55 protein-coding genes and 1 tRNA gene (2 of these 56 cut by a window edge) are annotated in these 55986 nt (G+C 66.4%); 32 read left to right on the forward strand and 24 right to left on the reverse strand.

The genetic code is table 11. The features are described from left to right. Positions 1 to 544: the 3' portion of a WbqC family protein gene (locus EV650_RS04715; protein ID WP_134115691.1), read on the forward strand. Its footprint begins 161 nt before the window's first position; 544 of the gene's 705 nt are visible here — the last part of the coding sequence; the start codon falls outside the window, past its left edge; the stop codon is at positions 542 to 544. Between the two features lie 609 nt (positions 545 to 1153). On the opposite strand, the gene EV650_RS04720 is transcribed toward EV650_RS04715, so the two are convergent. The 3 genes from EV650_RS04720 to EV650_RS04730 all read right to left on the reverse strand — a co-directional run bounded on the left by EV650_RS04720 (position 1154) and on the right by EV650_RS04730 (position 6245). Further along, positions 1154 to 1924: an EcsC family protein gene (locus tag EV650_RS04720; RefSeq protein WP_238174016.1), complete on the reverse strand. Its 771-nt coding sequence runs from the start codon at positions 1922 to 1924 to the stop codon at positions 1154 to 1156. A 636-nt stretch (positions 1925 to 2560) separates the two neighbouring features. Then, the gene (locus EV650_RS04725; protein WP_134115695.1) at positions 2561 to 4273 is read right to left on the reverse strand and encodes a UvrD-helicase domain-containing protein; all 1713 of its coding nucleotides are present in this window, start codon (positions 4271 to 4273) and stop codon (positions 2561 to 2563) included. Next, a complete protein-coding gene (locus tag EV650_RS04730; RefSeq protein ID WP_134115697.1) occupies positions 4266 to 6245 on the reverse strand; it encodes an ATP-dependent nuclease in 1980 nt (659 codons plus the stop codon). The genes EV650_RS04725 and EV650_RS04730 overlap by 8 nt, the downstream gene beginning before the upstream one ends. 361 nt (positions 6246 to 6606) lie before the next feature. Between EV650_RS04730 and EV650_RS04735 the strand changes: the two genes are divergently transcribed. Next, entirely contained in the window at positions 6607 to 7341 is a 735-nt protein-coding gene (locus tag EV650_RS04735; protein ID WP_134115699.1) for a hypothetical protein, read from the forward strand. 89 nt (positions 7342 to 7430) lie between these two features. Here the strand turns inward: EV650_RS04735 and EV650_RS04740 are convergent, their stop codons facing one another. After that, positions 7431 to 7718, reverse strand: a complete 288-nt coding sequence (locus EV650_RS04740) for a hypothetical protein (protein ID WP_134115701.1) — start codon at positions 7716 to 7718, stop codon at positions 7431 to 7433. 306 nt (positions 7719 to 8024) lie between these two features. On the opposite strand from EV650_RS04740, the gene EV650_RS04745 reads away from it, so the two are divergent. Continuing rightward, a complete protein-coding gene (locus tag EV650_RS04745; RefSeq protein WP_134115703.1) occupies positions 8025 to 8828 on the forward strand; it encodes a hypothetical protein in 804 nt (267 codons plus the stop codon). 30 nt (positions 8829 to 8858) lie between these two features. Here the strand turns inward: EV650_RS04745 and EV650_RS04750 are convergent, their stop codons facing one another. Continuing rightward, positions 8859 to 10424, reverse strand: a complete 1566-nt coding sequence (locus EV650_RS04750; protein ID WP_134115705.1) for a hypothetical protein — start codon at positions 10422 to 10424, stop codon at positions 8859 to 8861. Between the two features lie 449 nt (positions 10425 to 10873). Here EV650_RS04750 and EV650_RS04755 point away from each other — a divergent pair, with 449 nt between their 5' ends. The 3 genes from EV650_RS04755 to EV650_RS04765 all read left to right on the forward strand — a co-directional run bounded on the left by EV650_RS04755 (position 10874) and on the right by EV650_RS04765 (position 16186). Further along, positions 10874 to 14263, forward strand: a complete 3390-nt coding sequence (locus EV650_RS04755) for an NACHT domain-containing protein (protein WP_134115707.1) — start codon at positions 10874 to 10876, stop codon at positions 14261 to 14263. A gap of 349 nt (positions 14264 to 14612) precedes the next feature. Next, positions 14613 to 15809, forward strand: a complete 1197-nt coding sequence (locus EV650_RS04760) for a phage exclusion protein Lit family protein (RefSeq protein ID WP_134115709.1) — start codon at positions 14613 to 14615, stop codon at positions 15807 to 15809. Between the two features lie 122 nt (positions 15810 to 15931). Then, on the forward strand, positions 15932 to 16186 hold the full coding sequence (locus EV650_RS04765) for a hypothetical protein (protein WP_134115711.1): 255 nt from the start codon (positions 15932 to 15934) through the stop codon (positions 16184 to 16186). Here the strand turns inward: EV650_RS04765 and EV650_RS04770 are convergent. Then, positions 16168 to 16253, reverse strand: a tRNA-Leu gene (locus EV650_RS04770). The genes EV650_RS04765 and EV650_RS04770 overlap by 19 nt on opposite strands. A gap of 114 nt (positions 16254 to 16367) precedes the next feature. On the opposite strand from EV650_RS04770, the gene EV650_RS04775 reads away from it, so the two are divergent. From EV650_RS04775 to EV650_RS04800, 6 genes are all read left to right on the forward strand, one after another. Next, on the forward strand, positions 16368 to 16856 hold the full coding sequence (locus EV650_RS04775; protein ID WP_134115713.1) for a VOC family protein: 489 nt from the start codon (positions 16368 to 16370) through the stop codon (positions 16854 to 16856). 147 nt (positions 16857 to 17003) lie between these two features. Then, entirely contained in the window at positions 17004 to 17678 is a 675-nt protein-coding gene (locus tag EV650_RS04780; RefSeq protein WP_134115715.1) for a hypothetical protein, read from the forward strand. Further along, a complete protein-coding gene (locus tag EV650_RS04785; RefSeq protein ID WP_134115717.1) occupies positions 17678 to 18208 on the forward strand; it encodes a DUF6529 family protein in 531 nt (176 codons plus the stop codon). Before EV650_RS04780 ends, EV650_RS04785 begins: the two co-directional genes overlap by 1 nt. An 11-nt stretch (positions 18209 to 18219) precedes the next feature. Further along, positions 18220 to 18618 (forward strand): Rieske (2Fe-2S) protein, encoded by a 399-nt coding sequence (locus tag EV650_RS04790; protein ID WP_238174017.1) that lies wholly within the window; start codon positions 18220 to 18222, stop codon positions 18616 to 18618. A 48-nt stretch (positions 18619 to 18666) separates the two neighbouring features. After that, positions 18667 to 19992: a M20/M25/M40 family metallo-hydrolase gene (locus tag EV650_RS04795; protein ID WP_134115721.1), complete on the forward strand. Its 1326-nt coding sequence runs from the start codon at positions 18667 to 18669 to the stop codon at positions 19990 to 19992. Positions 19993 to 20019: 27 nt separating this feature from the next. After that, complete coding sequence (locus EV650_RS04800) at positions 20020 to 20325, forward strand: chorismate mutase (RefSeq protein WP_134115723.1); 306 nt, start codon at positions 20020 to 20022, stop codon at positions 20323 to 20325. Here EV650_RS04800 and EV650_RS04805 read toward each other — a convergent pair. From EV650_RS04805 to EV650_RS04815, 3 genes are read right to left on the reverse strand one after another with little or no spacing between them, the layout of a single operon-like run. After that, complete coding sequence (locus EV650_RS04805) at positions 20322 to 22751, reverse strand: glycosyl hydrolase (protein WP_134115725.1); 2430 nt, start codon at positions 22749 to 22751, stop codon at positions 20322 to 20324. The two genes, EV650_RS04800 and EV650_RS04805, sit on opposite strands and share 4 nt — an antisense overlap. A gap of 48 nt (positions 22752 to 22799) precedes the next feature. Continuing rightward, a complete protein-coding gene (locus EV650_RS04810) occupies positions 22800 to 23414 on the reverse strand; it encodes a lysoplasmalogenase family protein (RefSeq protein WP_134115727.1) in 615 nt (204 codons plus the stop codon). 42 nt (positions 23415 to 23456) lie between these two features. Continuing rightward, complete coding sequence (locus EV650_RS04815) at positions 23457 to 24317, reverse strand: LysR family transcriptional regulator (RefSeq protein ID WP_134115729.1); 861 nt, start codon at positions 24315 to 24317, stop codon at positions 23457 to 23459. 73 nt (positions 24318 to 24390) lie between these two features. On the opposite strand from EV650_RS04815, the gene EV650_RS04820 reads away from it, so the two are divergent. Continuing rightward, positions 24391 to 25605 (forward strand): MFS transporter, encoded by a 1215-nt coding sequence (locus EV650_RS04820; RefSeq protein WP_134115731.1) that lies wholly within the window; start codon positions 24391 to 24393, stop codon positions 25603 to 25605. Further along, on the forward strand, positions 25565 to 26305 hold the full coding sequence (locus EV650_RS04825) for a GNAT family N-acetyltransferase (protein ID WP_134115733.1): 741 nt from the start codon (positions 25565 to 25567) through the stop codon (positions 26303 to 26305). The genes EV650_RS04820 and EV650_RS04825 overlap by 41 nt, the downstream gene beginning before the upstream one ends. Here the strand turns inward: EV650_RS04825 and EV650_RS04830 are convergent. The 3 genes from EV650_RS04830 to EV650_RS04840 are packed head-to-tail and all read right to left on the reverse strand — an operon-like array spanning position 26302 to position 28362. Next, positions 26302 to 27120, reverse strand: a complete 819-nt coding sequence (locus tag EV650_RS04830) for an ABC transporter permease (protein ID WP_134115735.1) — start codon at positions 27118 to 27120, stop codon at positions 26302 to 26304. The two genes, EV650_RS04825 and EV650_RS04830, sit on opposite strands and share 4 nt — an antisense overlap. Beyond that, positions 27080 to 27907: an ABC transporter ATP-binding protein gene (locus EV650_RS04835; protein WP_134115737.1), complete on the reverse strand. Its 828-nt coding sequence runs from the start codon at positions 27905 to 27907 to the stop codon at positions 27080 to 27082. Before EV650_RS04835 ends, EV650_RS04830 begins: the two co-directional genes overlap by 41 nt. Further along, positions 27904 to 28362: a MarR family winged helix-turn-helix transcriptional regulator gene (locus EV650_RS04840; RefSeq protein WP_238174018.1), complete on the reverse strand. Its 459-nt coding sequence runs from the start codon at positions 28360 to 28362 to the stop codon at positions 27904 to 27906. Before EV650_RS04840 ends, EV650_RS04835 begins: the two co-directional genes overlap by 4 nt. A 94-nt stretch (positions 28363 to 28456) precedes the next feature. Between EV650_RS04840 and EV650_RS04845 the strand changes: the two genes are divergently transcribed. Both EV650_RS04845 and EV650_RS04850 read left to right on the forward strand, forming a co-directional pair. Beyond that, positions 28457 to 28873, forward strand: coding sequence for an ester cyclase (locus EV650_RS04845; RefSeq protein WP_134115741.1), 417 nt, complete (start codon positions 28457 to 28459; stop codon positions 28871 to 28873). Between the two features lie 2 nt (positions 28874 to 28875). Continuing rightward, positions 28876 to 29928, forward strand: a complete 1053-nt coding sequence (locus EV650_RS04850; RefSeq protein WP_134115743.1) for a GAF domain-containing protein — start codon at positions 28876 to 28878, stop codon at positions 29926 to 29928. Here EV650_RS04850 and EV650_RS04855 read toward each other — a convergent pair. Next, a complete protein-coding gene (locus EV650_RS04855) occupies positions 29912 to 30097 on the reverse strand; it encodes a DUF5703 family protein (protein WP_134115745.1) in 186 nt (61 codons plus the stop codon). The two genes, EV650_RS04850 and EV650_RS04855, sit on opposite strands and share 17 nt — an antisense overlap. Positions 30098 to 30129: 32 nt before the next feature. Then, complete coding sequence (locus EV650_RS04860) at positions 30130 to 31071, reverse strand: aldo/keto reductase (protein ID WP_134115747.1); 942 nt, start codon at positions 31069 to 31071, stop codon at positions 30130 to 30132. Positions 31072 to 31122: 51 nt separating this feature from the next. Here EV650_RS04860 and EV650_RS04865 point away from each other — a divergent pair, with 51 nt between their 5' ends. Together EV650_RS04865 and EV650_RS04870 are read left to right on the forward strand one after the other, a co-directional pair. Then, positions 31123 to 32175: an LLM class F420-dependent oxidoreductase gene (locus tag EV650_RS04865; RefSeq protein ID WP_134115749.1), complete on the forward strand. Its 1053-nt coding sequence runs from the start codon at positions 31123 to 31125 to the stop codon at positions 32173 to 32175. Continuing rightward, positions 32175 to 33002, forward strand: a complete 828-nt coding sequence (locus tag EV650_RS04870) for an undecaprenyl-diphosphate phosphatase (RefSeq protein WP_134115751.1) — start codon at positions 32175 to 32177, stop codon at positions 33000 to 33002. The genes EV650_RS04865 and EV650_RS04870 overlap by 1 nt, the downstream gene beginning before the upstream one ends. 85 nt (positions 33003 to 33087) lie before the next feature. Here the strand turns inward: EV650_RS04870 and corA are convergent, their stop codons facing one another. Next, the gene (gene corA, locus EV650_RS04875; RefSeq protein WP_134115753.1) at positions 33088 to 34068 is read right to left on the reverse strand and encodes a magnesium/cobalt transporter CorA; all 981 of its coding nucleotides are present in this window, start codon (positions 34066 to 34068) and stop codon (positions 33088 to 33090) included. Between the two features lie 40 nt (positions 34069 to 34108). On the opposite strand from corA, the gene EV650_RS04880 reads away from it, so the two are divergent. The 3 genes from EV650_RS04880 to EV650_RS04890 are packed head-to-tail and all read left to right on the forward strand — an operon-like array spanning position 34109 to position 36183. Beyond that, positions 34109 to 34804 (forward strand): histidine phosphatase family protein, encoded by a 696-nt coding sequence (locus EV650_RS04880; protein WP_134115755.1) that lies wholly within the window; start codon positions 34109 to 34111, stop codon positions 34802 to 34804. 12 nt (positions 34805 to 34816) lie between these two features. Continuing rightward, the gene (locus EV650_RS04885) at positions 34817 to 35392 is read left to right on the forward strand and encodes a DUF3090 family protein (RefSeq protein WP_134115757.1); all 576 of its coding nucleotides are present in this window, start codon (positions 34817 to 34819) and stop codon (positions 35390 to 35392) included. Then, positions 35389 to 36183, forward strand: coding sequence for an SCO1664 family protein (locus EV650_RS04890; protein WP_134115759.1), 795 nt, complete (start codon positions 35389 to 35391; stop codon positions 36181 to 36183). Before EV650_RS04885 ends, EV650_RS04890 begins: the two co-directional genes overlap by 4 nt. A gap of 15 nt (positions 36184 to 36198) precedes the next feature. Here the strand turns inward: EV650_RS04890 and EV650_RS04895 are convergent, their stop codons facing one another. After that, entirely contained in the window at positions 36199 to 36885 is a 687-nt protein-coding gene (locus tag EV650_RS04895; protein WP_134115761.1) for a DUF6882 domain-containing protein, read from the reverse strand. Between the two features lie 101 nt (positions 36886 to 36986). Here EV650_RS04895 and mshC point away from each other — a divergent pair, with 101 nt between their 5' ends. Continuing rightward, complete coding sequence (gene mshC, locus EV650_RS04900) at positions 36987 to 38216, forward strand: cysteine--1-D-myo-inosityl 2-amino-2-deoxy-alpha-D-glucopyranoside ligase (protein WP_134115763.1); 1230 nt, start codon at positions 36987 to 36989, stop codon at positions 38214 to 38216. Between the two features lie 65 nt (positions 38217 to 38281). On the opposite strand, the gene EV650_RS04905 is transcribed toward mshC, so the two are convergent. The 3 genes from EV650_RS04905 to EV650_RS04915 form a co-directional block, all read right to left on the reverse strand. After that, positions 38282 to 39175: a hypothetical protein gene (locus tag EV650_RS04905; RefSeq protein WP_134115765.1), complete on the reverse strand. Its 894-nt coding sequence runs from the start codon at positions 39173 to 39175 to the stop codon at positions 38282 to 38284. 11 nt (positions 39176 to 39186) lie between these two features. Then, on the reverse strand, positions 39187 to 39954 hold the full coding sequence (locus tag EV650_RS04910; protein WP_134115766.1) for a L,D-transpeptidase: 768 nt from the start codon (positions 39952 to 39954) through the stop codon (positions 39187 to 39189). Between the two features lie 77 nt (positions 39955 to 40031). Next, positions 40032 to 40862 (reverse strand): polysaccharide deacetylase family protein, encoded by an 831-nt coding sequence (locus tag EV650_RS04915; protein WP_134115768.1) that lies wholly within the window; start codon positions 40860 to 40862, stop codon positions 40032 to 40034. A gap of 52 nt (positions 40863 to 40914) precedes the next feature. Here EV650_RS04915 and EV650_RS04920 point away from each other — a divergent pair, with 52 nt between their 5' ends. After that, the gene (locus tag EV650_RS04920) at positions 40915 to 41283 is read left to right on the forward strand and encodes a MerR family transcriptional regulator (RefSeq protein ID WP_134115770.1); all 369 of its coding nucleotides are present in this window, start codon (positions 40915 to 40917) and stop codon (positions 41281 to 41283) included. Here EV650_RS04920 and EV650_RS04925 read toward each other — a convergent pair. Then, positions 41280 to 42128 (reverse strand): PAC2 family protein, encoded by an 849-nt coding sequence (locus EV650_RS04925; protein ID WP_134115772.1) that lies wholly within the window; start codon positions 42126 to 42128, stop codon positions 41280 to 41282. The two genes, EV650_RS04920 and EV650_RS04925, sit on opposite strands and share 4 nt — an antisense overlap. A gap of 198 nt (positions 42129 to 42326) precedes the next feature. On the opposite strand from EV650_RS04925, the gene EV650_RS04930 reads away from it, so the two are divergent. From EV650_RS04930 to EV650_RS04960, 7 genes are all read left to right on the forward strand, one after another. After that, positions 42327 to 42980, forward strand: a complete 654-nt coding sequence (locus EV650_RS04930; protein WP_238174019.1) for an HAD family hydrolase — start codon at positions 42327 to 42329, stop codon at positions 42978 to 42980. 79 nt (positions 42981 to 43059) lie between these two features. Continuing rightward, positions 43060 to 44625 carry an ABC transporter substrate-binding protein gene (locus EV650_RS04935; RefSeq protein ID WP_134115774.1) on the forward strand — a complete coding sequence of 522 codons (1566 nt, stop codon included), beginning with the start codon at positions 43060 to 43062 and terminating at the stop codon, positions 44623 to 44625. A gap of 239 nt (positions 44626 to 44864) precedes the next feature. Next, positions 44865 to 45857: an ABC transporter permease gene (locus tag EV650_RS04940; RefSeq protein WP_134115776.1), complete on the forward strand. Its 993-nt coding sequence runs from the start codon at positions 44865 to 44867 to the stop codon at positions 45855 to 45857. A 55-nt stretch (positions 45858 to 45912) separates the two neighbouring features. Next, entirely contained in the window at positions 45913 to 47691 is a 1779-nt protein-coding gene (locus EV650_RS04945) for an ABC transporter substrate-binding protein (RefSeq protein ID WP_134115778.1), read from the forward strand. Between the two features lie 113 nt (positions 47692 to 47804). Further along, the gene (locus EV650_RS04950) at positions 47805 to 48818 is read left to right on the forward strand and encodes an ABC transporter permease (RefSeq protein ID WP_134115780.1); all 1014 of its coding nucleotides are present in this window, start codon (positions 47805 to 47807) and stop codon (positions 48816 to 48818) included. Continuing rightward, on the forward strand, positions 48815 to 49885 hold the full coding sequence (locus EV650_RS04955; protein ID WP_134115781.1) for an ABC transporter ATP-binding protein: 1071 nt from the start codon (positions 48815 to 48817) through the stop codon (positions 49883 to 49885). Before EV650_RS04950 ends, EV650_RS04955 begins: the two co-directional genes overlap by 4 nt. Positions 49886 to 49896: 11 nt before the next feature. Further along, a complete protein-coding gene (locus tag EV650_RS04960) occupies positions 49897 to 50955 on the forward strand; it encodes an ABC transporter ATP-binding protein (RefSeq protein WP_134115783.1) in 1059 nt (352 codons plus the stop codon). On the opposite strand, the gene EV650_RS04965 is transcribed toward EV650_RS04960, so the two are convergent. The 4 genes from EV650_RS04965 to EV650_RS41385 are packed head-to-tail and all read right to left on the reverse strand — an operon-like array spanning position 50956 to position 54721. Further along, positions 50956 to 52116, reverse strand: a complete 1161-nt coding sequence (locus tag EV650_RS04965; protein WP_134115785.1) for a hypothetical protein — start codon at positions 52114 to 52116, stop codon at positions 50956 to 50958. Further along, the gene (locus tag EV650_RS04970; protein WP_134115787.1) at positions 52113 to 52607 is read right to left on the reverse strand and encodes a SigE family RNA polymerase sigma factor; all 495 of its coding nucleotides are present in this window, start codon (positions 52605 to 52607) and stop codon (positions 52113 to 52115) included. Before EV650_RS04970 ends, EV650_RS04965 begins: the two co-directional genes overlap by 4 nt. Before the next feature lie 18 nt (positions 52608 to 52625). Then, positions 52626 to 53429, reverse strand: coding sequence for an SGNH/GDSL hydrolase family protein (locus EV650_RS40285; protein WP_166678032.1), 804 nt, complete (start codon positions 53427 to 53429; stop codon positions 52626 to 52628). Beyond that, positions 53426 to 54721: an alpha/beta hydrolase gene (locus tag EV650_RS41385; RefSeq protein WP_134115791.1), complete on the reverse strand. Its 1296-nt coding sequence runs from the start codon at positions 54719 to 54721 to the stop codon at positions 53426 to 53428. Before EV650_RS41385 ends, EV650_RS40285 begins: the two co-directional genes overlap by 4 nt. 270 nt (positions 54722 to 54991) lie before the next feature. Between EV650_RS41385 and EV650_RS04985 the strand changes: the two genes are divergently transcribed. Next, on the forward strand, positions 54992 to 55828 hold the full coding sequence (locus EV650_RS04985) for an MIP/aquaporin family protein (protein ID WP_134115792.1): 837 nt from the start codon (positions 54992 to 54994) through the stop codon (positions 55826 to 55828). Between the two features lie 30 nt (positions 55829 to 55858). Further along, positions 55859 to 55986 carry the beginning of a glycerol kinase GlpK gene (glpK, locus tag EV650_RS04990; RefSeq protein ID WP_134115794.1) on the forward strand. The gene runs 1390 nt beyond the window's last position, so only the first 128 of its 1518 coding nucleotides appear in the window; it begins with the start codon at positions 55859 to 55861; its stop codon lies beyond the right edge, outside the window.

Raw genomic sequence — 55986 nt, forward strand, 5'->3', positions numbered from 1 at the left:
CGCCTGGCGTTGGCTCACGCTACCGGTTCACCTTCCTGAAGGACAGCGCACCGAGATTCGGAAGGTGGAACTCGTCGATCCTCACGTATCTGCAAAGCGGGTCGGCCGCGTGCTCACGCATGAATTGGGAGGTGGGTCAACCTGGTCCGAACTTCGCCCGGCGTTAGAGCCGATTCTGCTTCGTCTTGCAGAAAGCAAGCACGTGCATGAAGTGGCTGAGTTATCGACTCGCGCGTTGCTCGATATCGTCGGATGGCAGGGCGAGATAGTCCGGAGCAGCGACTTCGAGGTAACCCAGGAACGCTCGGCGCGACTTGCCGACCTGACCCGGGCGGTGCGGGCCGACACCTACTTGTGTGGCACCGGCGGCAGACGCTATCTCGATACGTCGGTATTTACACAGGTTGGTCTCACCGTGGAGTACTTCGAAGGTCCGCGCTGGCTCAATCCCGGAGTCTGGCGGTCTGGCAAGGGCCTGAGCGCGGTCTGTGCGCTGTCGGAGCACCGCCTCCAAGTCCCGGTGTCGCACTGTGCCCCGAATTGAGCGGAGCACGTCATGCGCGCAGCAGTCTGTCAGATGGTCATGCGGTGCTGGTCGCTGTCAAGCCGGCGGAGTGGACGTGCTGAGGGGATGCGGCGAACGGGCGGAGCACGCGACGTAGGTGGGCGCGGCCCGGGGCGGGGATCGGCGCACATCAGTCTTTTTGCGCAGATCGCGTAGGCGCGTGATCAGGTGATGCGCACGCACCGGAGGCGCCAAAAGAAGAGTCGCCGCCGAAGGCGGTGTCCGATTGGCCGGGATCAGAAACAGAACAGGCGACTCAGATGAGCCGCCTGGTGTGTGTCCGAGGAGGGATACGCACCTTAACCACACGCATCGAACTCGAACCCACTGCGCCGGTGGATCGATCGCTGATCGATTGATGTAGGGCCGATACTCGAGATAGGAAACCGCCGAACCGGCCGTTTCCGATGCCCTGCCTTGGGGCTCTACCCGCAGCCTGTCGTCACGGGCCACGCTGTTCTGTTGCGCCCGCTCGCCGGCGGTGAGACTCCGCATCAGTCGGGCTGCTTGCACGGCACGACAATGCGTTGGGCCGGCTGCTGGACCCTTGCGGTAGCCACGGGGGTCAGCGGTGCCTTGGGCACGGGCTCAAGGGATGTCGGGCCCGCCGGCCTTGGCGACGTCGCCGAGTACGCTGATCGCCTCCTGAGCGTCGTGCGCATCGGTGGAGCCGACATCGGGAATCGATCCGGATGTTTCCTCGTCGGCGAGGTGTGGGTATTTTTCAAGGAGGAACCGCCGCCTGTACGCAACGTCGGCGGCGTCAACGATCGCTTCCAAGGTGGCCCAGTTGAGAGTGCCTCCAACGACGATCCCGACTGCGGGTACGACTTTGCCGAGCCCCTGCTTGGTAAGGCGGATGCCGAATGCTTTCGCGAACTGCGTGGAGACTCTCGCGACGACTGTCTCGTTCAGGACATCCCACGACTTGCCGCGGACGAGCGCTTGGGTGAGCCGCGAGATGTCGGACATTGCAGCGGTCTTAGCGGTGGCTGACGTTGCCGTGCCGGCGTTGACGACTGACATCACGAAGAGCTTCTCGGCGGGCGCTTCGGGATCGTGGCCGTAGAGCAGCGAGACGTGGCCCACGGAACGAGACGCAAGGCCGAGAACGAAGGCAGCGTCGCCGGTAAACGCGCCGGCGATGGCTGCGCCTGAAGGTGCTGCTGCGGCGCCGCCGGAGGCTGCAGCGACGAGCTCGCCCCCGGAGATCACCAGCGCTGCACCCGCTCCGGAGAGTGCCGCGGCAGCTGGGTAGTACCAGCTTGTTCCACGTCCGCGGACATTGTCGATCTGCTCAAGATCGAGGCGGCGCAGGTCCAAAAGTGATTCAACGTCGTGCCCGCGCTTCTTGTGCATTGCCAGCACCCGTTTGGGCGAGAGTCCAACTCGCGAGATCCGACCCACCGTCCGTCGTGCAGACCCTAAAGCAGTGCCGCTCCAGTCGGGGAGGGCATCAGCGGCTAGCCGAGCGCCTGTGCCGACTATGTGAACGCCTGTGGCGGCGACGTCCTGCCCTCGCGAGACGGCCGACTGGGCCCGTGGGCGGTCCTCGAGGTACCTCATGGCACGCTTGCCGAGACTAGCGGCGCCGCTGGCCACTTGCTCGCTGACATTTCGCGTCCCTCGTGACAGCGGTCGACCCTTGAAACGTTGGATGTCACGCCATGCCGCTAGTTCGTAGTCCGAGGGAATCGCCATCCCACCAGGATAGTTGTACAGATCGGCGCACAGGTGGTTGATCGGTAGCTCCTAGGTCGGTGTTGGCCTCCCGGAGTGCCCGCAGATCAGAAGGCGGCGAAGGCCCTCGTCGCCCGCCAAGGTCACGTTCTGCAGAGATGCTCAGGCGTGCTCTTGCAATGAATGCCGAGGTGGGACAGAAGACGTACCTCCATAGGAGTGCTACCTCGGAGACTACGACGGAAGCTTTCGTCGACGGCTACCGGCCTGTTCGAGCGTGATGGTTCGGAACCCTTGCTCTGTCGCGAGGTGTACTTACACTTGTTCGACCGGCACTCCGTCTCGCTGCAGATTCGAAAGTACTTCGCCATAAATAGATCTGTGAGCGGCAATGACTAGCAGCCTTTCAGCTCGCGAGGCGCCCACGTACAAGACGCGACGCGCCTCGCCTGCGGTGCCAGCTGTCCACTGGTCAACTCCGCTCGCAAGGTCGGACCTTGTGGATTCGGGAATGACCAGCGCAACACAGGTCCGTTCGAGGCCCTTGAAGCCATGGACAGTCGAGTATGAAAGCGCAGCTTCAGAAGGCTTGGGGACTCCCGGCCAATCGTCGCCGGCTGGGATACGTAGGGATCCGGAGCTCCAGCCTAGTCGTTCCTGTGAAGCCGTCGCAGTGGCCAGCGTTGTCTTCAATGCGGACGGCGGCGCGTTGTACGGGTCTGGTACAAGTCCAGCGAGTCTCAGGCATTCTTCCCTGAACTCGCGCTCCGTGATCCCGAACTTGGCCAGGTAAGCCTGTTGTTGCAGGTCCCCATCGTCGCCGAGCTCTCTCAGATAGCGCCCGACGCTGGTCAGCGCTTGCGATCGCTCCGCGCCGCTTCGGGATTCGTCCGAAACGATGTACATCGCGGCCGCCAGTAACGCGAGCTTGCTGGTCCCGACCTGATACTCGGTGGCCGCGCCCGCTGCTGAGCGGGCCGTGTTTGCGGCGTGGGCGAGTACGACCATGTCCTTGTGTCCGAGGTGATTGTCCGAGCTGATCTTCATCAACTTCTTCGGAAGCTCATTGGTGCGTGCGAACGAAACAAGCTGCACAGCCGTCGAGTCTGATTGATACCTACCGACGGACTTGTCGGAATCATCAGTTGATCGCAAGCTATCGACGATCGAGCAGATCGCCGGAGATGATCGGAAGTTGCCGTCTAGACGTTCACCCGCTGGCAGGCCGTGCAGGAAAGCAGATAGCCGGGTGGCCGTCTGCTGGCGGAAGCCGTAGATGGCCTGTTCGAGGTCGCCGACCACGGTGAGACAGATCCCGGCCTCTCGCAGCAGTTCCAAGACGAGGATGTCCTCCTCGCAGCAATCCTGGATCTCGTCGACGATCACTTCGCTGAATCGGTCCGTCAGGAGCTGTGCGAGTTGCTGCTTGAGATTGGGGTCTTCAAGATATACGCGGAGCGCGGTTCTGGAAGCCGCAGCCGTCAGGGTGCCTCCGGCAACGAGCTTCGTCCAAAGGCCTAGCGCCAGCCTTTCGAGCCTGCTCACCTGCTCTGGCTTCAGGTTGTGCGCAGTCCGACGGTCCGCATACGGCAAGCGGGCGATGTCCAGTTTGGCGCTTTGAGCATCGACGACGAACGCGTCGAGAGAAGGGCTGATTGCGAGGCCGGCGTCGATGGTCGTGTTGGGCAGTGACGACCACTTGTCGCGGAACGTCGGCGACACTCCTTTGCGCTCGAGCATGCCTGGGGCGACCAGGTAGCGGTTGATGAAGGCATCGATAGTGCCGATGAAGTTCGGGACGCACAGCAGGTCAGAGCCGGCGGCGATCCGTCGGCGCGCCTCGTCAGCGGCGGCGTTGGTGAATGAGATCAGAGCGATGCCCTTCCGCGGATGCCGTACGGGACGCTCGATGAATCTCTGCACGATCGCGTGCGTCTTCCCGGCTCCAGGGCAGGCGCTGATACAGAGACTCGCGGTCGCCCCGATCAGAGCTCTTTGCTCCTTGGTGAAGTCGCGTCGCTCAGTCATCGGCAGGCTCGATCAGGGCCTCAAGTGCATCCTTCAAGTAGGCGGGACAGGTGAAGGGTTCGCCTTGATCGATCCGAGCTGCGACATCATGGGCGAACTCACCTTTGCTGATCATCTTCTTGTTGGCCCGCAGCTTCCGATAGAAGGCGAGCGGGGGATCGGCGCTCTCTAGGATCGATGTCCAGTGCTTCGAGGACTTCGGCTTCTGCTGGAGGTACGCCTTCCCGAGTAGGTCTCCATTTGAGCTTCCTGGCACGAGCAGATCTGCCTCGAGAGTGTGGGGCGCTTCAGCAATATGGATGACTTCACGTGCGGCGAGCTCAGTGGCGAGTTCCTCGAGATCAGCTGCGCGGTTGTATTGCACCCTCTCGTCGTCCTCATCAGCCACATCGCAGCTAGCGGCCGAATCCGACTTGCTGCCATCCTCTTCGGCATCATCCGGTGGCGCAGCATCCTCGCTCCGTGCGCCGTGGCCATCTTCGGCTGCCGGATCTGGGTCGGAGCTGGCAGCATCTGCGTTCTTTGGCTCTATCGGATCGGCGTCGGTGATCACCACCAGTCGATCGATGAGGCGATGACCGTCGACCTTTCCGGCGAGTAGCTTGACGTACGGCTCGAAGTCGACCGAACCGACATTGATTAGTGACGCTCCTGAGAATGCTCGGCGCTTCGCGGCGTCGTCGCCGCCCACGAAGACCGATCTGCGCGCGAGGACTGGCAGAAGTACGGCCTCAGCTATCCCTTCTACCAGGACGGCTCGACGAGCGAAGAGGAGCTCAGATCGGCTTGCGTCTAAGTATTGATCGATCTTCCGCCGCTCCTTGTCAGACAGCGGCAACTGAGACAAGGGGATGACGCAGGTCAGGCCGCCTAGTTGATCTGCGGTTTGCCTGGTCGGGCGCAGCACTACGACTTTCTTGATGCCTACGGCACTAGCAAGGTTTGGCGAGTGAGTTGTCGCGATGACCTGGATGCGGCCGGCTGGCTGCGACGAGTCGTCACTCCCTGACGAGGCAGCTTGCTCAGACAGGAACTCCAGTAGTACAGCTTGCAGTTGCGGATGGAGATGAGCTTCAGGTTCCTCCACCAGGAACAAAGTCAGCTCGGACTCGCGTGCATTCTGGAGTTCCAAGATGACCGTTGCGAGAAACAACAGATTCGCGTAGCCCAGTCCGGAGTCGCCGAGATCAGTCAGATCGAGTCCAGTCTCAGCCATCTTCAGCCTTAGGCTCCGGGCGAGCCGTGCCAGTTCTGGGGTGTCATACCCGGCGCCGACAGCTTGCTCCCGGGCAGGTGCAGTAAGACCCGTGAGGTGCTGCTGAATGCCGTCTTTGATGGTCTGGATGACTGGATGCTCGGCGAGTTGTTCCATGTTGGATCGTGCCTGCTCGACGAACTGCTTTTGCAGGTCCGGTGAAACAAGATGCTGCATGATCTTGGCGAGTCGTGTACCGGACGCAGAGTCGAGTTCGCGTTGTGCGTCTCGCAATGGCGCCAGGTAGACGTGGTTGATCTGGTTTCTCTTGTCGGGCTCCGGATCAGCAGCCTGAGTAGTCGCTACAAGGGATTGCGCTCGATAGCGTGACTGACCTGGTTCAGCCTGCTGGAAGCGGGTGCAGTAGACAGCCTCGCCGGAGTCCAACTCGAGAGCGCCGATGAAGTGTGCTCTCTGAAATCGGGTCAGCTGCGCGAATCTAGTGGTTAGAACGACGGGTTTGTCGTGGCCTCGCGTCACATCCTCGACCTCGAAGTAGCGCGAGCGGCGGCCGCTGAGAGGAACAGTAGCCAAGCGGAGGGCTTCGACGACATTGGACTTGCCCGAATTGTTCTCCCCGACGAGCAAGGTGACGTCCGACTGGAACGGGATCACCACGTCGGCACAGGACCGGAACCCCACGATCCTGAGCTCACGGAGGTACATCGACGTACCCCGCCCGGCGTCGCCGTCCTCTACTTCTTCTTCATTAGCCATGTATCAACTCGTGCGTAGCTGAGCCGCGCGTCGACCCGTCGCCGAGCCCCTCCCCATCACAGAGTGTAGTGCTTCGGTGCGTTTCATCACCGGCACTCGCTGTGTGCGTGTTACCGGCAAGCGGCTGGAGCAGCGCGCGGGATCCACGAAACAAGCTCGGATCAACAACCCGGGCAGTCATCGCTTTGGGTAATCACTGTCACTCTTTCGGTAGCTACCGTGTGCCCTGCCAGGGCCGTGTACGACCGCCGCTGCGATCATCCGCTGGGTTCCGTCCCAGCGAAGCCCGCGCGTGCGGGCTGACTGCTGATTCGGCCACTCCTGAGCTGCGATCCAGGTCCAGCGGAGGTTGAATGTGTAAATGCGTGAACCCCCTGAGAAGACTAAGACTGAGAAGTTCGATGAGCTTGTAAAGGCTGGCGCCGAGAGCCTGCCTCTTGGAGGACTGCTTGGATACGGGTTTGCGAAGGCGGTTCAGCGGGGGTATGCGAGGCGATTGGACAGGTGGTTTGAAGAGGTTGCGGCGTCGATCACGTGGCTTGAGGCGCAGTACGGAGATCTCGATGGCAACGAGGTGCTCATCGACGCCGTGGTGAACGCGACACGGGCTGCTCAGGCCACGCATCAGCAAGGCAAACTCGAAGCCCTGCGAAACGCCATCCGGAATTCCGTTGCCCCAGATGCGCCAGAAGTCGAGGAGCAGGCGCGATTCATACGGATCGTTGAAGAATTATCGACGTCGCATCTTCAGTTGCTCGACTACTACCGAGATCCTGCGCGGACCTTCAAGGGGAGAGGAGTCCCGATCCCGGATGACGACGGCGAGTCCTATCCGATGCTTCGCTTCATTGAGTTGGCCCTCCCCGAGTACGAGAACTACACCCAGCAGCTGCAGCTACTCGTGGACGATTTGCTCGCCGCTGGCCTTCTGCGTCGGCCGGGAACGCGGGTATCAGGGCAACCCGAGTCGTACATGTTCCTGCAACACGGGAGGTCCCGGAGCGAGATCTTTAACGGCTCGGTCGTTTCGGATCGCGGGAGCCGTTTACTCGCCTACATCGAAGAGCCCGGGATCATAGATCTGCCAAATCAGTGATCATGACGATCTGCTCGACCACCGTGCGGAACAGCCGCAGCTCACCGGCCGGACTGACTCGACCTTGCCATCTTCAGGGACTCGCTCAATCACCACTGGTTGTCTGGCTTCGCGGATGCAGTCGCAAGATCGGTGGTGGCGGCGTAGTCGCTGCTGCTGGCGACCGTTGCTGCCTGGATGCCCTTCGTGGTGACGTCGACTGTGTCCCGGGAAGCGCCGTAGTCCAGCGCTGCATCCGCGACCGTGCTTCCTGGGAAGCCCTTGCGCAACTTCTCTTCGCTGTTTAACCGATCGGGATGGTGCACGAGTAGTGGTGTCGCAGACTGATCCACCTGTGATGGCCGCCAGGTCCACGCCGACCACCTCAACGGGCTCATCTACAGCGCCCGCTCCCTCGGCGAACTCCAGCTCCTCCGTGCCGTACAAGTCGATCCAACCCTGCCCGGCGAATGCCGCACCGCAGCCACCTGGTGGCTCAGCCTGCCTACCCAAATCACCTGTGGCGTACGCCGCTAATGAGGCATCCAGGGGCTGGCGTTGATCTCGCTGGCCAACACTGAGGTCCGGCGAGAGACGTTGAGTGTCGGCAGCGCGGCTGCTCCGAGCTGGGCTCGCCCGGTATCTGGCAAGGGCAGCGTTCTCGCTGTGCGCGCCGGAGGCTGGATCTCTCTAGTCTGTTCGGCATGAAGCTGAGCAATTTCGCCTCGGAGTTCGATCCAGCGGACGTGCCGACTATCGTCGGCGACCCGATGATCAACGACCCCCTCAAGGTAGGAGTCGAGGCCCTCGGGACAGCTCATCGTGTCGACCGATCTCTACTCAACCTGCTCACCGATGCCGTCCACGGCTACTACTTCGCCAAGCAGGCCTGTCTCACTCTGCGAGCCGCTGCCCTGACGCAGGAAGGACACCTGCGCAGAGGTACCGAGACGGTCGTGCAGAGCCTGCTTCGCAGCGCAGTCATCGGGATCGCGACGACGATCGACCTGACTGGACATGGGCGAACGGCGTCGATCCCGCACGCCCTCGAGGTGCTCGGTGAGGTGCTGAGGCGCAAGATCGCACAGAATCCCGACGACGACGCACAGGCTGCGCTCGAGCTGCTCGGCCATATCCGCTTGACGACCAACGTCGACACGGTGCTGTCGCTGAAATATGTGCGCCACCTGCGGAACAAGTGGGCCGGCCACGCATCCCTGGATCGCAGCATCGACCCATGGGCCGGAGCCGACACCCACGTCAATCTCCCTCTCCTGGAAGACGCACTGGCCAGGATGGTCAACGCGTTTCAGGACCTCGCCGTCCTTGTTCCGATGAGTATCGACCTGAAGGACATCGAGCAGGAGGGCAACCCACCCCGCGTCCTGGCCGACGGCGCAGTAGAGATAGAGATGAAGCTCGGCTGGGCGGGAGCAAATGCGCTCTCGCGAGCGATGCGCGAGCTAGCCAAGGAGGCTGCCGTCGCGTTCGTAGAGAAGGTGTCCTGACGGCGAGGCCGAGCAGATTCGTTGCGTGGGTCAGTCCAGGAAGTGCACGCTGCGCGCGGCGTTGTGTACGTTCGCGGCTGCTTTGGCGAGCTGCTTCCGGTAGTTGTCGGCTTCGGCGTTCAAGTCGCTCAGTAGCCAGGCGCCCAACCCGATCAACCTGGCGCTGCTCAGGCACGCCACGTCCAGCGCGAGCGCGAGCATCTCGGGGCTCAGATCGTTGGTCCAAGGGTCGCCGGCGCGCATGGTGTGCAGGTAGGCGACCGGCGTGCTGTGCGTCATCTGGCTCAGCAGTGTGTAGGCAAGCTCGAGCCACCCGGGCTCGGGGTACGGCTTGCCGAGGTCTCGGAGCATGCTGGTGATAGTGGGCAGCGGCTGCCGGCCCTTCGCCATCTGGTTCAGTGGCTTGGTCAGCTGCACGTTGGGGGGCAGGGCAAATATCTGCTCAGCTGCCTTTGTGGAGATCCCGCTCCCGGTCAGGGTGTTGATCGCGTTTCGGCGCATCGCGCGGTACTCGTCGAAGTATTGGACGAATCTGGCCTCGGCCTTGTCAGGTGCGACCGAGTACCGCCAGGTGGCTCGTGCGGCCTCCTCGAGGAGCATCCGGGCCGCGCTTACTGCAGTCGGAGCCGCTCCGGGCTGCGTGTAGTTGACCATGACCGTTTCAAGAAGGGACCAGCCGCCGGCGTACATCAGGGTGATGTTCAGCGAGGTGCGGCCGTCTTTCCACGGATTCACCACTAAGCTTCCTGCGACCTCCCAGTATGCCTCGGCCGCGGCGGCGACATGTTCGACTGTGTTGACGTCGGGCAGCAGTTCATCTTGCGGGATCACCGCGGCCATCGGCCGCAGGAGGCCTCGCGGTGCGCGGTTGTCGCGGGGCTTCTTGCTGACCTGGGCTGCGGTTTTTCTGACTCGGCGCAAGCCGTGGATCTTCGCCGCGGTGTCGCAGACCCTCTCGGCCAGCGCCACTGCCTTGTCGATGAACGTGTCCTTGTCCATCTCGGCCGGCCACAGCTCTGGCACGGCGGTTGCTGACCCGGCCAAAGTGATCACGACGCCGGCTGCGGCTACCTGCATGAATAGTGCCTCGTGATCGGCACGTAGGTCGTGTGCGATCGCTCCATCGAGGGTGAGGCTGCTCATCAAGCCCAGGTAGTTGCCGTGGCCGGCGTATTCCAGGATCTTGACGGCGCCCTGCAGCCCTTCCATGTCCAGGAGTGCGCGGACGCGATCGTCGCCTCCCGTGCCGCGCTGATGCGTGAGGAAGTCGTGCAGGAGTTCTGTCTCCGTGGGCAATGCCTCGACGTTGGCCCAGGTGTGGGAGTGGCCAGCCAGGTCAGCGACGTTCGGGATCGGCATCAGCCACCGCGTCAGGCTGTCGCTGCTGACATCGGTTTGCTCGAAGGTGAGGCAGATCCGGTTTCGCTCCTCGATGAGGTCTCCGAGGATCCGTCGGCGGCGAGTCGGGTCTTCGCCGATCCACAGCCAGCGCAGGCCTTCGGAGAACAAGCTCCGGGCGAGTGTGCCGACCACCGAACCGCCAAAGCCGGCGCCGAGCATCGAGTCGGCGCACGCGAAGCGCTGCCGCGCGAGCATGAATGCGAGACCCGCGAGGAACTGGTCCGGGGGACAATTCAGGTTGTAGCCGACCGGGAGGGTGTCAAGGTGAAAGCGGAGTGCGCGGGTAGTAGTGCGCAAATCCGATAGTTCCGGCGACTCGACCCGTCCGTCGGGCCTGGAAGGGGTGCTGCTCATGGCCACGTGCCAATCTGTTCATTCGAAAGCTGCCGCCCGATGATGGACGGAGGCGGAGCGTCCACCCATGATGTAGGGCGGCGAGCCTGTTTCCAACCGAATTCCGCCTGGCGGGTGGGGCCGCCAGGCGGCGAGTTTGAGTCGCTGATCCCACGGCTGTGACCTAGCTTCACTCGACGGCAGGCACCCAGAACTACCCTGGCTCGCGGCAAGCTACCGGACCTAGGCACTGGTCGTCAGTCGACATATGGTTGCGCTACTGATCACTGAGCGTAGTCCTAGGAGCGGAGTTGCCGGAGAGCCGTTACAGGTACCTTTACGAGCGCTTAGGCGATCACAGCTTTCAGCTTTTGGTCAGTGCGTTGCTGACTGACCGCTTCACCGACTTCGTGCCGCTCCCGCTGCGCCAAGCCGACGGCGGCCGCGATGGCGTCACGCGTGGCTCGGACCGGGCTCTGGTGTACCAGGTGAAGTGGTCGGTGAACGGCAAGGAGAAGGACGCCGTGCGCTGGCTGGACGCAACTATTGAGCTCGAGGCTGAGAACCTGAGGCGCCTGGCTAGAGAGGGCGCCCAGCGCTATGTGCTGGTCACGAACATCCCGAGCACCGGCAAGGCGGGGAGCGGGACCTTCGATGCGTTGAACAAGCGGCTGGATGCGCATGCGAGGGCGTACGGCTTCGAGGAGATGTCCTGCCTGTGGCGCGAAGCTGTCGACGGGATGGTCGATAACGCCCCTAAAGAGCTGCTGTGGAAGTACGCGGACATGCTTGCGGGCTGGGAGCTGGTCCGGTACCTGATCGCGGAAGATGGCGCGGATCAGCATGACGCTGGCTTACGAAAGCTGATCCGCGCGGTTGCGTCGGTTCAGTGGGACGAGGACGAGCGGGTGAAGTTCAGCCAAGTCGACATCGACCGCGAGAAGGTAAGCGCCCTATTCGTCGACGTCGACGCCGACCTGCTCATCGCTCGGGACCCGCGCGAGCCGGAGAACTTGACGCGAAAGCCGCTCGGCGGGGCCGCAGCTCACTTGCTGTCCCATGCCGGAGGAGGCCACCCATTCACCCTGGTGCGCGGTGCGCCTGGCCAGGGCAAATCCACGCTGGCGCAGTTTCTCTGCCAGACGCATCGCAGCGCCTTCGTCGCCGCCGATCTACGGCCGGTCAACCTGCCGAAGGTGAAGCATCCGTTGTTTCCGCTCCGCGTCGAACTGAGCGACTACGGCCGGTGGCTAACAGGCTTGGACGTATGGGACGCCGAGTCTGACGTACAGAAGAAGGCCAAGAGGCGCCCTCAAGCAGAGGCGACGATCGAATGCTTCATCGCGGACCTGATGTCGAATGCGTGCGGCGGAACGCGCGTGACCGCCAACGAGGTTCAGGACCTGTTCGGGCTTGTGCCGAGTCTCGTGGTGCTCGACGGCCTGGACGAGGTGGGCCGACCGGCGATGCGCGCCCGGATCGTCACCGAGATTGAGCGCTTCGCGCGCCGCAACCGAACCTATGACATCCCGCCTCAGGTCATTGTGACCACGCGGCCGAGCGCCAACCAGTTGGCCGAGCCGACGCCGGATCTGTTCAGCGTCGTTGTCCTGAGTCCGTTCACCCCGTCCCAGCGGGAGGACTACCTGCGCAAGTGGAGTGCCGTAAGGGGGATCCGCGGCGCCGACGGCCGCTCTCTGCGTTCCACATTTCGGGCCAAGATCGCCGAACCGTACCTCGACGAGCTTGCCAGCAACCCCATGCAACTCGCGATCCTGCTGGACCTGCTTCACAAACATGGCGAGGCAATCCCTACTCAGCGGACCGCACTGTACGACTCCTACGTCGACTTGCTGCTTGCTCGCGAAGCCAACAAGCATCCCGAGTCTGTCCGCAAGCATCAGGCCCAGCTGCGCGAGATCATCCCGTTCCTGGGCTGGCACCTGCACGCTCACGCCGAGGCCGACAGCGTCAACGCGCGAATGAAGATCGCCGACCTCAAGGCAACAATCAAGCACTTCCAAGAGACCTACGGCAATCCAGGGTCAATCGTAGATGAGCTGTTCGAGGCGGCCAGTGATCGTCTGTGGACGCTGACGAGCAAGATCGAGGGCACCTACGAGTTTGAAGTGTTATCGCTGCGCGAGTACTTTGCGGCCAGATTCCTCTACCGCTACGCAGGCGAGGAAACCAAGAGGTTCGATCGAGTCAAGGTCTTTCGCGAACTCCTCCGCAGACCCTATTGGCTCAACACCACACGCTTCTACGGCGGAAACGCCGAGGCTGGCGATCTGAGCGTCCTGGCCGATGGAATCGCCGCCGAGATCGCGGACAACCCAGGCGGATATGCTGTCATCGCCGGATGGACACTGCTCACCGACGGGGTCTTCACCAGCCGCCCCCGGTGGGGTCGGGATGTCGTGTTCAACCTGTGCGACGAGGAACAGCTCTCGACGCTCGCTAATGCGTGGTCACGACGCGAGATCTACTCTCTTCCAAGGCTGCCCGAGCCGGTAGGTGGAGGCCCGGATCCTACGTGGGCTAGGTACACGAGCGCGATTGCCGCGGACCCGGGCGATGACCGCAACTACACCCGCGTATGGCTCTTGCGGGATCTTCTCAGCCAGCGCCGCGAGTTCGCGGCATGGTGGTGCGAACGCATCCGGGACGCCGCCAGTGACCCGGAAGCGGTCGATCACTGGCTAAAGATGGCAGCGGACTGCGAAGGGGCGGCCGGCCAGAGCATCGATCTCAACGCCATTGACCTGTTGCGGCCCTTGGTAGCGCAGCGGGTCCTAAACACGGGTCTGACCCCACCGCCCGGCAGCAGCTTCGAGGCCGACCTCATCGCAGCCGTGCTGGAAGGACATTGCCCCAATGTCCAGTCAACGCGCTCCTTGCCGGCACAGATCGCAGTGGCCTTCGAGGCGGAATCGTACTTCGCCGAGTCCGAGGCAGGGTTCAACGACAACGCGAACAGGCGGCGCCGCCGTCAGGATGCTTTGAGGCACCTTCGGCGCAACCGCCCGGAGCTGGCAAAAGCTGCCGAGCTTCGGCGATTCCGCGTTGGCGAGAAGGGGAGTACTTTCCCCTGGACCAACACAGCGACAGCGCTTTTCGACAGCGTCGGACCATGCTGGCTGGCATCGCAAATCGCCATCTTGGGCGCGGCCTCGCCATTCAGGCTCGCGTCGAAACTCGGGCCGGACGGCACCCCATTCGGAGGCACCGGCCACCCGGCGACACTCGCGAACCAATCCCGGGTCAACGCAGCATCCGGTGAGTGGTGGCGCTTGGAACTCGCCCAGTTGACTGAAGTCGGAAAGAAATCCGCGATTGCAGGTGAGCGTGCTCATGCCGAGTGGGCACTCGCTCTATGGTGCGTGGCAGACCCGAATGTGGTCCTCGACCTCTTCGAAGACTGGGAAAAGGTGATGCTCGAACTCCCCGAGCCACATCGCCGGCCAGTCGTCGATGCCGCGCAGCGATGCAGTCTCCACGGTTGGGTCGCTGCCCTGCCGTCGGCGCCAGCATCTGAGGACAGCACGATCGCAGCGCTCATCGACAGTCGCCAATTGACATGGCATGCCGGCCCCATCGGCTCCGGCAAGAGTCGACGTCCGGTACAGCAGAGGCCCCTGATCGAGGTGGCTCGGGACCGTCGATGGTTCAAGGTCGATGAAACTGGGGCCTACCGCTAGCGGCTGTCATGACCAAAGGTCACCGGTGGCTGCACCACGAATGCCCAGTGCGGCGAGTGGGCCGGGCTGCAACGATCGAGCCGGCTGGATCAAGCGCGGCCGCTCGGCGACCGGCTTGCGGTCGCGAGCCCGCCATCATCTCGGCCGTGTGAGTTGATGACGACCTGGGATCAGGATCTCGATGGGTCGTCGCCCTCGGCATCCTGTCCGCATCGACGGCCGAGGGCCTATCGGATCGCGATACGACCAACCGTGGGAGCGGCCACAGGCCCTCGCCGGCGTACTAGGATTCACTCTGCTGGGGGCGCTGTGATTGTCAGGATCGGTAGAGGCTCGGATAGGGGACGCGATGTCTTGGACGCTCAAGAAGTCGCGCGACCTCTTCTACGCCGAGACCGGTCAGCCACGGGGCCAAGCATTCTGGATCGACGAAGCTGTCTCGATGAGCGGCGCCGGAGTCGAACCGAACGCCATCGAGTCGGCGATCGCATGGAACGCGGTCGGGGCGGCGAGTAGAGCCAACTGCCCCCTGTTGCACGATGTGATGGTCGAGCTGTCGTCGATTGTTGATCCGCGCTGGAAAGCCCGCGTCGACAATATCTACGCGGGCCGGACAGTGGACGGCGACAACACGGCCTTCTCGCGAGGCGGGGTGAAGGGCGGCATGGTTGCCATCTCCATTCACTACAGTCAGTCGCTCATCGCCTACGCCGGGGCCTGGGGTCAGTTCCTGTACGCCGTCGACAGCCGTACACAGTTCCCTGCCGAGGACTGGGCGTGTCTCATGAAGAACATGCGTGACGATCTGGCCCAGCTGATGAGCGACTTCCAGGATCGAGGTCTGGCAGTGCTGTCGAAGAGCTGGCCAGTCTTGTTCCGCGACGCTCGGCAACGCGATGCAGTGGGTGAGATTGTCGCGAGTGCCGAACGCTGGATAGTTGCGCATGAGGTGGCACACCACATTCTGCGGCACGCCTCCAGCAAGATTGACGAGGATGCCGCGCGTGAAGTGCGGTCCTTTATGGCGGCTCCCGCCATGAGAGTCGAGCTCGTAGGCCTCTCCCGAGACCAGGTCCAGGAGATCGAAGCAGATCTGTTGGCGTTCGAGTTGGTCGCTGGCCGGTTCGCCAAAGACACCAATGCGCTGATAATCATGCAAGGAGTTGTCGGGGCGCTTCTGGCCACAATCGCCGTCGGGCACCTCGATGGTGGCTGGGCGACATCACCCGACAGCGAACACCCCGGAGCGTTCACCCGGATAGCAGTACTTGCCAAGTGGATCACACTCGAGCATGGGGACAGCCCACTCGCTGAGCTGCCGGGTGCCAATCCGGGCATGACCTTTCAGCGACTCACCGCGATCCTTCTGACGTATGCCCTCTGGGCTTCAGGCGAGGAGGACGTCCATCCCTACGTCGGCTCCGCCGACGACCAGGCAGCCGTCGACGATGGTGAGCCTGTGTGGATCCAGGACTATCTGTTCTTCGCGCTTCAGCTGGGAATGCTCGAGGCAGACGACGAGACCCCGCTGATCCGTCAGCCGTAAACCCCCACCTCACCTTCCATACCGCCCGCGCGCCCACTCAGCGCCCACGGGCAGCGATGTGACACGCCGCACAATCACGATCACATGCAGGCGGCTCCCCAGGCAGAGATGGCCACAGTGGCGTGTTTCTGGTGTGTGCCAAATACGAAGAAGCCCAGGACACCTTGGTGACCTGGGCTTTTGTGCGCCGCCAGGGACTCGACGAGTTGGGGGATGTGGGGCGGGCGCTCAACGCGGCGGAACCTGCGGAGCTGAGTGAGTTGTATGAGGGTTTGAAATTGTCCCTGACATACAACTACGCCGACCGGATGGTCGGCGTAGAGATCGATCCGCAGGCGGATCGTGTGGTTAAGTCTCGTGTCCGAGGGGGGACTTGAACCCCCACGCCCCGTAAAGGGCACTAGCACCTCAAGCTAGCGCGTCTGCCTATTCCGCCACCCGGACGAGTGGTCTGACCGCCGCAGCGGTGCTGACCGGAGAACAGTAGCAAACTCCAGGGGTGGAATTCACATCGGGCGGACGGGGGTGTCTGATGGGGTTGAGAGAGGGGTGGTGGCGATGACGGAGATCGATCTCAGCGCGGTGGAGGCCGAGCGGGAGCGGTTGCGGACGGCGTACCTGAAGGCGGGTACGGCGTCGTCGGCGCGTGGGCTGCATCACACTGCGTTACTGTGCGCGGACGTCGAGCGGACGGTGAAGTTCTACCAGGAGGTCCTCGGGTTCCCGTTGACCGAGATGGTCGGGAACCGGGACTACGAGGGCTCGACGCACTTCTTCTTCGACATCGGGAACGGGAACCTGCTCGCGTTCTTCGACTTCCCGGGTCTCGATCTCGGTCCGTACGCCGAAGTGCTGGGCGGATTGCACCACATGGCGATCTCGGTCGAGCCGGCGCAGTGGGAGCGGTTGAAGCACAACCTGGACGAGGCCGGCGTCGAGTACCTGGAAGAGAGCGGTACGTCGATCTACTTCCGCGATCCGGATGGCGCCCGGATCGAGCTGATCTCGGACCCGCTGGGGGAGATGTACGGCCTGAAGGTGCTCTAAAGGCCCGTCCAGAGGCGGTGGGCGTTCAAGTCCCCCCTCGGACAGGTTGAGCCGTTGACCGGGCACGGCGTCGGCGGGATCCTCGTCTCGGGGTGAGCGGCGTGAGACGAGGTCTCGCGCGGGGTTGAGTCTCGGGGTGGGGCGGCGATGGGGCAGCGAAGTCCGTTGGTGACGTTGGCGGCGACGGCTGTCGGCCTGCTCGGGTTCATGGTGGTCAACAGCACCCAGACCGGGACGTCGAGCAGTTCGACCGCGACGCCGACAAGCACGGTCACCCCAACGACCTCCGGATCGGCGACTCCATCGACGCCACCGGAGACACCGACGACGAGTACGACGGCGCCGCCCAAACCACCCACCGTCGCGCCGCCCGCCGTCTACGCAGGCCGCACTAATGACCACGTGGCCTCGCTGGCGATCGCGACCAAGGGCGATCGAGCCGCGGCGTACGTCTGCGACGGCCGCCGCCTGGAAGCCTGGCTGACCGGCACCTACCGCAACGGCCGCCTCGCACTCAGCTCCAAGACCGGCGAACGCCTGACCGCCACCATCACGAACACCGCAGCAACCGGCACCTTCACCCTCAGTGGTCGCACGCTCCGCTTCGCGATCGCCAAAGCCGGCCCACCCGCCGGCCTATACCGTGCGCGGAACTCGACCAGCACCATCGGCTGGATCGTCCTGCCCGACGGCAAGCAGGTCGGAGTCGACAACGACGGCACACCTGCCCCGGCCCCACCGCTCGATCCCGCGACCCGCAAAGCGACCGTGAACGGCGCCCCTGTGACAGCCCAAGCAGTCGTCGGAGATGAGACGTTCTGATGAGCACCGCACAGGTTCAGAAGGCGACGAGCGTCGCAGTACCGCTGTCGGTCGGCGCCCTGGTCGCGGTAGCGCTCGGCGTCTACGGCCGCCTCCACGATCCGACCGGTGTCGCGATCAACCTCGCGGGCTTCTCCAGCTTCCTGGCGGTCAAGACGTGGCTGGCCACCCTCGCCGCCGTACTCGGTCTGGTCCAACTGGCGAGCGCGGTCGCGCTCTACCGAGGCCACCCGAAAGTCGCGCCGCTGCACCGTTGGTCCGGCCGCGCCGCCGTCGCGGCGACGCTCCCCGTGGTCGCGCACTGTCTTTATGCACTCGGCTTCCAGTACGACGAACCGCGCATACTGATCCACTCGCTGCTCGGCTGCTTCTTCTACGGCGCGTTCGTCGCGAAGATGCTCACCCTGACCCGGACCGACGCCCCCAAATGGCTCCTGCCCGTCGTCGGCGGAGCCCTGTTCACCGCGCTGATCGGCCTGTGGCTGACCTCGGCGCTGTGGTTCTTCACCACGTTCGGCGTGATCCGATGAAGGGCGCACCCATGGAACAACCTGGTCGCCGCGTAGTGCTTGCCGTCGTACTCGGAGCGACCGCGGCCGGCTGCTCGCAGTACGGCGAACCCAAGAACAAGCCATCGCAAACCGCGCCGGCGAACGCCGTCCTCGGCACGACCGACGAGATCCCGGTCGGCGAGGGCAAGATCTTCGACCAGAGCCAGGTCGTCGTCACGCAACCGGTGAAGGGGACGTTCAAGGCGTTCAGCTCGACCTGCACTCATCAGGGCTGCCAGGTCACGACCGTTGCCAACGGCACCATCGACTGCCCCTGTCACGGCAGCAAGTACTCGGTGAAGGACGGTTCGGTCGTGGCCGGACCGGCCCCGCGACCACTGCCGCCGAAACAGATCACCGTGTCCGGAGACTCGATAACGCTGAGCTGACCGAGACCTCGGGATGCCTTGACGGATCCGGTGAGAGAGGATGTCGGCATGACGACCTCCAGCGACCGTCCGTCGTACACCCCCGATGCCGAGGTGGTGGAGCTCTGCAGTGAGCTGATCCAGATCGACACCACGAACTACGGCAACGGCAAGAGCAACGGGGAGCGGGTGGCCGCGGAGTATGTCGCGGCGAAGCTGGACGAGGTCGGGATCGAGTCGACGATCTACGAGTCGGAGCCGGGTCGCGCGACGCTGGTCGCCCATTGGGACGGCGAGGACCAGAATGCGGACCCGCTGCTCGTGCACGGCCACCTGGACGTCGTACCGGCGGATCCGAAGGACTGGAAGGTCGATCCGTTCGCCGGCGAGATCTTCGACGGGTGCGTCTGGGGTCGCGGCGCGGTCGACATGAAGGACTTCGACGCGATGGTGCTGTCGGTGGTCCGGGCTCGGCAGCGGGCGGGTGCGAAGCCGCGACGGCCCGTCCGCCTGGTGTTCACCGCCGACGAAGAGGCCGGTGGCGTGTACGGCGCTCAGTGGCTGATCAACAACCACCCGGACACCGTCGCCGACTGCACCGAGGGGATCGGCGAGGTCGGCGGGTTCTCGATCACGGTCAAGGACGACCTGCGGTTGTACCTGATCGAGACGGCTGAGAAGGGCATGAACTGGATGCGGCTCAAGGCCCGCGGTACGGCGGGTCACGGGTCGATGGTCAACACCGACAACGCGGTCACCAACCTGGTCGAGGCGGTCACCCGGATCGGTGGACACGAGTGGCCGCTGCGGGTGACGCCGACGGTCCGCGAGTTCCTCAAGACGCTCGAGGACGTGCTCGAGGTCGAGCTCGATCCCGACGACATGACCGCGACGCTGGCGAAGCTGGGCAGCTTCAGCCGGATGTTCGGCGCGACCATCCGGAACACGAGCAACCCGACGATGCTGAACGCCGGTTACAAGGTGAACGTGATCCCGGGCGACGCCGAGGCGCACATCGACGGGCGGTTCCTGCCCGGGTACGAGGACGAGTTCTTCGCGACCATCGACGAGCTGCTCGGCGACAAGGTGCAGCGGGAGACCGTCGTACAGGACATCGCGTTGGAGACCGAGTTCAGCGGTGGACTGGTCGAGGCGATGAAGGCGTGTCTGGCCGCTGAGGACCCGCAGAGCCGGACCGCGCCGCTGCTGATGTCGGGCGGTACGGACGCCAAGTCGTGGAGCCGGCTCGGGGTGCGCTGCTTCGGGTTCGTGCCGCTGCAGCTGCCGCCGGACCTGGACTTCATGGGCATGTTCCACGGCATCGACGAGCGGGTCCCGACCTCGGCCCTCGAATTCGGCTCGCGCGTGCTGGACCGCTTCCTCGATGAGGCCTAACGGCCGGTGGCCTGAGAGGCTAGGGGCGTGATCGCAGAGAACGCCACCGAGGAGCTCACGCGGCTCCGCAGCAGCATCGACAACATCGACGCCGCGCTGATCCACCTGCTGGCCGAGCGCTTCAAGTGCACCCAGCAGGTCGGTGCCCTCAAGGCCCGGACAGGGATGCCGCCGGCCGACAAGTCCCGCGAACAGGCTCAGGTGGCCCGGCTCCGTGCGCTCGCCGCCGACGCCGGCCTCGACCCGGTCTTCGCCGAGAAGTTCCTCGCCTTCGTCATTGCCGAGGTCATCCACCATCACGAGCGCCTCGCCGAGGCGCGCGCCGCGGACTAGCCGGTTCTCTTCGACGACCGGACGATCTTCGGTACGGCGAGCAGCCCGGAGTTGAGGTAGTCGGTCGCGTGCTCGATGTGCTGCAGATCGAAGCGCCGGCCGAAGCGGGCGGTGACTTCATCAGCGGCGTCTATTAAGTGCTGGTAGACGGAGAGCGCGTTCGCGGCCGTGTTGTGTACGTCGATGCGCAGGGCGTTGATGCCTGGTCGCGCCGCGTCGGTGAGGTCGACCTGGTACGGCGGCGCCCAGAACGAACCGCAGTGGGTGTCGTTGAGCCAGACCTCGGCGGCGACTCCGACCGGTGGGGTGAGCATCGCGCGATAGGAGTTCGGCGGTAGGTAGGGCTCGCTGTCGGGCGGGACGAGCTCGCCGGGGCCGAAGTCGAGCAGCAGGCGGTCGGTGGTGTCAGGGAGCTCGAGCTCGGTTCGGTAAGTCGCGGTTCCCGAGTACGTCGCCAGCTCCGGGTCGTCCTCCCAGCGATGGGGGAGCGTGATCGGGCGACTCTCGTTGTCAAAGGCAACGGTCCACGGGCCTGGAACTGGTTCGGCGAGTTGCGCGGGTGAGGCGGTCGGGGTGGAGCTGGTGGTTGGGACCAGGACGGCCGACTCGTAGGGGTGCAGAGTGATGACGTTGGCGGCGGTGATCTCCGCGCTCCAACGTTCCATCGGTTCGTCGAAGGTGAGTTCGCGCGGCTCGGGGCCGGTGTTGGCGACGAAGTAGAAGTCGCCGTCGTCGAGGCGGCGGTGGACCACGCCGACATCCTGCTGCGGAGTGATCGGCGCGGAGGGGAGCTGGTCCGCAAGCGCGTCGACGTCGGTGACGACCGTGCCGCCCGACGTGCGGACTGCCTCGAGCCAGTGCTGGGTCTCGAGCGGCAGGGTCGTCCCATCGGGTACGACGATCAGCGGGACGTCGGCCGGATCCACCACGGTGATCGCGTCGTCGTCGATCAGGTCGTAGTCGAGGCCGGCCTCCCGGATCGTGCGGGGCACGCTCTCCGGAATCAGGCGGCGCACTACGCGGTACAGGTTGCCCGGCTCGGGTCCGACGGGGTCGGCGTACGCGTCGGAGGCGGGAATGTAGATCTTGATCGGGCGTACCGGCGTACCTTGCTGGAGGAGCCAGGACAGTCGGTGCAGTGAGGCGAACAGATCGGTTGCTGTCGGCCACCATGGGTTGCGGTCGTCGAGGGCGCCGGCCGCGTAGAAGATCCAGCCGAGACCGGGGCCGTTCGACGGTGAGTACGGCCAGCCGTGGCCGATCAGCTGGTTGACGCCCGAGAGGAAATGCTCGTGCGCTTCGCCCTGGAGGTCCAGCGGCGTCGCTCGGAACGAGGGCGAATGGACCCAGGTCCAGACCTCGGCGGACACGACCGAGCGGCCGTAGGTGTTGGCGGCCGAGGATGCCCAGCGGGTCTCGGGGATGCGCGTCCAGCCCCAACCCTCGCCCTCGAAGTTGTCCGCGAAACGGTAGCTGCTCATCGTGGCCGGCGGCTCGCCGTAGCTCTGGATCCGGAACGGCACCCCGTGCCCGGATGCCCAGTGTTGGAACACCTTCAGGAAGTTGTCCTCGTACAGCTCCGACAGCGTCCGCCCGAAGTCGATCCGCAGCTGCTTCGAATCACCCGTGTCCACGAGCAGCTCGTACAGCCGCGACCGCAGTTCATAACCCCGGCGCTTCGCGAACTCGTCGAAGATCGCCGGCGTCCAGTCCCCGCCGTACACCTCGAGGCTGTCGCAGAACACCGACCCGAGCCGCTCAGCGCCAGCAGCCAGCAGCAACGGCTCCGCAACCCGCCGGATGTGCTCCTCCGCCGCAGCCGCCGAGTAGTGATCAAGCGTCAGCCCCTCGGCACCCACGGCCGCCCGCTTCACGTTCTGACCGGTCACGCGGGACGTCGCGATCAACACCTCGCGCGGCTGACCGCCGGCCGGCACGTGGATGATCCCATCGCGCACCGGCACCTCGACGTACGACGACGGCGCCGACCCGTCACCGACGAACGCCGCGACGAACTCATCTCCCGGCCATGCTGCCACCACAGGTACGTCGTACGCCGCGGCGCCGATCTCGCGGCGATCCCAGTGCAACTGCCGCGCGGCCAACTCGGGTCCGATGTGCGGACCGCCGTACGACCACCCGCTGCCCAGCGTCACGTCGAACCGCAGCCCGAGCGACCGGGCCGTCCGAGCCGCATGCCCTACCAGCTCAAGAAACTCGGGTGATCCAAAGCGCGTCGTCACCGGCCCCATCGGATAGACGAACGAAACCTCGACGCCACCCAGTCCCGCCGCCGCCATCGCCCGTAGCTCCCGATCAAGCTCGTCCCGCTCGATCGACGGACCGAACCACCACCACCGCATCATCGGCCGCCCCTCGGGCGGCGGGTTCCGGAACTGTCGTCGTACGTCGTCGACGGTCGCCATGACCTCCACCCCACAGGGGAGGCGATCAGCGGTCAACGAGGATGACCACTACCGGTCAGATTTGGTCACGCCTGACGTCAGCAGGTACTGACCGACGGCGTACGTCGACATGGTGAGCGCCCCGCGTCCCGGAAAGTCCCGACCGGACATCCGCAGCGCGATCAACGCGTCCGAGATCAGGAACAACGCGCCGCCCACACCACTGCGTGAGTTGTGCCACCGGGACACGACTGCAGTTGCTGTGAGCAACAAGGCGTAGACCGCGACCGGCACGCGCTGGTTGCCGAGGCCCGGAGCCAGCACGGCGATCAACGCCGCCCACAACGCTGCGTACGCCGCGAGCACTCGCCAGGATCGCTGCGCCGGGTTGGCGAGGAACACCGCCAGATAGCAGGCATGAGCCGCCGCGAACGCCGCCATACCGGCCAGTTGCAGATCGGTCTCGAGTAACAGATCGCCGGCGGCTGACGCCAACAGGACTGCCTGGAGGAGCGGCGGCGCGTCCTGCGTTCGCGACCACTGCCACAGCAGCGGCATCAACGTCACCTTGCTGGCCTGCTTGAGGATCTTGACGTCAAACGCAACGGCGGCGACCTGTACGACGGTCGCACCCCAGAACCCCGCCAGCACCCGGCGTCCCCGCACCAACTGCCCCAGCTTCATGCCGCCGAGTCTGCCGCACCCCAGGCCCCGACTCACCGCTGTTCACGACAAGTTCAACGTGGCGCGAAGTTGGGGGAGGTAGGTGATGAGGGGTTTGGGTGGGGTGGGGGTGGTGACGACGGAGAGGGTGAGGCGGTAGCGGAAGGGGGCGGGGGTGAGGTGTTCGCCGGGGCGGAGTTCGGTGGCGAGGGCGCTGCGGGGAACGAGGGCGAGGTGGGCGCTGCGGCGGGCCATGGCGACGGTTGTGCTGAGCGTGACGCCGCGGCGGGGGATGGCGCCGAGGGCGGCCAGGCGGGTGTGGATGTCTTCGGCGCCGCGATCGTACGTCGAGAAGGCGATCGGACGGTCCTTCAACGGCTGGCGGCCGCGGCCCGGTGGGCGGGCGCCGGGTGGGACGAAGAGGACGAGCTCGTCGCGGCCGACGCGGCGCGAGACGGTGCCGCGGGGGAGCGTCATCTGCTCGGCGATCGCGATGAAGGCCGCGTCCATGGTCCCCTCGGCGACGTGCTCGACCAGGAAGTCGCCGTGATCGACCTGCTGCTCGATCTCGAGGTCGGCCAGGTCGGCGTCCAGGATCGGGAACAGGATCGGCGCGATGCTCGAGAACGCGCCGATGACGAGTCGTCGACCGGCGGCGGCCGCGCGGGTGGCGTCGTACACCTCCTCGAGGTGGCTGAGGATGTGTTCGGCGCGGCGGCTGAGCTCGGCGCCGGCCGGGGTTGGGCGGGCGCCGCGGGTGTCGCGTTCGAAGAGCTTGGTGCCGCAGAGGCGTTCGAGCCGGGCCAGGCGTTGGGACGCCGAGGGCTGGGAGATGCGGAGCTCGCGGGCGGCGGTGCCGACGGCGCCGGTACGCGTGATGGCCTGGACCAAACGCAGGTCCTCGACCGCTGGTAATGAGGCCATAGGTTCAGCCTATGGCAAGCAGTCAAGGTTGGGCGCCTACCTGGGGAGCGGTGAAAGACCAAGAATCAAAGGTGTGAGAGCGAGATTCGAGGCCTTGGCGTTACTGGCGGGGAGCGGTACTGCGGACTTCGCGATGCGGATCACCCAGGTTGCGTTGCCGTTGGTGATCCTGCGCGAGACCGGCTCGGTCGCGGCGACCGGTTTGGTCGGCGGCGCGGCCGGAGTCCCGATGCTGTTGTCGCCGTGGTGGGCGCGGAAGGCTCGGCAGTGGGTGGACTCGGGGCCGCGGCTGGCGTTGGTCGCAATGGTGACGGCGATCGCATTGGCGTCGGTGCCGGCGGCGGCCGGACTCGGATTGCTGACACCGGAGTTGTTGGTGCTGAGCGGTCTGATGCTGGGCTGCGGCACTGCGTTGTCGGACCCGGGCCGATCCGCCTTGCTGGCCGACACGGGGGATCGGTGGGGCGTAGATCGCGCGGTCCTGCTGCTCACCTGGCAGGACGGCCTCCGCCGTGTCGGCATGCTGATCGGACCGACGGTTGGTGCACTGGCGGTGTCGGCCGGGTTCACGAACCGGATGCTGTGGATAGAAGCGGTGGCTGTCGTCGGCGCCGGGCTGCTCGCCTGCACAGTGCCCGCTCGGCGTACGACCGGCGCGCCTGACGGAGGGGAGCTGCCGTCGATCCGGGCCAGCCTCAAGGAGCGTCCGGAGGTGTTGTACGGCTGGCTGATCCGGGGGACCGGGTGCGTGACCTGGTTCGCGTTCACGCTCGGGTTGTCGGTCCTGGGAGAGCAGCGCGGCCGGCCGGGTGTGTACTTGGCCGCCGGCATGACCGGGTACGGCGTGGGCTCGCTGATCGGCACCCTGATCTCGCTGGCGGTGGTACGCCGCATCCCGCCGGTGGCCTGTGCCGCGGTGGCCTGGTCCTGGAGCGGACTGTGCTGGATCGCGATGGGCTTGTGGTCGACGCCGGCGGTGGTCGCGATCGCGGGAGCGTTCTCCGGTGTGACCGTGGTGGTCGGGATCGCGGCCATCTCGATCATCATCACGAGGTCATCGGCCGGAGCAGAGCGGCGTACGTTGCTGAGCGGGCAGGCGGTGGTTGTCAGTGCGAGCAGTTCGGCGGGACTGCTGGTCGGTGGGCCGATCATCGCGGCGGTCGGCGCGGGGGCGACGCTGGTCGGAGCCGGGTTGATCACAGCATTAATCGCTGGACTCGTGTTGCTGCGGTGTCAGACTGCGGGACATGGCACCGATCGTGATCAGTACGTTGGCCGAGCGGCCTGAGTACCTGGAGCGGCTGTACGAGTTCGCCGACACCTGGCCGAAGTTCATGTTCAACGACCCGATCGGGAACGCGTTCATGGGCCAGGTGGCGGGGCGTTTTCCGGACCAGTGCGTGGTCGCGACGGAGGACGGCGAACCGGTCGCGCACGGCCGGAGCATCCCGTTCGTGTTCCCGGACGAGAACCGCACCGAGCTGCCGTCCGGCGGCTGGGATCGCGTTCTGCACTGGGGGTTCTCGGACTCACGCAACGGTCGCGAGCCGAACGTGTCGAGTGCACTGGAGATCCTGATCCGGCCGTCGCATCAGGGCCGTGGTCTGTCCCACACGATGCTCGAGGCGATGCGCCAGGCCGTGAAGGCCAAGGGCCACAGCACCCTCTACGCGCCGGTGCGCCCGAACGGCAAGACTGATCCCGACCAGCCGATGACCGAGTACGTCGAGCAGCTCAGGCCGGACGGTCTGCCGGTCGACCCGTGGCTGCGCGTCCACGTCAAGGCCGGCGCCGAGATCGTCCAGGTCGCCCCACGGTCGATGGTCATCGCGGGCACCCTCGACGAATGGCGCGAGTGGACCGGCCTGCCCTTCGATACGACCGGCGACGTCGTCGTACCGAAGGCCCTCGTTCCGGTCCACTGCGACGTACGGCACAACTACGCCGTCTACGTCGAACCCAATGTCTGGGTCCGCCACGACCTCTAGCGCGCGAGGCGGCTCAACAGGGCGGAGGCGGCGCAGATGCCCGCGATCGCCGCGACGATCAGGACCGAGAAGTCGAGCAGGTAGTTGGTCGGTTGGCCGATCAGGAGACCGCGGAGAGCGCTGACTTCGTAGGTCAGCGGATTGGCGTGGCTCAGCACCTTCAACCAGCCCGGCATGATCGCGATCGGATACAGCGCGCTCGACGCGAAGAACAGCGGCATCGTGATCGCCTGCCCGATCCCCATCAGCCTGTCACGCCGCAGTACCAGCCCGGCGATCGTCATCGACAGACACGAGAAGAACGCTGCGCCCAGTACGACGACCACGAGCACCGCGAGGATCTTCAGCGGGTTCCAGGTCAGATTCACGCCGAGCAGCGCGGCGACGATGATGACGACGATCGCCTGCGAGATGGTACGGACGCCGGCCGCGAACGCCTTACCCGCAACGAGAGCCGAGCGCGGGCTGGGCGTGACGAGGAGCTTGGTCAGGATGCCCGCGTCGCGTTCCCAGATGATCTGGATGCCGTAGAAGATCGCGACGAACAGCGCGGACTGGGCGATGATGCCCGGCGCGAGGTAGTCGAGGTACGGGACGTTGCCGGTCGGGATCGCCCGGATCCGGCTGAACGTCTGGCCGAAGATCACCAGCCACAGGATCGGCTGGATCGCCCGCGTGACCAGCTCGGTCCGGTCGTGCCGCAGCTTCTGCAGCTCGACCAGGCAGAACGTGCCGATCCGCGAGAAGTACCGCAGCGCGGCACGCGGCCGGCTCTCAACCCATGCGCTGGGCGGTGCGACGGGTGCCACGGACATCGCGCAGTCCTCCCTTCTCAGCAGCGGCGAGACTTTCGCCGGTGAAGTGCCGGAACACGTCCTCGAGGCTGGCGTCGGGTCCCAGCTCCGTCTTCAGCTCGGCCGGCGAGCCAAGAGCCCGCAGCTGACCCAGATGCATCAGCGCAACTCGATCGCAGAGGATGTCGGCCTCCTCCATGTAGTGCGTGGTCAGCAGCACAGTCATCCCGTACCGCTCCTGCATGTCCTGCACCCGCGCCCACACCGAATCCCGCGCGACCGGATCCAGCCCGACCGTCGGCTCGTCGAGCACGAGCAGCGCGGGCCGATTGACGAGAGCCTGCGCCAGTTCGAGGCGGCGGACCATGCCACCGGAGTACGTCGACGCGAGCCGGTCGGCCGCATCGGTCAGGTCGACGATCTCGAGCACCTCAGCGACTCGCTCGGCCCGTTCACGGCGCGGTACGTCGAACAAACGCGCGAACCAGGACACGTTCTCTCGACCGGAGAGCGCGCCCTCGATCGACAGCTGCTGCGGTACGTACCCGAGCATCCGTCGTACCGCCATCGCTTGGGTATGCACGTCCAGACCGAAGACCCGGACCGTGCCCGACTGCGGTGGATAGAGCGTGTTCAGGACTCGGAGCGTGGTGGTCTTGCCGGCGCCGTTCGGGCCGAGCAGACCGAAGCACTCGCCAGGGGCGACCGTCAGGTCGAGGCTGTCGACCGCGAGATGGTCGCCGAACCGGTGACTCAGGCCGCTGATCTCCACGGCCGGCGCTGGCTGTGACGCAGGTTCCGCACTCATACGCGCTCCTTGAGATCGGATGGGGTGAGTCGTTCGGCGAGTACGCCGAGAACCGGAAGAGCGGCTCGCAACGCGTCACGGTCGTCGGGCCCGAGACCGTCCAGGGCGTCGCTGACGAGGGCTGCGCGGCGGTCGCGCCAGGCCTCGACCTGCTCGCGGGCCGGCTCGGTCAGGGTCAGGCGGGCGACCCGGCGGTCGGACTCGTCCGGGGTGCGCAGCAGCAGGCCGCGCTCGGTGAGTTGGCCGACCAGGGTCGAGACGGTGTTCGCGACCAGGCCGAGCTCGGCGGCGGCCTCGGCGACCGAGATCCCTGGGTTGCGGCGGACGAGGCGGACCAGCTCCGCCTGGGAGGCGGTGAGCGCGGACAACGCTGACGGACGGCCGGCGGATCGCCGCAGACGTCGGCGTACCAATCCGATCGCGGCGAGCAGTTCTTCGGCCAGAGCATCGGTCACCTCTGCAAGATACCTCTGTCGCAGAGATATTTCACCGGCAGAACCCCAACTAATCGGGGTACTGCGCGGAGTCGCGTCCGCAGACGATCGAGCCATGAGCACAACAGAGAGCAACAAAGCCGTCGTCAAGGACTTCATCGACGGGCTGTTCACCAAGGGGGATCTCGGCGCTGTGGACACGTACCTGGCCGAGGACTTCATCAACCACGACCCGCCGTTCGGGGTCACGCCGGATCGCGAGGGGATGCGCGCCGCCGGAAGCATGATGCGGGCCGCGTTCCCGGACTGGCACAGCGAGCTGCACGAGCTGATCGCGGAGGGCGACCTCGTCGCGGAGCGGTTCACCGCCGGCGGGACCCAGCGCGGCGAGGTGATGGGCGTGCCGCCGACCGGAGCCGTTGTGAACCTGCCCGGGATCAACATCTGGAGGCTTCGCGACGGTCTGATCGTGGAGCGCTGGGGCTTGCTCGACGACCTCGGCTTCCTGCGGCAACTCGGCGTAGCATCCTGATCATGGGGGTGGGGGATCACCTCGAAGTGCTGATCCGGCGCTGTTACGCGGGGCTGGACGCCGATCAGTTGCGGTCCGAGGTGCTCGCCCGGCTCCGGGGTGTGCTGACGGTCGACGCGGCCTTCTTCGCGACGGTCGATCCGGCGACGGTGCTGTTCACCTCGGCGATGGCCGACGAGCCGCTCGGTGCGGTCACCGAGCAGTTCCTCGCGAACGAGTTCGGGCAGGCCGACGTGAACAAGTTCGCCGTACTGGCCGGCGGCCGGGATCCGGTCCGGTCGCTCGGCCAGGCGACGAAGGGCGAGTGGACGAACAGCCCGCGGTACGCCGAGGTGATGCGGCCGCTAGGTCTCGGTGACGAGCTCCGGGCCGCGCTGATGGCGAACGGCCGCTGCTGGGGCGTCCTCTGCCTCCACCGTGAGAACGCCGAAGCCGGTTTCGCGGACCACGAGGTCCAGCTGGTACGACGACTCGCACCGCACCTCGGTGAGGGACTGCGCCTCGGGCTTCGGGGGAGCGCGGTCGGGGCCGCGGGAGCCGGGCAGGTGTCTGCGATGGACGCTGATGGAGTGCCTCGGATCGGTCCGGGGGTGGTGGTGCTCGACCGGCTGCTGCGGAGGCATTCGGTGACTGCTGAGGCGGAGCACTGGATGTCCGAGCTGGGAGCCGAGGAAGAGCTGCCGGTGGCGGTGCGGGCGGTGGCCGCTCGGATGCGGATGGGCGGGGTGACCGCGCGGGTGAAGGTCAGGGCGCGCGGCGGAGAGTGGCTCGAGCTCCAGGCGTCGCGGCTCGGCGATGACGGGCAGACCGTCGTGGTGATCGAGCCGGCGACACCGGCCCAGCTGGGCTCGCTGTTGCTCGACCTGCACGGCCTTACGCCGGCTCAGCAGCGGGTGACCGAGTTGTTGTTGCGTGGGTACTCCACCCGGCAGATCGTCGAGCGGTTGTGTCTGTCGCCGCACACCGTGCAGGAACATGTACGGGCGTCGTTCGACAAGGTCGGCGTCGGCAGCCGACGGGAGCTCGTGAGTGCGTTGCTCAGAGGGTCCGCATGACCCGGATGATCCGGCGGCGGAGCCAGACGCGGCGGGTGCCGTCCGGGTAGCGACGGAGGCGGGCCAGCTCCCAACCGCCGTACTCCGCACGTTCGGTGAGCAGCTTGCGCACCGCGCCGCGCGACTCCGTCCTGGGCACCTCGAACTGCTGCAACTCGTATTCGGCCATCCGCACCTCCGCCTACGTGAACAACATTTTCCTCAAGAAACATCCTCCAGCGCCGCCGCGATCGCGGGCGGCAGGGTGAGTTCCTCTACTCCGAGCACCGACTTCAATTGCAACGCAGTCCGGGCTCCGACGATCGCCGACGACACGCCGGGGCGATCCCGTACCCAGGTCAGCGCCACCTCGAGCGGGGTCCAGCCGAGCCCGTCGGCGGCGCGTGCGACCGCTTCAACGATGCCCGATGCCCGCCCGTCGAGATAGGGGTCGACGAATCTGGACAGATGCTGAGACGCCGCCCGCGAGTCCGCCGGGATGCCGGTCCGGTACTTGCCGGTCAACACACCGCGGCCGAGCGGGGACCACGCCAGGATCCCGATCCCGAGCCCTGCGGCAGCGCGGAGCGCGTCCACCTCGGCGTCCCGGGCGAGCAGTGAGTACTCCACCTGGTTGGAGACCGGGATCGCCCGACCCGGCCAGGCCTGCTGCCAGGTGACGGCTCGGGCTGATTTCCAGCCGGCGTAGTTCGAAATGCCGACGTACCGGACTTTGCCGGAGTTGACCGCGTGGTCGAGCGCGGAGAGCGTCTCCTCCAGCGGCACGTCGTCGGACCAGGTGTGCAGCTGCCAGAGGTCGATGTAGTCGACGTTCATCCGGCGCAGCGAGCCCTCCAGGTCGCGGAGCAGGGCGCCGCGAGAGGTGTCGGTGATCCGCTCACCGCGGCGGACGCTGAAGCCGGCCTTGGTCGCGATCACCAGGTCGTCCCGGTCGACCACGTCGCCGAGCAGCGACCCGATCAGCTGCTCGCTGTCACCATCGCCGTACGCCGCAGCGGTGTCGATCAGGGTGCCACCGGCGGAGACGAACGCCGCCAGCTGCTCGCGCGCCTCGTGCTCGTCGGTGTCCCGCCCCCACGACATCGTGCCCAGGCCGAGCCGGCTCACCGCCAGTCCACTGTGACCGAGATAGCGCTGCTGCATGAGCCGAGCCTATTGCGGCCCACCGACAAGGGCTCGCTAGGCTCGCCAGTCATGCGACTCGGACTCAACATCGGCTTCGTGTTTGGCGGCGACGATCACCTGGACCACCTGAGGCTGGTGAAGGAGGCCGAGGCACTCGGTTTCTCGGTCACCTGGGCCGCGGAGGCGTACGGCTCGGACGCCGCCACAGTGCTCAGCTGGATCGCCGCCCAGACCACCAGCATCGACGTCGGCGCGGCCGTCTTCCAGATTCCCGCCCGTACGCCGGCCATGACCGCGATGACCGCGGCCACCCTGGACCGGCTGTCGAACGGCCGGTTCCGGCTCGGCCTCGGCCTGTCCGGGCCGCAGGTTTCGGAGGGCTGGCACGGCGTCCGGTTCTCTCAGCCTCTGCTCAGGACCCGTGAGTACGTTGACATCGTGAACGCGGCCCTCCGGCGCGAGACAGTCGCGTACGAAGGGAAGTACTTCACCCTGCCGCTGCCCGACGGACCGGGCAAGGCGCTGAAACTGACCGTGCGGCCGATCCGCGACCACGTGCCGGTGTACCTGGCCGCGATCGGTCCGAAGAACCTCGAGCTGGCCGGCGAGATCGCCGACGGCTGGCTCGGGATCCTGAACGATCCTGCCTATCTTGGAGAGCAGTTGACGCACATCAAGGCGGGCCGCTCGGTTCGTGACCTGGACCTCGACGGCTTCGACGTCGTCGTGAACACCCCGCTGATGACCGGTGACGACCTGCAGGCCGCGGCCGACCCGATCCGTGGGTACGCCGCCTTGTACATCGGCGGCATGGGCAGCCGGGAGAAGAACTTCTACAACGCACTCGCGGTCCGGATGGGGTACGTCGCGGAGGCCAAGCAGATCCAGGACCTGTACCTGGAGAAGAAGCACCGCGAGGCGATGGCCGCCGTACCGTTCGGTTTCCTGGACTCGATCTCGCTGCTCGGGTCGAAGGAGCGGATGGCTGACAAGTTCACGGCGTACGCCGAGGCTGGGGCGACGACCGTCTCGCTGACCCCGTTCGCGTCGACCGTCGAGCAGCGGATCGCCGACCTGCGGACCGCCGCCGAGGCGCTGGAGCTGTCCGGAGTCGGCAACTGATGACGATCTGGGACTCCATCATCCTCGGCATCGTCGAGGGCCTGACCGAATTCCTGCCGGTCTCCAGCACCGGGCACCTGACGATCGTGTCGAAGATGCTCGGCCTGAAGATCGACGACCCGTCGATCACCGGTTTCACCGCGGTGATCCAGGTCGGCGCGATCGCCGCGGTCGTCCTGTACTTCTGGAAGGACATCGCCCGGATCGCGGTCGCCTGGGTGCGCGGTCTGGCGAAGCCCGAGCACCGGGGCGAGTTCGACCACCGGATGGGCTGGTACGTGATCGTCGGCTCGGTCCCGATCGTGATCGTCGGCTTCCTGGCCCGGGACCTGATCTCAGGCCCGCTGCGCAGCCTGTGGTGGGTGGCCGCGGCCCTGATCGGCTGGTCGGTCGTGATGGTCGCCGCCGAACGCCTCGGCACGAAGGAACGCCCGCTGACCCGCATCACCTTCATGGACGCGCTCGTCATGGGCCTGGTCCAGTGCCTGGCCCTGATCCCCGGCATCTCCCGCTCAGGCGCAACGATCTCCGCAGGCCTCTTCCGCGGCCTGGACCGAGTAGCGGCCACGAGGATCTCGTTCCTGCTCGGCATTCCGGCGTTGGTCGGCGCAGGCGTCTACGAGTTGAAGGACGCCCTCCACGGCACCGTCGGCGCCGTACCCCTGTTGGTCGGCACGGTCGTCAGCTTCGTCGTCGCTTATGCGTCGATCGCCTGGCTACTCCGCTTCGTCGCCAAACACACCATCGAAGTCTTCGCCTTCTACCGCGTGCTGCTCGGAATCGTCCTGGTCATCCTGCTCGCCACGAGCACGATCACGGCAACCTGAGGCGGGATATCCGTTCGTGTTGCCCCTTCTCTGCTCGTGTGAGGGTGGAGAAGGTGCAACACCAGAGGAGAACCCTCGGCCGTGGCTACAGCCAGCCGACCTTGCGGAAGAAGCGGTACATGGTGGTGCAGACGGTGGCCATCAGGAGGAGTACGGCGTAGTAGCCGAAGTGCCAGCGGAGTTCGGGCATGTTGTCGAAGTTCATGCCGTAGATGCCGGCCAGCATGGTGGGAACCGCGGCGATCGCCACCCAGGCTGAGATTTTCCGCATGTCGTCGTTTTGCTGGACGGAGACGCGGGCGAGGTGCGCGTTCAACGCGGACTGGAGCAGGATGTCGATCGACTCGGTCTGCTCGGAGACTCGGCTCAGGTGATCGGACACGTCGCGGAAGAACGGGCTCGCTTTCGGACCCAGCCCGGCAACTCCGTGGGCGAACTGCTCCATCGGTTCGCGCAGCGGGTCGATCGCCCGGCGCATCTCGAGTACCTCGCGCTTCAGCCGGTAGATCCGCTCCGCGTCGCTGGTCCGTTCCGGTGAGAACACCGAGCTCTCGATCTCGTCGACGTCGATCTCGACCTGCTCGGCGACGCTCTCGTAGTCGTCCACGATCGCGTCGCAGATCGCCCACAGCACCGCGGCCGGCCCGTGGCCGAGCATCGAGGCGCGCTCCTCGAGTTGGTGCCGGGTGGTCGCGAGCTCACCACCTTTCCCGTGGCGGACGGTCACGACGTACCGCTGGCCGATGAACACCGTCACCTGACCGGTCTCGACGGCGTCACCCTCGTCGACGTACCAGAGGGTCCGCAGTACGACGAGGATCGTGTCGCCGAACCGCTCGACCTTCGGCCGCTGGTGGATCTGCAGGGCGTCCTCGACCGCGAGATCGTGCAGGTTGAACAGGTGCTGGACCCGCTCCATCTCGGCGTGCGACGGCTCGTGCAGCCCGATCCACCCGAACGATTCCCGGTCGTCGTCGATGGCCCGGGCAACGGTCTCGGGGTCCTTGGGCAGGTCCTGCCGTTCCCCCTCGGCGTACACCCCGCAGTCCACGATCACGCCACCCATCATGGCACCATGACTTGGCCGACCCGATAACGTGCACTGCATGCCCACGGTGATTCTGGTCCGCCACGGCCGCAGTGCCGCGAACACGTCCGGCACGCTGGCCGGCCGCACGCCCGGCGTGAAGCTGGACGACACCGGTGTCAAACAAGCCGAGGCGGTCGCGCAGCGGCTGGCCGAACTGCCGCTGGCCGCGATCGTGACCTCGCCGCTCGAGCGCTGCAAGCAGACCGCCGCGGCGATCGCCAAGCTCCATCCGGAGTTGCGTCCGGCAACCGACCGGCGGCTGACCGAGTGCGGGTACGGCGATTGGACCGGTAAGAAGATCGCCACCCTGGCGAAGGATCCGCTCTGGACCGTCGTCCAGCAGCACCCGTCCGCGGTCACGTTCCCGAACGGCGAGTCGATGCGCGGGATGCAGCAGCGGGCCGTCGACGCCGTCCGCGCGCATGACGCGGCGCTGGCGAAGAGTCATGGCAGCAACGCGATCTGGGTGGCGGTGTCGCACGGCGACGTGATCAAGGCGATCGTTGCCGATGCGCTCGGTCAGCACCTGGACACTTTCCAGCGGATCGTCGTCGACACCGCGTCGACCACGATCATCACCTACACCGCGACCCGCCCGTTCCTGGTCCGTCTGAACGACTCCGGCAGCGAGCTAGCATCGCTGATCCCTAAGCCGTCAGCGAAAGGCAAGCCCAAGAAGCAATCGTCCGACGCAGTGGTCGGCGGACGGTAATAGGGTTTAGACATGGCGCGAGTTGTTCATACCTACGACGACCCCGAGCGGTTCGTCGCCGGCACCGTGGGGGAACCCGGTGCGAGGACGTTCTTCCTCCAGGCCCGGGCCGGGCAGCGGCTGACCTCGGTGGCGTGTGAGAAGGAACAGGTGATGGCGCTCGCGGAGCGGCTCGACGTGATGCTGGACGAGGTGGCCCGGCGTTTCGACCGCGATCCGGCTCCGCAGACCGGGGCCGACGACACGGCGCCGCTGGAGCAGCCGATCGAGGAGGAGTTCCGGGCCGGCACCATGACGCTGGCCTGGGAGGCCGACGCCGAGCGCGTGGTGATCGAGGTGTTCGCGGTCGTCACCGGCGAGCAGGTGGACCTCGAGGAGACCGACCCGGTCACTGCCGCGATCGAGTCCGACGACGCCGAGGTGTTCACCGTCCGGATCACCGAGGAGCAGGCCCGGGCGTTCGCCCGCCGCGCGGTCGCGCTGGTCGCGTCCGGTCGCCCGAGCTGCCCGTTCTGCGGCCGGCCGATCGACGCCGAGGGCCATATCTGTCCCCGTGCCAACGGCTACCGCAGGCACCTGCCGGAATGATCGTGAACCCGGAGCTCCTCGCCCTTGGGGAGCTGTCACTGCACGGCCGACTGGTCGCGGCGTCGAACGGCACCTACCAGGGCTCTGTCAGCCTGGCCGGCGAGACCGCGACCGTGGTCTACAAGCCCGTCGAAGGCGAGCGCCCACTGTGGGACTTCCCCGACGGGACGCTGGCCCAGCGCGAGTTCGCGGCGTACGTCGTCTCCGAAGCGCTCGGCTGGTCGGTCGTGCCGCCAACGCTGCTGCGTGACGGGCCGCTCGGTGAGGGCATGGTTCAGCTGTGGATCGACGAGGCCGAGCTCAACGTGGGGGAGACCGAGCTGGTCGACATCGTGCCGCAAGGTCGCGTGCCCAAAGGCTGGGTCGGCGTACTGGAGGCGCTCGACGGCCGCCACAACCCGGTCACGCTGGTGCACGCGGACAACGACGCGCTGCGGCGGATGGCCGTATTCGATGCCGTGGTCAACAATGCCGACCGCAAGGGCGGCCACGTGCTGAACCCGGGCGACGGCCGGGTGTACGGCGTCGATCACGGCGTCACGTTCAACGCCGACGACAAGCTCCGGACGGTCCTGTGGGGCTGGGCCGGTGACCCGATCCCGGCCGACCTGCTGGCCGACGTACGCCGGTTGGCCGATGAGCTCGCCGGGGGCCTGGGGCAACAACTCTGCGAACTCATCACCGCCGTCGAGCTGACCGCGACCCGGGAACGCTGCGCGACGTTGCTGAAGACGGGCGCGTTCCCGTACCCGAGCGATGAGTGGCCCGCGATTCCCTGGCCGGCGTTCTAGACGGAGGCCGGCGTTCTAGACGCTCACGTTGCCGAGGCGGCCGTGGTCGTCGAACGACGCGACGATCACCTTGCCGTTGGGCGCCGTACCGCGGATCGCGTCGGGAGTCTCGTCGTACTGCAGGCCGAAGTACTGGAAGTAGCCGCGGACGACCTGTCGATGGTCGGACGGGAAGACGCTGACCGCGGTCACCAGCAGGCGTGGCGTGGCGATCGGATCGAAGGCTGCCCTCGGCAACTGTTCGTCGGCGACATGCAGGTACACGTGCCCTCGGCCCTCGTTGATCGCGGTCGACCAGACACCGCGACCGCCCAGCACGGAGCCGGCCGTGATCGCGAGTGTGATCGCGGCCTGGGTCGGTTGCGGGAACCCGCTCAAGTCAGGGGCGTCGGCGGTGAACTCTCCGATCCCGTGCTGCTCACCGAACTCGCGGACCGGCAGCGTCGACGCCACAGCGGGCGCGTCCGGCCCGAAGCCCGGGTTCGCCCAGCCCCAGAGCCAGGTGTGATCCAGCTCAGAGAAGCTCCCGAGCAGTGAGACCCCACCGAGGACGCCGCGGTCGCCGGTCAGAGTACGGGCGTCCAGGTCGGCCTGCAGCTCCCCGCTTCCGACCACCTCGTTGAACAGGTCCTGCTGCTGGATCGCGGCGGCGGCGATCCAGCCGCCGTACGCCTGGAACTCGGGACTGAAGTCAGCGCTCATCGCGGGTGAGGCTAGCGGCAGACGGGGTCCAGCCGGTTTCGGGACCACGGATTGGAACCGTGTCGCGTCATTGAAAATCGGACTGGCATAAGCTCCGACACATGCAGGCGTGGACGAAACCAGACATCCCGGTCGTACCCGGGCCGGCCCGGCGGCTCCGCCTCTACGACACCGCCTCCCGCGGTCTGGTCGAGGTCCCGCCGCCTGTGTCGACTGGTGGCGGCACCGCCCGGATGTACGTGTGCGGCATCACGCCGTACGACGCGACGCACATGGGCCACGCGGCGACGTACGTCACGTTCGACCTGGTCAACCGCCTCTGGCGGGACGCGGGGTACGACGTCCACTACACGCAGAACATCACCGACGTCGACGACCCGCTGCTCGAGCGGGCGACCGCGACCGGGGTCGAGTGGACCGATCTGGCAGCCCAGGAGATCCAGCTGTTCCGCGACGACATGACCTCCTTGCGGGTGATCCCGCCGCAGCACTACATCGGCGTGGTCGAGTCGATCGACCTGGTCGCCAACGCGGTCGAGGACCTACGGCGAGCCGGCGCGGTCTACTCGGTCGACGGAGATCTGTACTTCGCGGTGAAGTCGGACCCTGAGTTCGGCGCCGTGTCCGGGTTCGATCGCGACACCATGCTGGAGCTGTTCGCGGAGCGCGGCGGTGACCCGGATCGCGAGGGCAAGCGGGATCCGCTGGACAGCCTGCTGTGGCGGCACGAGCGGCCGGGGGAGCCGGCCTGGGACTCGGAGCTTGGTCGCGGCCGACCGGGTTGGCATGTGGAGTGCTCGGCGATCGCGCTGAAGTACCTCGGGATGACGTTCGACGTCCAGGGTGGTGGCTCGGACCTGATCTTCCCGCACCACGAGATGTCGGCGAGCGGCGCGCAGGTCGTGACGGGGGAGCACCCGTTCGCGCGGGCGTACGTGCACCAGGCGATGGTTGGTCTCGACGGCGAGAAGATGTCGAAGTCCAAGGGCAACCTGGTGCTGGTGTCGAAGGAGCGGCTGGCGGGCGTGGATCCGATGGCGATCCGGCTTGCGCTGCTGATGCATCACTACCGCACCGACTGGTTCTGGATGGATTCGGATCTGACCGACGCGCAGGCGCGGCTGGATGTATGGCGGGGCGCGATCGGGCGTGGTTCGGGGCCGGATGGTGCGTCTGCGGTGGACGCCGTACGCGCTGCTCTCACGAACGATCTCGACAGCGCGGGTGCGCTGGCTGCAGTCGATGCATGGGCCGAGGGTGAAGGCGACGACCACGAAGCGCCTGCGCTGGTCGCGCAGGCCGTCGACGCCTTGCTCGGTGTGAAGCTCTAGACAAGCGAGTGGGGAGGATCTTGTGCCGGATCGGGCACAAGATCCTCCCCACTCTTCATGATTCGTCAGCCGGTGACGGCCTGGTGGGTCTTGATCGGGGTCGGGACCGGCGCGGCCGGCGGGGTGTCGAGCTGCGGCGGCGCCGGGTTGTCCGGGTGCGGGGTCGGCTTGGGCTTCGGCTTCGCGGCCGGCTTGGCGCAGGTGGCCGATGCCAGGTTGATGACCTCTGCGCCGCCGCCGAGGTTGATGCTCAGGCCGGTGATCGTGAACGAGCCGTCCGAGTGCTTGCCCTGGCTGTTGACGCTGATCGCCGCCAGCGGGTTGGACGGCAGGGATGCGCCCTGCTTGGTGCTCGGCAGCTTCAAAGTCTGACCGAGCAGCGTCACCGAGCCGAGGTCGACACCGCCGGAATCACCCGAGCAGTAGACGTTCAGGGAGTCGATGGCGAGCAGCGACTTCGGCGGGTTGAGCAGCAGGTTGCACAGGTCGGGGAGGTTCTTGACCGGCAGGTCCTTGGTGCTCAGCTTCGGTAGCGGCAGGCCGAGGTCGGGCAGCGCGATGTCCGGGATCGGCAGGTCGTTCGCGCCGGTCGCCGGAAGGCTCGCGCACTGCTGCTTCAGCTCCGGCGGGATCTGCACCTGGCTGAGGATGTCGGGGCCGACCACGATGTCGAACAGCTCGACCGAGGCCGAGTCGTTGCCGGCGGTCGCCGTACCGGCCCGGACCGAGAGCAGCGGGTTCTTCGGGAGCTCCAGCGCGGACGTCGTCTGCCGCTTGCCGTCGAGAGACTCGGCCAGCGGCGTCTTCGGGATCGGCACCTGGCCTTCCGCGCTCACGGCGTACGCCGAGGACGGGCGGGCCGCCGCGTTCCCGACGGGAGCACTGGCGACCAGGCTGAACGTCACGACCCCCGCGACGGCCGCAGCCGTCAGCACGGTCGGAGTCAACTGTCGTCGCATACGGAATCTCCTTATTTGCTGTCGATCAGGACGAGCGTCCCGAGCGGGACCTTCTGCAGATGGGCGAGCGCGGTCTTCGGCACCCGGACGCAGCCGGCGCTGATCGCGGCTCCGAACACGTGCGGATTCGGCCAGCCGTGGATCGCGACCGTACCAGGTCCGCCACCGAACGTGTCCAGAGTGGGACTGTGCGCACCCAACGGGAGCACGATCGGCGACGCCGAGCGCTTGTGGTCGATGATCGAGCCGAGCAGGAACGTCCGTCCGGGCGGCGTCGGCGTCTTCTGCGCGCCGACCCCGGCCTTCCAGCTGCCGAGGCTCTTGCCGTTCAGGAACAGCTCGATCGTCCGCGAGCTGGTGTGCACCCGGATCAGGTACGACGAGGAGGCCCGGTCGAGGTCCTCGTCCTGGAGCCACCCGGTGGACCGGTTCGGCTTGGAGGGCAGCAAGACCCGGACCCAGCCGTCGGTCTGCTCGACCACCGGCAGCCAGGTCGGCCCGAACTGGCTGGTGCCGATCTTGCCGAACGCGTCCGCGTCCGGGGCGCTGTAGAGAGCCGCCTCGGCACGCGGGTGGACGACCAGACCGGTGGTCCCGGAGAACGGCTGGGTGTCGAGCGGAGCGGTCGCGATCGTGGTCGCGGTCGTCGATGCCGTCAGTGTGCTGAGGTCGACGGTCTCGTGTTTCTTACCGCCCCAGATGCCGACCGCGGCGACGATGCCGAGCAGCACGAGCACGGCCAGCGCAGGAATCGAGCTGCCTCCCCGCTCGTTGCGCATGTCCCCGCTCCCCGTTTGCCCGCCGTTGACCGGACGAATATAAACCCGCAAGTAACAACGCGCCACACCCCGTGAAGTTACTGAGCCGAATAGTGATCGGCGATGGCGTCGCTGGTGGTCAGCCAGACGTCCGGCTGCGCGGCAACGTACGCCAGCGCGAGGTCCAGGTACTTCGCCCGGAACGCCTGCCCGATCACGAACGGATGCAGTGCGAGCGCCATGACCCGGCCGCCCTCATCCCGCAGTACGTCGTACTGGTCCTTCACCATCTGCAGGAAGTCGGGTCCGGTCAGGCCGCGGAGGAAGAGGCCGAGGTCGTTGAGCTCGACAGTGTACGGGACGCTGAGCATGCCGGGGACGTTCAAGCGGTACGGCTGGTCGTCGTTGGTCCAGTCGAGGACGTACGAGTAGCCGAGCTCGGCCAGCAATTCTGGCGTGTGGTGCGTCTCGGTGAGGGCCGGCCCCATCCAGCCCTTCGGGCGCTGACCGGTGGCGGTCTCGATGGTCGTGGTGATGTCGGCGAGGATGCGCCGTTCCTCGTCGGGCTCGTAGCCGGTGTGGAGGGTCGAGTTGGTCTGGCCGTGGGCGAGCCAGGCCCAGTCGCGTTCGACGCCGGCCTTGATGATCTGCGGGTTGTGCTCGGCAACCATCGAGTTCACCAGCGCGCTGGCGCGAATCCCGTGCCGATCGAGGATGTCGACGGTGCGCCAGACGCCGACGCGGGCGCCGTACTCACGCCAGCCGTGGTTCAGCGGGTCGGGCGCGAGGTCGAGCGGCCAGATGCTGGTCGACGGCTGATCGGGCAGGAAATGCTCGAGATTGAGGCCGACATAGAAGGCGACTCGCTTGCCGTCGGGCCAGTCGAGGCGGGGTCGTTCGGGGAGTGGGCTGTAGTCGTAGAGCGTCATACCTGGACGGTAAAGTCTGACATCAGTGTCAGGTTCAAGTCCGGAGGTCGGCGTGCGAATCGGCGAGCTGGCGCGGCGGACCGGCGTAAGCGAGCGGTCGCTGCGGTACTACGAGGTGCAGGGACTACTCGTGTCCGACCGGACTGCCGGTGGCCAGCGTGAGTACGCCGAACGCGCCGTCGACCGGGTCATCCTGATCCAGGAACTGTTCGCCGCCGGCCTGCACAGCAAGAAGATCGCGGAACTGCTGCCGTGCATGCGCGACCCGGACGGCGGCCCGAACGAGCGGGCCACGCCGGAACTCGTCACCGAGCTCACCGCCGAACGGGACCGGATCGACCGGATGATCGGCGACCTCACCACGTCTCGCGCCGTACTCGACGACGTGATCACCACCGCGACCCGCGAGCTGCCCGCTTAGTCGCTGGGGTGGTTCTTGTTACGCCGCCTGAGGTAGCGCTCGAACTCGGCCGCTATCGCCTCGCCGGTCGCTTCGGGCAGGTCGGTGGTGTCGCGCTGCTCCTCGAGCGACTGGACGTACTCGGCGACCTCAGGATCCTCTTCGCTGAGCTCGTCCGCGCCGCGCTGCCAAGCCCGGGCCAGCTCGGGCAGCTCGCCCTCGGGAATGGCGAGATCCAGTAGCGCCTCGATCTTGCCGAGCAAGGCCAGCGACGCCTTCGGGCACGGCGTACCGGCGATGTAGTGCGGGATTGCGGACCAGATCGAGACCGACGGGATGCCGAGCGTGGTGCACAGGTCGGCGAAGACACCGGTGATGCCGGTCGGGCCTTCGTACGTCGACGGCTCGAGGCTCCAGGACGCGGTCAGCTCCGGGTCAGACGAGGTCGCGGAGACCGGGATCGGGCGGGTGTGGGGCGAGTCCGCGAGCAGCGCGCCGAGGACGACGACGATCTGGGCGTTGGACTCGTCGACGATCTCCAGCAGCTCGCGGGAGAACGCCCGCCAGCGCATGTTCGGCTCGATCCCGCGGATCAGCAGGATGTCCCGGCCGGTGTCCTCAGGCCGGGCCACGTAGACCCGGGTGGTCGGCCAGGACAGCCGCCGTACGCCCTCCTCGTCGAGGCCGACCTGGGGGCGGTTCACCTGGAAGTCGTAGTAGTCCTCGGGGTCGATCGCCGTGACGAGCTCCGCCTCCCACTCGTCGACGAGGTGGTCGACTGCTCCGGTGGCCGCCTCGGCCGCGTCGTTCCAGCCCTCGAACGCGGCGATCACGACCGGGTCCCTCAGGTTCGCGAGGTCAACCACTCGCAGGCCCCCTGTCGTCTCGTAGCCATCCAGCACAGTGCCGGAAACCGGACTGCCAGCCTACGTGCTTCGGTACGACGGCGTGCCGGGTTTCACCTCCAGCGGAACGTGTCGGTGAGACCCGAAATGTCCGGACCTGGTGTGACCAGAGACAATGGAGACGACTTGATCGGTGCAGACGACACAGAGGAGCAGTAGTTGCCGGCCCTGCAAGCGGTGCTGTGGGACATGGACGGGACGTTGGTCGACTCCGAGAAGGTCTGGGCGGAGGTGCAGCTCGCGCTGCTGGCCGACCTCGGCGCGACCTGGACGCTCGAGGACTGCATGAGCCTGATCGGGAGCGACCTGCGGGACGCCGTCCAGGTCTGGATGGCGCGGATCCCGGCCGGCGTGATCACCGCGGACGAGCTGGCCGAGCGGATGTTCTCCGAGGTGGTCGGGGCGCTCCGTACCGAGGTCACCTTCCAGCCGGGCGCCCTCGAGTTGCTGCAGGCGCTCCGTAAAGAAGACGTGCCGTGCGCGCTGGTCTCGGCGTCGTACCGGGTGATGATCGACGCCGTCCTCGGCCATCTGCCGCCGGATCCGTTCGATGTGATCGTCGCCGGTGACGAGGTGACGCTGGGCAAGCCGAACCCGGAGCCGTACCTGACCGCAGCCGCCAAACTCGGCGTCGACCCGGCCGGCTGCGTGGTGATCGAGGACTCGATGACCGGGACCCAAGCCGGCACAGCGGCCGGCATGTACGTCGTCGCCGTACCGCAGTGGGTGACCATCCCGGACGCGCCGCGCCGACTCGTGGTCAAGTCGCTCGAGCCGCTGACCCCGGAGTCCCTGCGCGCCTTGCTCCGTTGAGGAGCTACCGTCACTTGGTGCCCTCGGGGGCGTTGTTGAAGTAGTGAGCTGGGGTCACGGGTTGGGGAAGGGTGAGACGGTGAGCGAGTGGGTGCGCCGATTGTCGGCGGCAGCGGCTGTCGGTGCGCTGGGTGCGTCACTGGCGGCCTGCGGTCAGCCGGACGACAGTGCGCCGCATCCGGGTCAGCCGTCGCCGAAGCTGCTGCTGTTGCGGCTCGCGACCACGGACTCGGTCTCCTCGCTCGACCCGGCCGGCCCGTACGACGTCGGCTCGCGCACCGTCCAGGCGAACCTCTTCCAGACGCTGCTGACGATCCTGCCGGACAAGCCGACCCCGGTCCCGGACGCGGCGGACTGCCAGTTCGACTCGCCGACGACGTACACCTGCAGCCTGAAAGAGCACCTGACCTTCCCGAACGGGCACGAGCTGACCGCGTCGGACGTCAAGTTCAGCTTCGACCGGATGGTCCGGTTGAAGACGCCCGGGGGAGCGGCCTCGCTGTTCTCGTCGGTGAAGTCCGTGAGTACGCCGGACCCGCTGACCGCGGTCTTCAACCTGACCGCCCCCGACGCCCGACTGCCGTACCTGCTGACCACGACCGCTTCGTCGATCGTCGACGAGCAGTCGTACCCGGCGAACAAGCTGCTCGAGACGAAGGCGATCGGGAGCGGCCCTTACCAGTTGGCGGCTTACAAGCCGGGCCAGGAGGTCACGCTTGCCAAGTTCGCCGGGTACCGCGGTCCGCGGGCAGCGCAGAACGACGGCGTGACGATCAGTGTGATGAAGGACTCGACCGCCCTCTACCAAGCCGTCACCACCGGCAAGGCGGACCTCGCGTTCCACGGATTCGGTCCGAGCCTGCTCGACAATCTGCGCAAGTCCGACCAGGTGCAGGTCGTCGAGACCAACTCCGCGGAGGTCCGGTTCTTCGCCTTCCAGATGAAGTCGCTGCTCGCCCGCAAGCCCGCAGTACGGCGGGCGGTGGCGCAGCTGATCGACCGGCCGGCGATCGCGAAGAAGGCGTACGGCGACCACGTGTCGCCGCTGTACTCCGTCGTGCCGAGCGGGTTCGGCGGTCAGGTCGACGCGTTCAAGACGGCGTACAAGCAGCCGAGCAAGGCGGCGGCGCTGGCGATCCTCAAAGAGGCGAACCTCACCGCGCCGGTCCCGCTGACGGTCGGATGGACGCCGACCCAGTACGGCGCCGGCGCGAAGGCCGAAGTACTCGAGCTGAAGCGGCAGCTGGAGGCGTCCGGGTTGTTCCGGGTGACCTTGCGCAGTGCGGAGTGGCCGCAGTACCAGCAGGCGACGAAGGCCGGGGCGTACGACCTCTATCAGGCCGGGTGGATTCCGGAGTACCCGGACGCCGACGACTACCTCGCGCCGTTCGTCACCGACGTACCGTTCCAGAACGGCTACCGGTCGGCCGCGGCGACCAAGTTGCTGCAGCAGGAGCGGACCGAGCAGAACGGTCTGAAGCGCGACGACCTGATCGGTCAGCTACAGAGTGTGATCGCCACCGAGGTGCCGGTGATCCCGAGCTGGCAGGGCCGGGTCGCGGTGGTCGCGGGCAAGGATGTACAGAACGTGAAGGCCGCGATCGACCCGCTGTCTTTCCTCTATCTGTCCGGCTTACGCCCCTGATTGCAGCCTTGACACAAAGATGCCATGGCAGTAACGGTTCGCGAGGCTCCGGCGACCCTGGGTGCGACCCCGTGGTTTACTGCGGAATGTCCACGATACGGGACGATTTCCGCCCGATCACGATCGGGCAACGCAGCACTTTCCGCGTTTGACTCCGGGCTGTAATGGCGGCAGGTTAAGGCGGCAGCCATACCGGATTTCGTCCCGGTTCATCCGAACGAGGCAGGGGAACCCATCGCGTGAGCGCGCCACTCGAGGTCGAGCCCGGATCATCGTCAGCCGAGCCTGAGGCGATCCTTGCGGGCGCGGGCAAGATCGAGGGCCGTTCGCTCTGGCAGATCTCCTGGATGCGGCTGAAGCGCGACAAGGTCGCGATCGCCGGCGGCATCTTCCTGGTCTTCCTGATCCTGGTCGCGATCTTCGCGCCGCTGCTGACCAAGCTCGTCGGCGTCACGCCGAACGACTTCCACCAGGACCTGGTCGACGCCTCGCTGCAGACCCCGACCGGGAAGCTCGGCGGGATCAGCTGGGACCACCCGTTCGGCGTCGAGCCGGTGAACGGCCGCGACATCTTCGCCCGGATCGTCTACGGCGCCCGGATCTCGCTGCTGATCGCGTTCCTGGCGACCCTGCTCTCGGTGGTCATCGGCGTCGTCCTCGGCATCATCGCCGGGTACTTCGGCGGCTGGATCGACACCCTGATCAGCCGGTTGATGGACATCTTCCTGGCCTTCCCGCTGATCCTGTTCGCGCTGGCCCTGGTCGGCGCCGTACCGGACTCGATCCTCGGGCTGCAGGGCGACGCGCTGCGGGTCGCGCTGATCGTCTTCATCATCGGCTTCTTCAGCTGGCCGTACATCGGCCGGATCATCCGTGGTCAGACACTGTCGCTGCGTGAGCGCGAGTTCGTCGACGCGGCCCGGAGCCTGGGTGCGCGGCGTCCGTACATCCTGTTCACCGAACTGCTGCCGAATCTGATCGCCCCGATCCTGGTCTACGCGACGCTGCTGATCCCGACCAACGTGCTCTTCGAGGCCGGCCTGTCGTACCTCGGTGTGGGTGTCCGCCCGCCGACGGCCAGCTGGGGCGACATGCTGTCGATCGCGGCGAAGTGGTACCAGGTCGACCCGATGTACATGGTTCCGCCCGGCTTGTCGATCTTCGTCACGGTGCTGGCCTTCAACCTGTTCGGCGACGGACTGCGCGACGCGCTGGACCCGCGGTCGCGATAGGACTTCTCTCCAACCAGGGAGCCTGGCTCTCACAAAAAAAGGGGTGCAACAAGAGATGAGATGGAATCGCATCACGACGGCGACCGCCGTCAGTGCGGCCGTCGCCTTGAGCCTGGTGGCTTGTGGGGGACCGAAGGCATCGCCCGGGGGCTCCAGCAGCAGCGGGGGCGCGGCCACGCCGGAGTTCAACGCGGCAGTCGGCAAGGTGTTCAACCCGAGCGACAAGAAGGGTGGCACGCTGCGGATGGCGATCACCCAGAACTGGGACTCGACCGACCCGGGTGACACCTACTACGGCCTGTCCTGGAACCTGGTCCGCAACTACGTCCGGCCGCTGATGACGTTCGCAGCGAAGCCGGGCGCCGAGGGTGCCAAGCCGGTGCCGGACCTCGCCGAGGCCCCGGGTGTGCCGAGTGACGGCGCCAAGACCTGGACCTACAAGATCCGCAAGGGCGTGAAGTTCGAGGACGGCACCGAGGTCACCTCGGCCGACGTCAAGTACGCCGTCGCGCGTTCGCTCGACAAGACGACGCTGCCGAACGGCCCGACGTACTTCAACGACTTCCTGCTGGACATCCCGAAGGGCTACAGCGTCTACAAGGACCCGACGCTGGCCGGTGTCGCCAAGGCGATCACCACCCCGGACGCGAACACCATCGTGTTCCACCTGGCCAAGCCGTTCGCGAGCTTCGACTACTTCGCGCAGCTGCCGTCGACGGCCCCGGTGCCGAAGGCGAAGGACACCGGCGCGAAGTACAAGGAACACCCGATCTCGACCGGCCCGTACAAGTTCGAGAGCTACAACGCGAACACCGGGATCAGCCTGGTCCGCAACGACAAGTACGACCCGGCCACCGACCCGGACTCGGGCCGTAAGGCGCTGCCGGACAAGATCACCGTCGCGTTCAACGTCGAGGGCACCGACATCGACAACCGGCTGCTGGCCGGCGACCTCGACGTCGACATCGCCGGTACCGGCGTACAGCCGGAGACCCAGGCGAAGATCCTGGCCGACCCGAAGCTGAAGGCGCACGCCGACAACGTGCCGGCGCCGCGGCTCAACTTCACCGTGCTGAACAGCCAGGTCGCGCCGCTGGACAACCTGCACTGCCGCAAGGCGGTTCTGTACGCCGCCGACCACGAGGGCTACCAGCGCGCGTACGGCGGTCCGATCGGTGGCGACATCGCGACGAACCTGATGCCGCCGGGTGTCACCGGTGCGGTGAGCTTCGACGACTACGGCTTCCTGACCGACAAGAACGGCAACGTCACGAAGGCCAAGGACGAGCTCAAGCAGTGCGGTCAGCCGAACGGCTTCGCGATGAACATCGCCTACCGGGCCGACCGGGCCAAGGAGAAGGCGGTCGCCGAGACCCTGCAGCAGTCGCTGAAGAAGGCCGGCATCATCCTCACCACCAAGCCCTACCCGACCGGTGACTACACCAAGCTGTACGCCGGCAAGCCGGACTTCGCGAAGGCGAACAAGCTCGGCCTGATCGTCTACAGCTGGGGTGCTGACTGGAACGACGGCTTCGGCTTCCTGAGCCAGATCGTCGACAGCCGCGTCATCCGCGACACCGGTGGTAACACCAACCTCGGAATCCGGATCCCCGAGGTCGACAAGCTGATCGACCAGGCGATGACCACCACCGACGAGACCGCCCGCAACAAGCTGTGGGTCGACGTCGACAAGAAGGTCATGGAGCAGGCCGGGGCACTGCCGGGCATCTGGGCCAAGGGGCTGCTGTACCGGCCGGACACCCTGGCCAACGTGTTCAGCAACGACGGTCAGAACATGTACGACTACGCCGCGATCGGGCTTGCGCAGAAGTAGCCGTACTGCCCCAAGTGGTTGCCCTGACCAACCATCATTTCGCCAGCAGAGGTAGGTGAAGGCTGAGGGTGGCCGGTGATCAGCGATGATCACCGGCCACCACGCCGCGTACGGTGCTCGCATATCTGGTCCGCCGGGTGATCGGAGCAGTGATCCTGCTCTTCATCGTCACGGCCGTGACGTTCTCGATCTTCTTCCTCGTTCCCAAGCTCGGCGGCGCGACCGCCGACGACCTGGCCTCGCGCTACGTCGGCAAGAGCGTGGGCAAGGAACAGATCCACCAGACCGCGGAGAGGCTCGGCTTCACCGATCCGCTCTACGTCCAGTACGGCCGCTTCGTGAAGGGCCTGGTCGTCGGCTCGGACTACAACTACGGTCCGACCACCGAGCACTGCCCGGCGCCGTGCTTCGGCTACTCGTTCCTGACCCAGACCCCGGTCTGGCCGGATCTGGTCGCCCGAATACCCGTCACCGCCTCGCTGGCCGGCGGTGCCGCTTTCATCTGGCTCATCACCGGCGTCGGGACCGGTATCGTCTCGGCACTGAAACGCGGGTCGGTCTTGGACCGATCACTGATGTCGGTGGCGTTGGCAGGTGTCTCGCTGCCAATCTTCTTCACCGGCCTGCTGTCCTTGTCGATCTTCAGTTACGGGCTCGGCTGGACTCAGCAGGGCGGCACAAACCCATTAGATGAGACGAATCCGATCTGGTGGGCGTACGACCTGATCCTGCCGTGGGTCACGCTCGCGTTCCTGTACGCCGCGGCGTACGCGCGACTCACTCGAGCGGGCATGCTCGAGACGATGAACGAGGACTTCGTCCGAACCGCCCGGGCCAAGGGCCTGACCGAGCGGGACGTCGTACTGCGTCATGGCCTGCGGGCCGCGCTGACGCCGATCCTGACGATCTTCGGTCTCGACCTCGGACTGTTGCTCGGTGGCGCGATCCTCACCGAGACCACCTTCTCGCTGCCCGGCCTCGGGCAGTACGCCGTCATCGCGCTGCAGGCCAACGACCTGCCGAAGGTGCTCGGCGTGACCCTGATCGCCGCCTTCTTCATCGTGGTGGCGAACCTGGTCGTTGACCTCCTGTACGCCGTCGTCGACCCGAGAGTGCGGATCTCGTGACCGAAGAAACTCAGGATTCCGTGCCCGAGCCGCAGCGGATCGAGCGGGGCGAGGCGTTCCTCGACGTCCGCGACCTCAAGGTGGCATTCCCGACCGACGACGGCGTCGTGAAGTCCGTCGACGGCATCTCGTTCCAGCTGGAACGCGGCAAGACCCTCGGCATCGTGGGCGAGTCGGGTTCGGGCAAGAGCGTGACGAGCCTGTCGATCATGGGCCTGCATCCGCCGGGTGTCGCGCAGATCAGCGGCCAGATCTTCCTCGACGGGCAGGACCTGGTCGCGTCCACGCGGGAGGAGGTCCGGCTGCTCCGCGGCAAGCGGATGGCGATGATCTTCCAGGACCCGCTGTCTGCGATGCACCCGTACTACACCGTCGGTGCGCAGATCATCGAGGCGTACCGGGTGCACAACCAGGTCAGCAAGCAGGTCGCGCGCAAGCACGCGATCGAGATGCTCGACCGGGTCGGCATCCCGCAGCCCGACCGGCGGGTGGACGCGTACCCGCACCAGTTCTCCGGCGGGATGCGGCAGCGCGCGATGATCGCGATGGCGCTGTCGTGTGACCCGGACCTGTTGATCGCCGACGAGCCGACCACGGCCCTCGACGTCACCGTGCAGGCGCAGATCCTGGACCTGATCCGGGACCTGCAGCGCGAGTTCAACTCCGCCGTCATCATCATCACCCACGACCTCGGCGTGGTCGCCGAGCTGGCCGACGACATCCAGGTGATGTACGCCGGCCGCGCGGTCGAGTACAGCACCGCCGAGGACATCTTCGACCGGCCGCAGCACCCGTACACCTGGGGTCTGCTCGGTTCGATGCCGCGGATCGACCGGGAGCGCACCGAGCGGCTGATCCCGATCAAGGGCACGCCGCCGAGCCTGATCAACGTGCCGAAGGGCTGCGCTTTCAACCCGCGCTGCAACTACGCGCACCTGAACGGCGGCGCCAGCGAGACCGACCGGCCGGAGCTGCTCGACACCGGCAACGGCCACATGGTCGCCTGCCACCTCTCCCCGCAGAATCGCCGGCAGGCGTGGGAGAACGACATCAAGCCGAAGCTGTAAGGACGCGGACTGTGACCACTACTGAACCCACTCCCGCCGTCCAGAAGTCCAGCGAGGTGCTGCTCTCGGTCGACGGTCTGGTGAAGCACTTCCCGATCCGCAAGGGCGTGCTGCAGCGGCAGGTCGGCGCCGTCCAGGCGGTCGACGGCCTGACCTTCGACGTGACCCAGGGCGAGACGTTGTCGCTGGTGGGGGAGTCCGGCTGCGGCAAGACCACCACGGGCCGGCTGCTGACCCGGTTGCTCGAGCCGACGGCCGGCACGATCGTGTTCGAGGGCCGCGACATCAGCCATCTCCGCGAAGGCCAGATGCGTCCGCTGCGCCGCGACGTACAGATGATCTTCCAGGACCCGTACGGTTCGCTGAACCCGCGGCACACGGTCGGCAAGATCGTCGGTGCGCCGTTCAGGCTGCAGAACGTGAAGACCGAGCACGGCGTGAAGCGGGCCGTGCAGGAGCTGCTCGAGCTCGTCGGTCTGAGCCCCGAGCACTACAACCGGTACCCGCACGAGTTCTCCGGCGGTCAGCGGCAGCGGATCGGCATCGCCCGTACGCTCGCACTGCGGCCGAAGCTGATCGTCGCCGACGAGCCGGTGTCCGCACTGGACGTGTCGATCCAGGCCCAGGTGGTGAACCTGCTCGAGGACCTGCAGGAAGAGTTCGACCTGACATACGTGATGATCGCTCACGACCTGTCCGTCGTACGGCATGTGTCGGACCGGGTCGCGGTCATGTACCTCGGCAAGATCGTCGAGCTGGCGGATCGGGTCGACTTGTACGAGAACCCGATGCACCCATACACGACCGCGCTGCTCTCGGCCGTCCCGGTCCCGGACACCAAGCGGAAGGGCAAGCAGGAGCGGATCCGGTTGCAGGGCGACGTACCCAGCCCGATCAACCCGCCGCCGGCGTGCCGCTTCCACACTCGCTGCTGGAAGGCGCAGGACATCTGCAAGACCGTCGAGCCGCCGTTGATCCAGCTGGCCCCGGGTCACCAGACCGCCTGCCACTTCCCGGAGAACGCGACGCCGGAGCAGGAAGCGACCGCGACAGCCGCAGCGAAGGCCTGATCAGTACAGGTCGTAGATCGGTTTGCCGGTCGGCAGGGCGAACGGCGGGATACGCGGCGCCGTCGTACTGAACGTGAGCTTGGAGAACCCCGGTACGGCGACCTTGACGGCGCCGGTCCGGGGGGTGACGGCGAGCAGATCCACCTCGGCCGACGGCCGTGCGCCCGCGGCGACGAAGGTCTCGTCGTCGAGCCACTGACCGAAGAACATGCTTTCGTACGCCCTCGGGAATCGCGTGAGCCGGGCGGTCGTCGTGTCGTACATCAGCAGATCGGCCCACAGCGGCTGGATGCCCGGCCGTGCGTCGTCCGGCTCGGTCACGAGGTACTTCGCTCCGGGCGAGAGGAATGCCTGCTGACCGGTGAACCTGGCGGGTGCGGTCGCGGACACGGTCTTCGCGATGGCCAGACTTGTACCGGTCAACGGCTGGCTGAGCGGCAGTTGGTACACGATCTGCCCGGCTACCACGGTCCGGACCGCGACCGGTGACACGTCGGCGATCAGCTCGCCCTTGTTCGTGGTGATGTCCCAGCGATACAAGCCGTCGAGGGTCCCGAAGTACGCGTCGGTGCCGTCGATCGCGACGATCTCCGGACCGTACGCGAGGCTGACGTTCGGCGGGATCTTGTTGCCGACCGGGGTTCGCACGAGTTCGCGGTCCGCGGCGACGTCGTACACCACCGACTCGTAGTGGTCGTTGAAGCCTTCCGCCCAGGCGACCAGGCTGCCGCGGTGATCGGCTGTCAGGGTCCACGCGCCCTTGCCGAGCCCGCGGACCCCATCGCGGTCGACGATGTGGATCTTGTTGCCTGAGTCAAGGAAGACGAAGCCCGCATCGGTCTGGACGAAGGCGTTGATCTTGTACGGCGCCACCGAGATGACGTCGTCGCCGTAGTGGATGTTGTTGCCGAGCGCGAAGGTCGGACGGCGTTGCGCGAACGGGATCGGACGGGCCGGCTGTGGCTGTGTGTTGTGAGGACGGATCACGGTGGCTGTGCCGACGGCGACTGCTGCGGTCGCGACTGCGCCGCCGAGGACGGTGAGGGCGCGCCGGCGGGAGATCTGACGGTTGCCGGCCGCAACGATTGCGTCAAGGTCGAGGGGCGGCGGTTCGGCACCGTCGGCGCGTTCGGCGAGGGTGTCTCGGAGGAGGTCGTTCATTCCGTCATTCCTGCCTTCAGTACGACGTCGGCGCCCAGTCGGGTGCGAAGCTTCTTGAGTGCGTCCGAGACCTGGCTCTTGACCGTCCCGACGCTGCAGCCGAGGACTTCGGCGGTCTGCGGTTCGGTGAGGTCCTCGTAGTACCGAAGTACCAGCGCTGCCCGTTGTCTCGGCGGGAGTTTCTGCAGCTCTTGCCACAGCCAGACCCGGGCGGTCACGTCGTCGGGATTCACCGGCCGGTCGGGTACGTCGCCGTTCGGCAGCTCGGCCCGCCAGGACTTGCGGCGCCACCAGCCGATCGCGGTCGTGGTGATGACTCGGCGCGTGTAGGCCTCGGCGTTGCTCGGATCGCGGAGGCGGTGCCAGCCGACGTACGTCTTGACCAGCGCTTCCTGGACCAGATCCTCGGCCAGACCACGGTCGCCGGCCAGCAGGTACGCGTACCGATAGAGCGCGCCGTGCCGGCTGGTCGCGAACTCCGCGAAGCTCATCTGGTTCCCCTCGTCGATCTACCCTCCCTGACGTGGGGACGCCGTCAAATGGTTGGGCGTTGCGGCGAGGAGGATCCGGGCGATCAGGGCGTGGCCGGCCGCGTTCGGATGGTCACCGTCGGGCGCCAGCAGGGTGGTGATGTCGGCGGCGTTGTCCTCGAACGCTGTGTAGATGTCGACGTACGTCGCGTCGTCGGCGCGAGCCGCGGCCGCGATCGCGGTGTTGGTCCGGACGGTGAGCTGGTCGCTGGCGATCCGGCCGCTCGCCGGGTACTGGCGCTTGGCCACGTCGCCGTCTTCGAAGACGTTCCAGTAGCCGGTCATCAGGATCGTGGTCGGGAGGTTGTCACGCAGGACGTGGATGCGGTTGAGGATCCGGGCGAGGTTGACGTCGAGCTGCTCGAACTCGTCGGCGACACAGTCGCCGGTGCACTGCCCGCTCGTGACGTCGTCGTGGTGGTCGCCGAAGTCGTTCGCGCCGATGGTGAGCAGTACGACGTTCGCCGACGTAGTGGCCTGCTCGGCGGGGGAGTTGCTCTGGTCGAGCTGCTGCAGCAGGCCGGTGGAGTCGAGCCCGCCGACGCCGAGGTTGTCCACGGTCACCGGTACCCCGGTGCGAGCGTGGAGCAGGTCGCCGTACATCTGCGGGAAGGCCGAACAGTTGCAGTTCGAACCAGACGTCACCGAGTCGCCGAGTGCCACCACACTGACCTCACCGGGCTGTGGCGGGTCGACCTCGCGGACAGTCTCACCACCGCCGAGTGCGGTGATGAGGACGATCAGGATCAGACCGGTGGCGAGCCGTCGGAGTGTAGGGATCACGCCGGTTTCGTGTGCCTCGTTTCGTGATGCGGGCCGGCCGGGAGCGCGAGCTGGTTGGCCAGCCAAGGATAGGCCGTGGCGAACGCCGGAGCGGCGAACTGCCACACGTGGGTGCCGGGGGAGATCTCGACCCGGGACCAGATGCCCACCTTGGCCGCGGCCTTGGAGAGCTCCTCGGACTCGTGCTGGTGGCGGAGTTCCTGGGTGCTGGTGAGGAACAGCCCGTTGACGTTGGTATAGCGACCGTGGGCGCGCATCACCAGGAGCGCCTCGTTCGCCTTCTCGAGCGCGACGTTGCCGCCGTAGAGGTCGTGCAGGCTCGCGGCAGGGGTGCTGGTGTACGGCGCGAGGTCGCCGGAGATGTCGATGAAGTGGTCGAAGACGTCCGGGTGCTCGACCACGAGGTCGAGGGAGCAGGTGCCGCCCATCGAGAACCCGGCGACCGCCCACTGCCGCGGGTTCTGGGAGGCGCCGAACTCTTTCTCGACGAAGTGCGGGATGTCCCGGTCGAGGTGGTCCGCGGAGTTCCCGCGCGGACCGTTCACGCACTCGGTGTCGTTGTCGAACCGCTGCGTCGCGTCCACGAAAACCAGGATCGGCGCGTACCCGTGATGCCGGTGCGCATACGCATCAGACACCTGTACGGCGCCACCGAGCCGCACCCAGTCACCCGGACCGCCCCGCTCGCCGCCGATCAACTCGACGACAGGCAACGCCGGCCGGTGGTCACCGTGGAACCAGATCGGCGGCAGGTACACCAGCTCCTGCCGATGCTTGAAGTGGCTGTACGTCGCCGGGATGTTCACCGCGACCAGCCGTCCCGCCGGCGGCATCTTCGTCGTACCGGCTGTATGAGCGAGCCCCGACATCGACACCTGGCCCGGCAGCGGTGTGTCGGTCCAGTCGTTCACCGCGGAGTCGATCGTCGGGTAGTACCCAACGAACTGGTTGATCTGGTTGGCGCACACCAGAGCCGCGAGCCCCACCGCGACAGCCGCCGTACCCCGTCGCCACCACCGCGCACTCCGCCACCCCGCAGCCAGGACGATCAACCCTGCCATCGCCGCCCCGAACCACAACCACACCGAGAACGGCAACGGATCGGTCAGCCCCACCACCTTGGCCCCCGGGTACGCCGCAATCAGCGTCAGCAACACCGCCCCGCCGGCAACCATCGGCACCGCCCGCGACCGCCACCACCGATCCCGCCACCCCACGGCCACCACCAGCACCCCGGCCGCAATGACATCCAGCACCACCGGAAACCATCCCCCAAGCAGCGACACCCTCATCCAACCCCTCCACCAAGCCGACTACACCCCAGACGCCCGACTACCCCAACCGGTTGGCACGCCCGTGCGCGAGACGGGACCGAGGGTCAAACGCCATCGCTCTGTGTCGGATTCGGGGGCTGGGCGACACATAGCGGGGTCGTTGGGTGTTGTGGTGGCGCTCTGGGTGGTTGGCGTTCGACAATGTCGAACGACGGGCGTTGTGCCGCTTCACGATCGCTCCTACATTCCAGCCAGCCGTGGTCGTCACGGCGGGGAAGGGAGGTCGGTATGGCTACGACTGAGACGGTCAAGGCGAAGACCCTTCTGGGGGAGTGTTCCGCGGAACTCGCGGGCACGTTCATCCTGATCCTGTTCGGCTGCGGCGTGGTGGCGCAGGTGGTGGCCGGCGGTATCGGTGACCACGACTCGATCGCGTGGGCATGGGGTCTCGGTGTGACCTTGGGGATCTACGTGGCGGGCCGGATGACCGGCGCGCATCTGAATCCGGCCGTGACGATCGCCTTGGCGGCGTTCCGCGGCTTCAGTTGGAGAAAGGTGCTGCCGTACGCGGTGGCGCAGTTCCTCGGGGCGTTCCTGGCGGCGCTCGTGGTTCGCTGGAACTACACCGAGGCACTCAACAAGTTCGACCCTGGGCTCACTCGCAAGAGCCAGATCGTGTTCTCGACGCTGCCCGGCAACGGCAGCACGGACCTCGGGGTCCACCTGTGGGGCGGTTTCCGCGACCAGATCATCGGTACGGCGATCCTGATGATGGTGATCCTGGCCATCACCGACCTGCGCAACACGTCCCCGGCGGCCAACATGGCTCCGTTCATCGTCGGTCTGCTGGTGGTCGGCATCGGCATGGCCTGGGGCACCAACGCCGGCTACGCGATCAACCCGGCCCGTGACTTCGGCCCGCGGCTGGCGTCGTTCCTCACCGGGTACGGAGGGGCCTTCAAGGACCAGTTCGGGGATCTGTATTTCTGGGTGCCGATAGTGGCACCGATCCTCGGCGCACTGGTCGGCGCGTTGTTGTACGACGTACTGGTCGGCCGGAACCTGCCGATCGCCGACGAGGACGAGGAGCCGGGCCGGATCCCGGAGGAGAACACGAGCGCATGACACCACCCCTGTGTGAGGAGAGGACTTTCCATGGCTGACTTCGTCGGTGCCGTCGATCAGGGCACCACGAGCACCCGTTTCATGATTTTCGACCACTCCGGCAACGTGAAGGGCATCCACCAGCTGGAGCACGAGCAGATCCTGCCGCAGGCCGGCTG

The sequence above is a fragment of the Kribbella kalugense genome, assembly GCF_004365875.1.
GTDB lineage: Bacteria > Actinomycetota > Actinomycetes > Propionibacteriales > Kribbellaceae > Kribbella > Kribbella kalugense.

What these genes read in the sequence shown, in the direction of transcription:
- EV650_RS04720 (WP_238174016.1), bottom strand. Translation starts at nt 1,924, where the DNA reads ATGCACAAGAAGCGCGGGCACGACGTTGAATCACTTTTGGACCTGCGC.
- EV650_RS04725 (WP_134115695.1), bottom strand. Translation starts at nt 4,273, where the DNA reads ATGACTGAGCGACGCGACTTCACCAAGGAGCAAAGAGCTCTGATCGGG.
- EV650_RS04730 (WP_134115697.1), bottom strand. Translation starts at nt 6,245, where the DNA reads ATGGCTAATGAAGAAGAAGTAGAGGACGGCGACGCCGGGCGGGGTACG.
- EV650_RS04735 (WP_134115699.1), top strand. Translation starts at nt 6,607, where the DNA reads ATGCGTGAACCCCCTGAGAAGACTAAGACTGAGAAGTTCGATGAGCTT.
- EV650_RS04740 (WP_134115701.1), bottom strand. Translation starts at nt 7,718, where the DNA reads ATGAGCCCGTTGAGGTGGTCGGCGTGGACCTGGCGGCCATCACAGGTG.
- EV650_RS04745 (WP_134115703.1), top strand. Translation starts at nt 8,025, where the DNA reads ATGAAGCTGAGCAATTTCGCCTCGGAGTTCGATCCAGCGGACGTGCCG.
- EV650_RS04750 (WP_134115705.1), bottom strand. Translation starts at nt 10,424, where the DNA reads ATGCTCGCGCGGCAGCGCTTCGCGTGCGCCGACTCGATGCTCGGCGCC.
- EV650_RS04760 (WP_134115709.1), top strand. Translation starts at nt 14,613, where the DNA reads ATGTCTTGGACGCTCAAGAAGTCGCGCGACCTCTTCTACGCCGAGACC.
- EV650_RS04775 (WP_134115713.1), top strand. Translation starts at nt 16,368, where the DNA reads ATGACGGAGATCGATCTCAGCGCGGTGGAGGCCGAGCGGGAGCGGTTG.
- EV650_RS04780 (WP_134115715.1), top strand. Translation starts at nt 17,004, where the DNA reads ATGGGGCAGCGAAGTCCGTTGGTGACGTTGGCGGCGACGGCTGTCGGC.
- EV650_RS04785 (WP_134115717.1), top strand. Translation starts at nt 17,678, where the DNA reads ATGAGCACCGCACAGGTTCAGAAGGCGACGAGCGTCGCAGTACCGCTG.
- EV650_RS04790 (WP_238174017.1), top strand. Translation starts at nt 18,220, where the DNA reads ATGGAACAACCTGGTCGCCGCGTAGTGCTTGCCGTCGTACTCGGAGCG.
- EV650_RS04795 (WP_134115721.1), top strand. Translation starts at nt 18,667, where the DNA reads ATGACGACCTCCAGCGACCGTCCGTCGTACACCCCCGATGCCGAGGTG.
- EV650_RS04805 (WP_134115725.1), bottom strand. Translation starts at nt 22,751, where the DNA reads ATGGCGACCGTCGACGACGTACGACGACAGTTCCGGAACCCGCCGCCC.
- EV650_RS04810 (WP_134115727.1), bottom strand. Translation starts at nt 23,414, where the DNA reads ATGAAGCTGGGGCAGTTGGTGCGGGGACGCCGGGTGCTGGCGGGGTTC.
- EV650_RS04815 (WP_134115729.1), bottom strand. Translation starts at nt 24,317, where the DNA reads ATGGCCTCATTACCAGCGGTCGAGGACCTGCGTTTGGTCCAGGCCATC.
- EV650_RS04825 (WP_134115733.1), top strand. Translation starts at nt 25,565, where the DNA reads ATGGCACCGATCGTGATCAGTACGTTGGCCGAGCGGCCTGAGTACCTG.
- EV650_RS04830 (WP_134115735.1), bottom strand. Translation starts at nt 27,120, where the DNA reads ATGTCCGTGGCACCCGTCGCACCGCCCAGCGCATGGGTTGAGAGCCGG.
- EV650_RS04835 (WP_134115737.1), bottom strand. Translation starts at nt 27,907, where the DNA reads ATGAGTGCGGAACCTGCGTCACAGCCAGCGCCGGCCGTGGAGATCAGC.
- EV650_RS04845 (WP_134115741.1), top strand. Translation starts at nt 28,457, where the DNA reads ATGAGCACAACAGAGAGCAACAAAGCCGTCGTCAAGGACTTCATCGAC.
- EV650_RS04850 (WP_134115743.1), top strand. Translation starts at nt 28,876, where the DNA reads ATGGGGGTGGGGGATCACCTCGAAGTGCTGATCCGGCGCTGTTACGCG.
- EV650_RS04855 (WP_134115745.1), bottom strand. Translation starts at nt 30,097, where the DNA reads ATGGCCGAATACGAGTTGCAGCAGTTCGAGGTGCCCAGGACGGAGTCG.
- EV650_RS04860 (WP_134115747.1), bottom strand. Translation starts at nt 31,071, where the DNA reads ATGCAGCAGCGCTATCTCGGTCACAGTGGACTGGCGGTGAGCCGGCTC.
- EV650_RS04865 (WP_134115749.1), top strand. Translation starts at nt 31,123, where the DNA reads ATGCGACTCGGACTCAACATCGGCTTCGTGTTTGGCGGCGACGATCAC.
- EV650_RS04870 (WP_134115751.1), top strand. Translation starts at nt 32,175, where the DNA reads ATGACGATCTGGGACTCCATCATCCTCGGCATCGTCGAGGGCCTGACC.
- corA (WP_134115753.1), bottom strand. Translation starts at nt 34,068, where the DNA reads ATGGGTGGCGTGATCGTGGACTGCGGGGTGTACGCCGAGGGGGAACGG.
- EV650_RS04880 (WP_134115755.1), top strand. Translation starts at nt 34,109, where the DNA reads ATGCCCACGGTGATTCTGGTCCGCCACGGCCGCAGTGCCGCGAACACG.
- EV650_RS04885 (WP_134115757.1), top strand. Translation starts at nt 34,817, where the DNA reads ATGGCGCGAGTTGTTCATACCTACGACGACCCCGAGCGGTTCGTCGCC.
- EV650_RS04890 (WP_134115759.1), top strand. Translation starts at nt 35,389, where the DNA reads ATGATCGTGAACCCGGAGCTCCTCGCCCTTGGGGAGCTGTCACTGCAC.
- EV650_RS04895 (WP_134115761.1), bottom strand. Translation starts at nt 36,885, where the DNA reads ATGAGCGCTGACTTCAGTCCCGAGTTCCAGGCGTACGGCGGCTGGATC.
- mshC (WP_134115763.1), top strand. Translation starts at nt 36,987, where the DNA reads ATGCAGGCGTGGACGAAACCAGACATCCCGGTCGTACCCGGGCCGGCC.
- EV650_RS04905 (WP_134115765.1), bottom strand. Translation starts at nt 39,175, where the DNA reads ATGCGACGACAGTTGACTCCGACCGTGCTGACGGCTGCGGCCGTCGCG.
- EV650_RS04910 (WP_134115766.1), bottom strand. Translation starts at nt 39,954, where the DNA reads ATGCGCAACGAGCGGGGAGGCAGCTCGATTCCTGCGCTGGCCGTGCTC.
- EV650_RS04915 (WP_134115768.1), bottom strand. Translation starts at nt 40,862, where the DNA reads ATGACGCTCTACGACTACAGCCCACTCCCCGAACGACCCCGCCTCGAC.
- EV650_RS04945 (WP_134115778.1), top strand. Translation starts at nt 45,913, where the DNA reads ATGAGATGGAATCGCATCACGACGGCGACCGCCGTCAGTGCGGCCGTC.
- EV650_RS04965 (WP_134115785.1), bottom strand. Translation starts at nt 52,116, where the DNA reads ATGAACGACCTCCTCCGAGACACCCTCGCCGAACGCGCCGACGGTGCC.
- EV650_RS04970 (WP_134115787.1), bottom strand. Translation starts at nt 52,607, where the DNA reads ATGAGCTTCGCGGAGTTCGCGACCAGCCGGCACGGCGCGCTCTATCGG.
- EV650_RS41385 (WP_134115791.1), bottom strand. Translation starts at nt 54,721, where the DNA reads ATGAGGGTGTCGCTGCTTGGGGGATGGTTTCCGGTGGTGCTGGATGTC.
- EV650_RS04985 (WP_134115792.1), top strand. Translation starts at nt 54,992, where the DNA reads ATGGCTACGACTGAGACGGTCAAGGCGAAGACCCTTCTGGGGGAGTGT.